Origin of the sequence: Curtobacterium sp. MR_MD2014 (genome assembly GCF_000772085.1) — a bacterium.
GTDB lineage: Bacteria > Actinomycetota > Actinomycetes > Actinomycetales > Microbacteriaceae > Curtobacterium.
In genome coordinates this window covers 1-57,122 of sequence record NZ_CP009755.1, presented here as the reverse complement: position 1 = coordinate 57,122, position 57,122 = coordinate 1, and the positions used below count along the sequence as shown (strand labels likewise).

The following is a 57,122-nucleotide window of genomic DNA, read 5'->3' as shown; positions in this document are numbered from 1 at the left end:
TTCCTCTACGCCGAGGGCGCCGGTCCGCTGTTCGACATCGGCCCGTACTACGTGACGACCCTGCTCCACGCGTTCGGCTCGGCCTCGCGCGTGCAGGCCGTGTCGTCGAAGTCCCGCGAGACCCGCGTGATCGGCTCCGGCCCCCGTGCCGGCACCGAGTTCGCGGTCGAGGTGCCCACGCACCACGCCGCGCTCATCTCGTTCGCCGACGGGCAGTCCGCGCAGACGACCCTGTCGTTCCAGCACGCCCTGCCCCGCAACGGCTTCGTCGAGATCAACGGTTCCGAGGGCACGATCGTGCTGCCGGACCCGAACGTCTTCGACGGCGACAGCACGCTGTGGACGCTCGGCAAGGACGAGCCGACGACCCTCGAGCACAAGGGCTCGACCTGGGGTCGCGGCACGGGCGTCGTCGAGATGGCACGTGCGATCGCCGAGGGCCGCCCGGAGCGCGCCTCCGGTGCCGTCGCGTCCCACGCGCTCGACGTCATGCTCGGCATCCGGGACGCCGCCGACTCCGGCCAGCCCGTCGAGATCACCTCGCGCATCACGAAGCCGGAGCCGCTGCCGGAGGACTTCGACCCGGCTGCTGCGGTGCTGGCGGAGGGCGCGAACGCCTAGCCAGCCACGTGACGGACGGGAGGCGCGGTGCCAGCTGGCACCGCGCCTCCCGTCCGTCCGCGTCGTGGGTGCGTCCGGCCCACCGAGCGGGCCAGATCCGTCACGTCCGGAGCCGCACACCGACGTCCTCCGCCCTCCGGGCGGAGGACGAGCGGCGTGTCCTGCCCGCTCGTGGGTGACACGACAAGCCGATCGGCCGACCGGCCGGTCGGCTTCGTCCCGCAGGGGGATGCCGACGGGAGCGCTGTCGTGTCAGGGTCGAGCAAGGGGGATCCGACCGCTGTCGAAGGAGGCGCCACGGACACGACGCACGACCGAGCGCCACGACGACGGGTCCTGCCGGTCCTCGTGTCCGCTGCCGCGCTGGCCGTCATCGCCACGGGGGTCGGCATCGGCGTGCACCTCGAGCACGCTGCCGAGACCGCACGACGCCTCCCTCCGGCGAGCGCCTCGTCGGAGCAGGTCCTGCGGGTGTACCTCCGCGCAGCCGAGGCCCACGACTGCGCGGTGACCGAAGCCCTCACGGCTGCGCACGCACCGTCGTCACCCGACCAGGCGTGGTGCGGGCAGCGGCAGCCGACGTCCTGGTTCGACGAGCACCCGGACCTGCTCGCCCACCGGAACGTCGGCGCCGTCGAGCGGATCCCGGCCGACGAGCGCGGCGGGGTCGCCGAGGAGTGCATCCCCGTCGACGTCACCGAGACGAACATGAACGGCGCCGACCCCGGGACCCTCGAGGGGTGGCAGTTCTGCTTCCGCCACACCGAGGACGGGTGGCGACTGTACGACGAGGGCTACGGGTGAGCGACTCGTTGCACTGAGCCGCCCGGCAGGTCCCCAGCCACTCTTCTGCACGTGCCGCTGATGGGCTACTGTTCCTCGCAGAGGGAAAAATCCCGCGCCGCTCGCCGGCCGGGAGCGTGCACGCGTCTCACGGGAGTCGCCACTTCTTCATCAAAGGAGTGCACCCGTGTCTGCACACACCCCACCCGCCCGTCTCCGTGACGCGTGGATCGCCCTGTCCGGGCTGTCCGCCGTGTTCCTGTTCGAGATGCTCGACAACTCGGTCCTCACCGTCGCCCTGCCGACGATCGGTCGAGACCTCGCCGCGTCCACTGCCTCGCTCCAGTGGGTCTCGAGCGCGTACTCGGTCGCGTTCGGCGGGCTCATGCTCCTGTTCGGGGCGGTCGCCGACCGGTTCGGCCGCCGCCGAACGATGCTCGTCGGGCTGGTGCTGCTCGCCGCGGCGAGCGCCGCGACCGTCCTGGTGACCAGCGTGGAGCAGCTCGTCGTCGTCCGGGTCCTCACGGGCCTCGCCGCCGCGATGACCACGCCCGGCTCGATGGCCCTGACCTTCCGGCTCTTCTCCGCCGACCACCTGCGCGTCCGGGCGTTGACCGTGGTGTCGACCGCCGGGCTCGTCGGGCTGGCGGTCGGCCCGACGATCGGCGGGTTCGTGCTCGCGGTGGCGCCGTGGCAGGTGCTCCTGGTGGCGAACGTGCCGATCGCCCTCGTCGCGCTCGTCGGCATCCGCTCCGGGATCGTGGCCGATCGGCCGGCGGACCTGCACCGGCACCCTCTCGACCTCGTCGGCGCCGTGCTCGGCACGGCCGCCGTCGTCGGCGTCCTGGTGACCCCGACGCTCGCCGTGTCCACCACCGGCTGGCCGACCTGGGCCGCGGCGACCGCCACCGTCGCCGCCGTCGCGGGCTTCGTCGTGCGGGAGCGGACGGCCCCGCACCCGCTGCTCGACCTCACCCTGGTGGCACGGCCCCTCGTCGCGAGCGGTCTGGCGTACAAGGCCGCCGCCGGGCTCGCCACCGCCGGGCTGTCCTACGCGGTGACCCTGCAGCTGCAGGCTGCGTGGGGGTGGCCGCCGGCCCTCGCCGCGCTCGGCACCCTGCCCCAGGTCGTGGTGCTCCTCGCGAGCGGCCGCTTCGTCGGGCCCTTCGTCCGGCGGGTCGGGCTCGATCGGGCCGCGTGGACGAGCGCCACGGCCGTCGTCGTCGGGCTCGCCGTGTTCACCCTGTCCGGGCGTACCGGGTACCCGGCGGTCGCGGTCGCCCTCGTGCTCGTCGCGGCCGGGATGCGTGTCGTCGGAGCGGTCGCCGGCGCGAGTGTCCTGTCCGGGCTCCCGACGGACCGCACGTCGATCGGGGCGGCACTCGTCGACACCGCGAGCGAACTCGCCACGGCGGTGGGGATCGCTGCGACCGGGACGGTGCTCGCCGCGCTCGTCCCCGGCAGCGTGACCGTCGCCCGGACCACGGCAGCGCACGCTGCCGCCGTCGTCGGTGCGCTGCAGGTCGCCGGGGCCGTGATCACCGTGGTCGCGGCGCTGTTCGTCGCCGTCGGGGTGCTCCGCGCGCGACGCGGCGCGGGCACGCCGGAACCGACGCCGACCCCGACCCCGCCGGTGCCGTCCACGTCCTCTTCCTCTTCCTCTTCCTCGTCCACTTCCGCCGACCACCACCAGGAGCCCTCCCGTGCCTGACACCACCTCGCCCCGCCCGCCCTTCGACCCCGAACTCGGCGTCTTCCTCACCGCACTCGAGGCCCGTGGACCGTTCACCATCGACGCCGCGGCCCTGCCCCGGATGCGTGCGCTCGAGATCACCGAGCAGGAGCTCGACGACCGCCTGCGCGCCCGCGGGCTCGAGCGGCGGCGCATCACCGTCCCCGGACACGGCGGTGACCCGATCGACCTCGCGGTCATCCAGCGCGCCGGCCGGACCGGTCCGACCACGGGCGTCTACACGATCCACGGCGGGGGCATGGTGATGGGCCACCACCTCGGCAACCTCGAATCGTACGACGACTGGCTGCTCGACCACGACGTCGTGCTGGTCAGCGTGGACTACCGTCTCGCCCCGGAGCACCCCGACCCGACCCCGGTCGAGGACTGCTACGCCGGACTCGTCTGGGTCGCGGAGCACGCCGACGAGCTCGGCATCGACCGGGCGCGCCTCGTCGTCGCCGGCCAGAGCGCCGGCGGGGGCCTCGCCGCGGGGACCGTCCTCCTTGCCCGGGACCGCAGCGGCCCCGAGGTCCTCGCGCAGGTCCTGGTCTCCCCGATGCTCGACGACCGCGACGCCTCCGTGTCGACCCGGCAGATCGACGGCGTCGGCGTGGCCGACCGCCAGGCGATGCACTTCAGCTGGGGCGCGTACCTCGGCGAGCGCCGGGGCACCGACGACGTGTCCCCGTACGCGGCACCGGCGCGCGCCGAGGACCTGTCCGGACTCCCCCGCACCTACGTCGACTGCGGCAGCGCCGAGGTCTTCCGTGACGAGACCGTGGCGTTCGCGAGCGCGCTGTGGGCCGCCGGGGTCGACGCCGAGCTGCACGTGTGGCCGGGCGCGTTCCACGGCTTCACGAGCATGGTGCCGGGAGCGGCGGTCTCGCGGTCGGCGGTCGCGGCCCTCGCCGACTGGACGACCCGGCTGCTCGGGGAACCCGACCCGGCGCCGCGCACCTGACGCGCACGGACGGGAGGCACGGTGCGGACCCGCACCGTGCCTCCCGTCCGTCGAGTCAGCCCTTCACCGCTCCCGCCGACATCCCCGAGACCAGGTTGCGCTGGATGATCATGAAGAACACCACGACCGGCAGCGAGAACAGCACGGACGCGGCCATCTGACCGGTGAAGTCGGTGCCGGTCGTCTGGGTGGTGAACGACGCGAGCCACACGGGCAGCGTGTAGTGCGCCTGGTCCTGCATGAACGTGTACGCGACGATGTAGTCGTTCCACGCGGCGATGAACGCGAAGACGCTCGTCGCGATCATGCCCGGCATCACCAGGGGGAAGAGCACCTTCGTCAGGACCTGCCACGTACTGGCACCGTCGATGCGCGCTGCCTCCTCGACCTCCATCGGGATCGCGAGGAAGAAGCCGCGCATGACCCAGATCGAGAACGGCAGCACCGCAGCCACGTAGGCCAGGATCAGCCCCGCGTAGGTACCGGTGAGGCCGACCTGGTTGAAGATGAGGAACTGCGGGATGAGCAGTGCGGTCCCCGGCAGCATCTGGACGAGCAGGATCGTGACGAGGATCGTGCGACGGCCACGGAACCGGAACCGCGAGAGTGCCGCCGACGCCAGGATGCCCAGGGCCAGCGAGAGCACGACGGCCCCTGCCACGACGATGGTCGAGTTGCCCAGGTAGATCAGGAAGTCCGCTCGGGTGAAGGCCGTCACGAAGTTGTCGAGCGTGGGGTGAGCCGGAGCGAAGAGCGGGGTGCTGGTCAGGGCCTCGGAGCGGGGCTTGAAGGCCGTGTTGATCATCCAGTAGACCGGGAAGATCCAGACGACGCAGAACACGATCGCGATGGAGCTGCTGATCCAGCGCACGGGGCGCCGGCGACGGCGGATGCGTCTCGTCGCCGCGACGCCCTCGGGGGTGGGGACGGCTTCGGGGACGTCGGCTCGGACGGGGACGCCCGTCGGCATCGCGGTGGTCACAGCTCTTCTCCCGATCGGACGAGGTTCCGGATGTAGAGGGCACTGAGCGCCATGAGGATCAGCGCCGCGATCACGGCGACCGCCGAGCCGGTCCCGATGTCGTGCCCGACGAATGCGGTGACGTAGGTGAAGACACCGAGGGTGGACGTCGCACCGTCCGGACCGCCCTGCGAGACGAGCCAGATCTGGTTGAAGACGTTGAAGTCCCAGATGATCGAGAGCATCGTGACGAGGAGCAGGGTCGGTCGGAGGTACTCGATCGTGACGACGCGGTACACCGTCCACTCGGAGCCGCCGTCGAGCCGGACGGCCTCCTTCACCTCGATCGGGATCTGCGTCTCGGCGGCGTACAGGGTGAGCGCGATGAAGGGCACCGCCTGCCAGACGACGAGCATCCAGATGGACGTGTACGCCAGGCCGGCGCTGTTGCCCCAGTCGGTGTCGGTCATGTCACCGAAGACCCGGAGCTGCGTGAGCGCCCAGTTCACGACCCCGTAGCCCGGCTGGAAGAGCCAGTTCCACACGAGCGAGGACGCCACGTTCGGCATGCCCCACGCACAGATCAGGACGATCGTGACGGCGTAGCGGAGCACCACGCCCAGCCGGGTCATCAGGTGCGAGACGCCCGCGCCGATCAGGATGCTCCCGAGGACCATCGCCGCCGTGAACAGCACGGTGCGGACGAGCGATGCCCAGAAGGCCGGGTCGGAGAGGATCTGCCCGTACTGCGCCAGCCCGACGGCGTCGTACGCACCGGTGAAGAGCGAGCGCTGGTCGTAGTCGGTGAACGACGTGAAGACCAGGAAGACGATGGGGGCGACCGTCACGAAGACGAGCACGAGCCCTGCTGGGGTCAGGAGCCAGAGGGGGGCGAACGAGCGGGTTGCCCGGCGCTGCGGAGCGCCGCCGGGACGATCCCCGGGCGAGCGGTCGGGGCGGCTGCGGCGCTCCGTGCTCGGGCGGGTGGCTGAGACGGTCACGTCTGGCCTTTCCGGTCGGGGCGGGCGGTGCGGGAGCCGTCGCGTGACGACGGCGCCCGCACCGTCCTGGTGGGTCGTCCTACTGCTTGTTCAGGACGTCGTCGGCGGCCTTGTCGAAGGTCGCCGCGGCTTCCTCCGGCGTCTTCGAACCGGAGACGATGCTCGAGAAGAGGGTGTTGATGCTCTGGTCACCCTCGAGGTCGGCCCACCGGGCGTTGGCCGGGGTCGCCTTCGAGTTCAACGCCGCGGTGAAGAAGGCCTTGTTGATCTCGCTCAGGCTGGAGTCGGCGGCCTTGATGCCCTCGGTGCTGTTCGGGATCCAGCCGTTGTCGCCGTAGACGTACTTGCTCTGGACGTCCGGGCTCGACGCGATCTCGACCCACTTGAGCGCCAGGTCGGTGTTGCCGGACTTCGCTGCGATGCCCCAGTCCGATCCACCGAGCATGACCGGCTGTGTCTTCCCGGACTTCCCCGGGAACGGGAAGGTGCCCATCGTGTCCGCCGTCATCTCCGGGTTCGCCTGCTCGATGAGGCCGAGCGTGCCGCTGGTGCTGAGGATGGCCGATGTCTTGCCGTCCGCGAAGACCTGGTTCATGTCCGGGCTGTCGGTGTTGAGGGTGGCCGAGGCCTTCGTCGAGTACGCGTTCGCGAACGCCCGGAAGTCCTCGAGGCCCTGCTGCGCCTTCGCGTCGCCGAACCCGGCCTTCCACGTCCCGCCGTCCTCGGTCGCGATGTCACCGCCCGCGTCCCAGACGAACTGCATCCCGGCGTACCAGTACTGACCGGGCATGTAGAAGGCGGAGAAGTCCTTCGCGGTGTTCGCTGCCTTGACCTTGTCGAGGTCGGCCGTCAGTTCCTCGTAGGTGGTCGGGACCTCCGTGATGCCGGCGTCCTTCCACATCTGCTTGTTGTAGATGACCGATCGGGCGCCGGCGAAACCGGGGACGCCGTAGAGCGAGCCCTCCACCGTGGCCGGGTCGGACAGGCCGTCGAGCCAGGTCTGCCCCTGTGCCAGGTCCGACTCGTACGGGGTGAGGTCCAGCAACGCGCCGTTCGCGGCGTAGCTCGCGACCTGCGTGTTGCCGAGGTCGAGGACGTCCGGCGGCGTGTTCGTGGCCAGCGCGGTCGAGACCTTGGTCGTGATGCCGTCCCACTGCTGGATCTGCACCTTGACCTTCGCGCCGGTCTCCTTCTCGAACTGGTCGTTGATCGCGGCGATGGTCTTGTCGGAGTAGTCCCCGGTCATCGCCCACACGGTCAGCGTCTTGCCGTCCCCCTTGACGTCCCCGATCTCCTTGGTGCCACCGCTGCCACCAGCACCGGTGTTGCCGGCGCTGGAGCACGCGGTCACCCCGAGGGCGACGGTCAGGGCCACGGCAGCTGCTGCCGCGAACTTCTTCGTACGCATTGCTTCTCCTTGGTGGTCGTTCTGCTGTGTCGGATCAGCTGACCCCGAGCTCCGCGGCGAGCAGGAACGCTGCCCCGCCCCGGAGGATCAGGTCGCTGTTGGTGGACGTGGCCGTCACGGCGAGGTCGTCACCCACGCTCGCGAGCGTGCGGGCCGAGACGGTGTCGTGCACGGCTTGCACGAGGGGGCCCTCGACGAGGTCGGCGGGCCCGGTGACGACGATCTCGGTGATGTTCACGGCACTGACGATCGGAGCGAGCACCCGGCCGAGGGTGTCCCCCGCAGACCGGAGGAGGCCGGCACGGTCGGCGACGGGGGCAGCGTCGAGCCGCCGAGCCAGGTGGTCGGCCCCGATGATCACCTCGAGGCACCCACGGCGCCCGCAGGGGCACGGCTCGCCGTCCTCGTCGATCGTCAGGTGGCCGATCTCACCTGCCGCGTAGCGCTCGCCGAGCACGAGTCGTCCGCCGAGCACCATCCCCGTCCCCACGCCGTGCTCGAGCGCGACGACGAGCACGTCCCGGGTCGGGTCGACCTCGAAGGCGTGGACGCCGAGCGCCGCGACGTTCGCGTCGTTGAGGACGTGCACCGGGAGCCGGAAGTGCTCGGCGAGCTGCCGCTGCAGGGGCAAGCCGCCCCCGAGTGCGACCGAGTCGAGGACCGTGCCCGTCTCGTCGATGACGCCGGGGCACCCGACGGCGATCCCGAGCAGGCGACGCGACGTCGTCGCCGCCAGGCGCTCGACGAGTCGGATGATGCGGTTGAGGGCCTGGTCCCCGACGGCACCGTCGACCTCGATCTTCGCGCTGTCGACGACGTCGCCACGCAGGTTCGTGACCGCCCCGACGAAGTGGTCGGGGACGGAGAGGTCCAGGACGACGATGTGGAAGGCGTCGACGTTCAGGTTGATCAGGGTCGCGGGCTTCCCGACGCGCAGGTCCTCGCGGGGCCCGAGTTCGGTGACGAGGGCATCGGCCTCGAGTTCGGCGACCAGACCGGAGACGGTCGGCCGGGTGAGCCCCGAGTGCCGGGAGAGGTCCGCTCGGCTCATCGCGCCGTCGGTGAAGAGCGTCTGCAGGATCAGGGAGCGGTTGAGCGCCCGGCTGTGCTGCGGCAGGGCCTTGCTCCGTTGACGCCGTACCTGCGCCGCGAAGGGTGCCGGAGCATCCGTGTCGTTCGCCAATGGGGTTCCTCCCTCCGAGTGGTTGCCTTAGTAAAGGACCGTTCCTAATCCGATGTCAAGCACCGATCTGAAGCCGTAACAGCCCCGTGATCTCGGGGAAACACTGCTCGACACGCTCTTGCCAGCGTCGAGTTAGGCGTGTTTACTAACCCGCATGCGCAGCCTTGACGCCGCGTCCTCGCTGACGAGGCCGCGCACCCCCAGGACGGGAGCACCATGAGGATCGGCCTCGACATCGGCGGGACGAAGATCGACGCCGTCGCCGTCTCACCGGCGGGCGACGTGGTCGATCGGGTCCGGGTCCCGACCGGCTTCGGGCCCGACGCGGTGGTGGCCGAGACGCTCGCCGTCGTCCGATCGCTCGAGGTCCGGACGCGCTCGACCGCGGACACGATCGGCATCGGTGTCCCCGGTCTGGTCGACCACGAGACCGGCTGGGTGCGACACGCTGTCAACCTCGGGCTCTCGGAGGTCGCACTCGGTCCGCTGGTGGCCGCTGCGACGGGCGCGGCGGTCCAGGTCGAGAACGACGTGAACGTCGCCGCGCTCGGTGCCGCGCAGGCGATGCAGCTCGACGGGCCGCACGCGTACCTGAACATCGGGACGGGACTCGCCGCCGGACTCGTCGTCGACCGGCGCCTGTGGCGCGGAGCACGGGGCAACGCCGGCGAGGTCGGGCACATCCCGGTCGTGCCGGACGGGCAGCCCTGCGTGTGCGGTCAGCGCGGCTGCCTCGAGACCCTCGCATCGGGGTCCGCCCTGGCAGTCGCGTGGCCGGGCCACGGCAGCTCCGCAGCGACGGCCCTGTTCGACTCGGCCGACGCGGGTGATCCCGCTGCCGTCGCCGTCCGCGACCGCTTCGTCTCGGGCCTCGCATCGGCCGTGCGCATCCTCGTCGTCACGGCCGACGTCGAGTCGGTCGTCGTCGGCGGTGGGCTCGCCACCCTCGGCGAACGCCTGCTCGCCCTCGTGCGCGCCGGCTTCGACGGCGCCGCGCGCACGTCCCCCTTCGCCGCCTCGCTCGACCTGTCGTCCAGGGTCCACATCGCCCCCGTCGACCGTCCGCTCGCCGCACTCGGGGCCGCGTTCCTCGCACCCGCGCCGGCCGTCTCGACCGCCTGACCGCGGTCGAGCCAGCCGTCTCGACCGCCTGACCGCGGTCGACCGGCCGCCCGCACCACCGAAGCCTCGAACCCACCGATCGCGTCCCGACGCAGCGGAAGTGAGCACGCCATGACCGGAACATCCCGTCCCTCCGACCACGACAGCCCCCGAGCGAGCGGCACGCTGACGCGCCGAGGGATCGTGCTCGGCGCCGCGGCGACCGTCGCGTCCGCCGCGGTCACGCTCGGCGCCCCGGGCATCGCCGCCGCGACGCCGCCGGCCGTACCGCGCGGGGGTGCTCGACCCCCGGCCGGTCCGGTGTCGCGCGGCCGTTCCCGCGACCTCGCCTACGAGTACCTCGACCTCCGCATGGACGAGTACGGCTCCGGCACGGAGCTCCGCCTCCCCCGCAGCTACTTCGGTGGGTACTTCGCGTCGCTGCCCACCGAGTTCGTGTCGTCGTTCGCCTACGACGATGCCCTCATGGTGCTGGCCTGGCTCGGCCGGGGCCGGCACCGCGACGTCCAGCGGGCCACGGTGCTCGGGGACACCCTGCTGGCGCTGCAGGCTGCGGACCCGATCGGCGACGGTCGGACCCGGGCCTCGTACCAACCCGACACCTTCCCCGTCGCGACGCCCCCGCGTCCGATCGACATCGGTTCCCCCGCCGCCTACACGGGGAACCAGTCGTGGGTCGGCATGGCGTTCTGCCGCCTGTTCGTGGTCACCCGGGAACGTCGGTTCCTCGACGGGGCGCTCCGGCTCGGCGCCTGGATCGAGACGAACGCCCGCGACGACGTACGGCAGCCCGCCGGGTACACGGGCGGACGGAACGCCGACGACCAGCCGATCACCTACAAGTCGACCGAGCACAACATCGACGTGACGGCGTTCTTCACCCAGCTCGCCCGGCTCACCGGCGACCGCACCTGGTCCCGACGAGCGACCCTGGCGGAGACCTTCGTCCGCGCGATGCAGGACCGGACCGACGGGCACCTCTGGACCGGCACCGACCCGGACGGCACGACGATCAACCGCACGCCGATCCCCGAGGACGTGCAGGTCTGGGCGTACCTCGCCACGCTCGATCGCCGGTACTCCGCATCGGTCACCTGGGTGCTCGACCACCTCATCGCCCACGACGGTCCGTACACCGGCCCGTCCTTCTCGGACACGGACGTCAGCAAGGTCTGGTTCGAGGGGTCCGGTCAGCTGGCGCTCGCCCTGGAGGCGCGGGGCACGCGAACGGACCGCACCCGGTCCGCCTCGGTCCTCGACAGCGTCCAGCTCGCGCAGCGCACGCAGGCGAACGGCGACGGGAAGGGCATCGTCTCGGCGTCGTCCGACGGACTCGACACCGGGTTCGGCGACCTCTACCACTCGAGCCTGCACACCGGTGCGACGGCCTGGTACCTGCTCGCCGTCACCCGCACGAACCCGTTCCGCCTCTGACCATCCCGATCCGTCCCCGACCACCCCGGAAGGACAGCACCGCATGCTCATCCCCCGCCCCCGCTCCCGCGTCGACGGCGCCGGCTCGTTCACCCTCGACGAGCGGACCCGCGTCACCGCCGACCCCGCGGCCGAGCCGGTCGCGCAGTACCTGCAGCAGGTCCTGCGCGCCTCCACCCGTCTCCCCCTGTTCGGCGCCGCCGGCGCGACCGACGTCCCCCTGGTCGCCCTCCGGATCGCCGCCGATCCGAGTGACCTGCCGGAGGGCCCCGGCGGTGACCGCTCGGAGGCCTTCCGGCTGGAGGTCACCACCGAGGGCGTCGTCGTCACCGGCGGTGGCCCCGCCGGCGTCTTCTACGGCGTCCAGGCACTCCTCCAGCTGCTCCCCGCCGACGTGTACCGCCGCGGCCAGGTGCGCACCGAGGGATGGACGCTCCCGGTGACGGTCGTCGAGGACGCCCCGGCCTTCGCCTGGCGCGGCGTGATGCTCGACGTCGCCCGGCACTTCCGCACGAAGGCGGAGGTCCTGCGCCTCGTCGACCAGCTCGCCGTGCACCGGCTCAACCGCCTGCACTTCCACCTGACCGAGGACCAGGGCTGGCGCATCGAGATCACGAAGTACCCGCGGCTCACCGAGGTCGGGTCGTGGCGCACCGAGTCGCAGGTCGGCGCACACGTGCCGGACGCGGACGGCACCCTCCGGGTCGCGGGGAAGGACGGACGCCCGCACGGCGGCTCCTACACCCAGGACGACATCCGCGAGATCGTGGCCTACGCGGCCGACCGGTTCGTCACGGTCGTGCCGGAGATCGAGACCCCCGGACACGTCCGCGCCGCGCTGGCCGCGTACCCGGAGCTCGGCGTGCACCCGGAGCGGCAGCTCGACGTGTGGACCGAGTGGGGCATCGCGCACGACGTGATGAACGCCGAGGACAGCACGGTGCGGTTCTTCACGGACGTGCTCGACGAGGTCGTCGCGCTCTTCCCCTCCGAGTACATCGGCCTCGGCGGCGACGAGTGCCCGAAGGACCAGTGGGAGGACGATCCCCGCACCCAGGAGCGCATCCGGGAGCTCGGCCTCGCGGACGAGGAGCAGCTGCAGGCCTGGATCGTCGGACAGCTCGCGGCGCACCTCGAGTCGCACGGACGCCGGGCGTTCGGGTGGGACGAGATCCTCGAGGGCGGCACGCTGTCCCCGTCGGCGACCGTCGTCTCGTGGCGCGGGTTGCAGGGTGCGATCACCGCCGCACGGCGTGGGCACGACGTCATCTCGACACCGGACGACCAGGTCTACCTCGACTACCGGCAGAGCGACCTGCCGAACGAGCCGATCCCGGTGTCGATCGTGCTCACCGTCGACGACGTGTACGCCTTCGACCCGGTGCCCGCGGAGCTCACCGAGGCGGAGCGGGCACACGTCATCGGCGGGCAGGCGAACATGTGGACCGAGCACGTCGACACCGTCGGCCGACTCGACTACCAGCTGTTCCCGCGCGTGGTCGCCCTGTCCGAGGCGCTCTGGTCGGCGGACGTCGCCCGCCCTCGCGACGTCGAGGAGTTCCGGCAGCGGTTGACGCACCACCTCGCCCGGCTCGACGCGCTCGGCGTCGCGTACCGGCACGAGTCCGGCCCGCGCCCGTGGGAGGAACGGCCCGGTGTGCCGGGTCGCCCCCACAGCCGCGAGGAACGCGCGGCGTACGTCGACGCGATCACGGCGAACATCGCGGACGGTGCGCCGGCGTCCTGAACGGGGCGACCTACGGACGGGAGGCGCGTGGCGGCACCGCCACGCGCCTCCCGTCCGTCGCTGGTGGCGCACCGGCGACGGGTCCGGCCGCGCGGAGCCGCCTCAGTCGTCCGCGGCGGGGATGATCGACTCGAGCAGGCGGAGCACCCGCTCGCCGTCGACCGCCTCCGGGTCGAGCAGCCACTGCACCTGCAGGCCGTCGGACGCGGCGATGCCGAGGCTGGCCAGGTCGACCGGGTCCAGGTCGGCCCGGATCCGTCCGGCGGCCTGGTCCGCGGCGATCAGCTCGGCGAGGTCGGCGCGGAGCCGGGTGAAGCGCTCGCGCATGAAGTCGCGCGTGGCGGGGTGCCCCTCCTGCACGGCGTCGGCCGCGAGCGTCGTGTAGAGCTGCACGAGCCCGGGGACCGCGCGGTTCCGCGACGCGCTCTCGCGCATGTCGCCGATCGCGGACCGCAGGCGGTCCGGGGCGTCCTGCTCACGCACCTCGTGCTCGCGGTAGACGGCGAGCAGCAGTTCGTCGCGGCTCGGGAAGTAGTGCCGGAGCGCCGCGTGGGTGATCCCGAGCGCGTCGGCGACCGAGCGGAGCGACGACGCGTCGACGCCCTGCGCCGCGACCATGCGGATCATCTCGTCGAGGATCTGCGCACGGCGTTCGGCGCCCTTGCGGTACCCGCCGCGTCGGGGCGGGGTCGCGCCGTCGTCGTCGACCTCGTGCGTCATCCCCCCAACTTACCGCTGGAAGGTTTTCGCGCCACCCTGCGGTCGCCACTAGGAGTCGTTCGGCTCCGCAGCGCCGTCGGGGTCGACCGTGTACTCGTCGACGGGTGTCGGGGTCCCGACCGCGAGGGCGTCGGTGATCTGCGACAGGCAGCGCGCGAGCACCTCGTTGTCCTCGCTCGACAGGTGGTCCATCACGCCGACCACGGCCTCGTGGAACCGGGCGTACGACGAGTCGATCTTCTCGGCGGCCTGCACCGTCGGCTCGAGCACCTGCGCCCGTCGGTCGGTGGGGTGCGGGACGCGGACGATGTCGCCCTTCGCCGCGAGCCCGTCGACGATCTTCGTGACCGACGCGTTCGAGACGTTGAGCATGACGGCGAGGTCCTTCGGGCCCATCGCCCGACCGTCCCGGTGCGCCTGCAGCATGTACCGCACCGTCAGGAACTCGTTCTTCGTCAGGCCGCTCTCGGTGCGGGCCTGCTCGAGCTGCTGCTCCTCGACGTGCTGCAGACGCAGGAGCGCGTCGACGGCGACCTTCGCGGCCTTCGACCGCGGCTCCCTGGCGTAGAGGTGGACGTGCTCACGGCGGACGACGGTCAGGGGCATCGGCTGGTGGGGTCTCTCTGTCGGGCGGATCCGGTCGGAGCGGGTGGCTACGCGGTGGGCGCCGTGAAGAAGTCAGCGTACGACGGTTCGCTGCGCGTCGACAGGAGCGACGGGTCCTGGATGCGCCGGGACACCCAGGCGTCGATCACGGCGGGGTCGGTCAGGCCGACCCGCGTGTGGGTCGCGGACATCCGTGTGGTGCGCGGCATCCCGGAGTACGTGCTGTGCATGGCTGATCCCGCCTTCCTGCGTCGTTGCCGTCCTGGTCGGACGAGTGAACTGTTTCACGACGCGAACGATCAGTGCAACGAACCTTTCGCGTTCTGTACGGTTCGCGCGGCACTCGACGGGGCGGGGCCAGGATGGGTCCCATGTCCTACATCGCCGCGGACGACCGCTACGACTCCATGCCCTACCGCCGGACCGGCCGCTCCGGCCTCGACCTGCCACTGCTCTCGCTGGGCTACTGGCACAACTTCGGCGACGACAAGCCCTTCGAGACGCAGCGGGCGATCAGCCGTCGGGCGTTCGACCTCGGCATCACGCACCACGACCTCGCGAACAACTACGGCCCGCCCTACGGCGCCGCCGAGGTGAACTTCGGCCGGCTCATGCGCGAGGACTTCCGTCCCTACCGCGACGAGATGGTGATCTCGACGAAGGCGGGCTGGGACATGTGGCCCGGGCCGTACGGGCAGGGCGGCGGCTCGCGGAAGTACGTGCTCGCCTCGCTCGACCAGTCGCTCGAGCGGATGGGCCTGGACTACGTCGACGTCTTCTACTCGCACCGCCTCGACGCCTCGACCCCGCTCGAGGAGACCATGGGCGCACTCCACACCGCGGTCCAGCAGGGCAAGGCGCTCTACGTCGGGATCTCGTCCTACGACGCGGAGCGCTCCCGACAGGCCGCCGAGATCCTCCGCGACCTGGGCACGCCGCTCCTCATCCACCAGCCCTCGTACTCGATGCTCAACCGCTGGATCGAGGACGAGGGCCTGCTCGACGCCGCGGGCGACCTGGGCTTCGGCGTCATCGGCTTCACCGCGCTCGCGCAGGGCCTGCTCACCGGGCGGTACCTCGACGGCGTGCCGGAGGACTCGCGCGCCGCCGCCGGGAAGTCCCTCGACGCCGGGTCCCTGACGGACGAGGTCGTCGGACACCTGCGGGCGTTGAACGACATCGCGTCCGACCGCGGGCAGAGCCTCGCGCAGCTCGCACTCGCGTGGGCACTGCGCGACGAGCGGGTGACCTCGCTCGTCATCGGGGCGTCGCGCGTCGAGCAGCTCGAGCAGAACGTCGCGGCGCTCGGCAACCTGTCCTTCACGGACGACGAGCTGCGCCGCATCGACGAGCACTCGGTCGGCGTGCTCGACGTCGACCTGTGGTCGGGAGCCCGTTCCGGTCAGGTGAGCTGACCCCCGCGAGGTTCGACCCGGTTCCGTCCGGCCTGGCCCGGCGCGGATCGCGGAACGCAACGTCGGCGGTCGCTCGCAGCGCTGTACCGCTGCGAGTTGCCGCCGACGTTGCGTCGTGCGGGACGGTGGCGTCAGCGCAGGCCGAGCCGCTCGTCCAGCAGCGCCAGGAGCCGCTCGCGGAAGGGCACCGAGGACCAGCCGTGGTCCGCACCGTCGACGACCGTGAGTCGCGCACCCGGCAGGAGGTCGGCGTACCGGCGACCGTACGACACCGGCACGATCGCGTCCTCGCTGCCGTGCACCACGTCGGCCGGTCCGCCGTAGCCCGACACCGGCCCGTACACGTCGAGGTCGTCCTGCACGTCGGCGATGAACGCGCCACCGAGGGGCATCCCGCCGAAGTCGAACCATCCGTGCTCGCGCACCGGGGCGAGCGGCTGCCCCTGGATCACGTCGTGCTCCGTGATGTCGTCCACGACGACGCCGGCGGGCGACCACAGCGTGAGCGTCCGGACGAGCGAGGGCTCCTGCGCCGCGGCGAGCGCCGACTCGACGGCCCCCAGGCTGTGCGCGACGACGTGCACGCCCTGCCCACGGTCGGCGGCGCGGATCATCGTGACGACCTGCTCCACCTCGTCACGGATGGTGATGTCCGCGAACTCCCCGTCACTGGCGCCCTGTCCGAGTCGGTCGTGACTGCGGACGACCGCGCCTCGGGCGACCAGGTGTCGTGCGGTCTGCACGAAGAGCTGGTGCCCGCCGAGCGCACTGTCGCTGAAGCCGTGCACGAGCAGCACGACGGGCGCATCCGCGGCCGCACCGTCCTGCGGCTCCCACTGCCATCCGCGGACCGTCCGACCGTGGTGGTCGAGCGTGGTCGGGGTGGTGCGGGGATCGGCGCCCCGCAGCGGCACGACGGACATCAGTTCGTCCGGTCCGCCCAGCCGGCCGGCAGGTCACCGGGAGCGGTGTCGATCACGGTCTCGTCGTCCGCGCCGACGTGCTCGAACAGCGTGATGTGCGCGAACTCCGGCACGACGTAGATCGGGTAGGTCGGACCCTCGTCGCGGAAGCGCTGCATGTCGTCCAGGTGGTCGTTCTGGAACAGCACGGTCTTCTGCCCGTCGAGCTCGATCCAGCGCGGGAAGAAGATCGTGCCGTGCAGGACGCGCTGCTCCGGGACGACGTTGACGACGACGCTGGTGCCGGTCGGCTCGTTCCAGGACACCTTGTAGACGCCGGGGGCGAGGGCGACGAGGTCGACGGTCTGGTCCTTCACCCAGCGACCGCCGACGTGGCCGGTGTGGATGCGGTAGTCGATGGTCGTCGCGTTCTTGACGTACATCTCGTACTGCCAGCCGTTGGCGTACGTGTAGACGAACCGGTGGCCGACGATGCCGGTGAGGTCCTGGGGCGGTTCGGGGTGCTCGACGGAGGTCTGCGTGCTCATGCGTCGAGTTTGCTCCCGAACTGGTTTTGTTGCAAACAAACCTCGCTGCTAGGTTGCCGTGTGTGCAGGGTACGGACGGACCGGGCGGCACGACGCAGGTCGCGCGCAGACTGAGCGACCGCATCGGCCCGTTCCGACGCGCCCTCCTCCGCACGTCGCGTGAGGTCGCCGACCTGCCGGACCTGCCCGACGCCCAGGTCGAGGTGATGCGGGCCCTGACGGGGACCACGACCACGCCCTCTGCCCTCGCCGGCCGGCTCGGACTGGCTCGCTCGACGGTGAGCAACCTCGTGTCGGCGATGGAGACCGCCGGGCTCCTCGAGCGACGACTGGCAGCGGGTGACGGACGCCGGACCGAACTCCGCCTGACACCCCTCGCCGAGGAACGACTCGCCGCCTACGACGACGCCTCGACCACCGTGCTCGTCGAGGCGCTCGACCGGCTGCCCCCCGAGGACCGAGCCGCGCTGGCCGCAGCGCTCCCCGCACTCGAGCACCTCCACCGCGAGATCGCGCACCGCGGCGACCACTGATCGTCGGCGACCCGGTGCTCCCAGCGCCCTCCGAGCGTTCTCTTGGCACTCCTGAGGGGAGAGTGCTAGAACATGACGCAGTTGAGTCGAAGGGACTCAACAAGGACGAAGGAGTTGATCTCGATGACGATGCAGTTCGACCCGTTCCGCGAGCTCGACCGACTCGCCGGCTCCCTGCTCGGTGCCGGCGCCGGTGCTCCCCGCTCGATGCCGATGGACCTGTACCGGACCGGCGACCACTACGTCCTCGACGTCGACCTGCCGGGCATCGACCCCGGATCGGTGGACGTGGACGTCGACGGCTCGGTGCTCACCATCCGCGCCGAGCGCACGCTCGGTGCCCCCGAGGGTTCGCAGTGGCTGACCCGCGAGCGCCAGCCGGGCACGTTCGTCCGGCAGCTGACGCTCGGCGACCACTTGGACACCGCGCGCATCAGTGCCGCCTACGACAACGGCGTGCTGAGCGTCACGATCCCGGTCAAGGAGTCCGCGAAGCCCCGGAAGATCGACGTCACCACCGGTGGCGGGGCGCAGCAGCTCGCGGTCGGCAGCGGTTCCACCGAGTAGTCCGGGGGCGTGCGGTGACGACGATCATCAACGCCTTCCTCGCCGTCGCGGTCGTGACGGGAGCGCTGGTCGCGACGAGCCTTGACCGTCGGGTGGCCGTGCTCCTCGGCGCGGCCGGCAGCACGGCGGGGAACTTCCTCACCTGGCTGGTCGCGCCCGGCGCGTGGGCACAGGTCCCGCTCGTCCCCTGGCTCGCCGCGGTTGCCGGCACGGTCGCGCTCATCGCACTCTGGAGCGCGACGCGCCTCTGGTCCGGCATCTTCGAGCCACCGCGCGCACCGCGCGACGACGACACCGCCGCGCTGGCGACGGTGGGCGTGGAGTCGTGACGGCGTGACCACGTGACGGACGGGAGGCGCGGTACCGGCTGGCACCGCGCCTCCCGTCCGTCTCCCGGTCGCGTCGGGTGCTGAGGCCGCGCGACCGGCGGACCGTCACTCCTTGTTGAGCTTGTCCTGCACGAGCCCGGCGGTCTTCTCGACCACGTTCGGCAGCTCCGTCGTGCCGTAGAACCGCACGTCCGGGTGCGTGGGCGGCGGCATCGGCACCGACGACGTGGGGCCGTCGTGGTAGGAGTACTCGCCCTTGCCGTCGAACGACGGGCCGCTCGCCCAGGGGCCGTCGCCGGCCTCCTTGCCGTCCGAGAAGTTGAGGTACTGGTAGCTGGACTCGGTGTGCTCCTTCGACTGCGGGAAGTTGCTCGGCACCGGGAAGCCCTCGACGCCCTGCTCGCGGAGCTCGGCCGCGGCGGTCGCCCACATGTTCTGGTGCATGGTGTCGCGGGCGATGAGGAACGAGAGCAGGTCCCGCACGCCGTGGTCGTCTGTCATGTGGTAGAGCCGGGCAGCCTGGACACGGCCCTGCATCTCGGCGTTCTCGTTGGCCGTGAAGTCCGCGAGCAGGTTGCCCGACGCGGTGATGTACGAACCCTGCCAGGGGTTGCCGTTGCTGTCGACCGGACGGGCGCCTGCACCCGCGACGATGGCGTGCTGCACGTCGGTCCCGCCGACGATCGCGGCCACGGTCGGGTCGTCCTGCAGCGCGTCCTCGGTGATGCCGAGCGGGCTCTTCTCGAGCAGCTGCGCGATCATCGTCGCGAGCATCTCGACGTGGCCCATCTCCTCGGCCCCGATGCCGAACACCATGTCGCGGTACTTGCCCGGGATGTGCATGTTCCACGCCTGGAACTGGTACTGCAGGGCGACGGAGATCTCGCCGTACTGACCCCCGAGCACCTCCTGCAGCTTGCGCGCGTACACCGCGTCGGGCTTGTCGGGGGTGGCCTTGAACTGGAGCTCCTGCTTGTGGAAGTACAACTCGTTCTCCTGTCTCGATGGTCGTCACGTCGTCGTGGTGCACGGCGGCGTGGCGGGGTCCGTCGTCGTGGCCGACGCTCCGCTCGGATGACTGGGCGGGCGTTCGGGGTGGACGGATCGCGCGGGTCCGTTGGCCGGATCGCGCGGACGACGTCCCGCTGCCCCCGGTCCGAGCGCGGGTGATCGGCCTAGCGTGTGGCGCATGGACCTCGAACTCACCGGCCGTGTCGCCCTCGTCGTCGGCGGACGGGGGTACATCGGCTCCGTCGTCGCCGAGACCCTGCGTCGCGAGGGCGCCCGGGTCGTCGTCGCGTCGCGGAACGCCGACGGGGACGACGCCGTGGCGATGGACACCGCGTCGCAGGAGTCGGTGGACGCCGGGGTCGCCCGTGTCCTCGACCAGCACGGACGCATCGACGTCCTCGTCGTCACCGCCGCGCCGGCGGCCGGGACCCTCGACCCGGAGCGTGCGTCGGACCCCGAGCAGGTCGCCGCGGCGATCGACGGCAAGGCACTGGGCTTCCTCCGGGTCGCGAACGCCGTGCTGCCCGTGCAGCGCGAGGCGGGCTTCGGCCGCGTCGTGGTGGTGAGCGGGCAGAACGCCTACCTGTCCGGCAACGTCACGACCTCGCTCCGGAACGCGGCGACGAGCATCATCGCGGGGAACCTGGCCGACCAGTCCGTCGGCACGGGGGTCACCGTGAACGTGGTGAACCCCGGTGCGGTGACGGACGAGCCCGCCAGGACGGTGCAGCCCGGGGCCGGTGGCGAGTCCAGCCCGCAGCAGATCGCCGACCTCGTCGCGTTCCTGTCGTCCCCGCGCTCGGTCGTCAGCGGGGAGTCGGTGTCGATCGGGCACCGCGTGCTGGGACAACTGACGATCTGACGGGTTCGTCCTGCAGGACGACCCCGTTCGTCCCTCCGCACGATGCCCGACGACCTGGTCGACCGACAGGCTCGGTGGCATGGAGAGCTCGACCAAGCACGTGATCGCCACCCTCGCCACCTGCGCGGCGATCATCGTCGTCACCGCGGTGGCCCTCGTCGCGATGTCCCCCGTGCCGTGAGCCCGCGTCGTGCGATGATCGAGCCGTGACGGACCGGCGCACGTTCCTCCGGCCGATGCGGACCCGGTCGGTCGTCGTCGACCTCCTCTGGGCGGGCCTCGCCGCGCTGGTGTCCGCCGCCCCGATCGACGTCGAGCTCGAGCACGCCAGCCCCCTCGCCGTCGTGATCGCCACCGTCGCCATCGCCGTCCGCCGCCTCTCGCCGAGCGCGGCGATGACCGCGACCGTCGCCCTGGGCGCGGTGCAGGTGGCCGGCGGCGAGCGACCGTCGTTGGTCGACCTCGCCATCGCCGTCGTCATCGGCACCGTCGCCGTCGTCGGGACGCGGTTCGAGGCCGTGCTGGCCGGTCTGCTCGCCGTGGTCGCCGGGGCTTCGGCGTCGATGTACCTCTCCACGACCGGTTACCGCTACGCACTACTGCTGAACGGGCCGCGTGACCAGGTCGTCCTCGTCCTGGCCGCCCCGGCACTCGTCCTGCTCTCCTTCTGGGCGGCGGGCCTCGCCGGTCGGGCGATCCGGTCACAGAACGCCGAGGCCGTCCGGCGTGCCGACGCCGAGGCGGCCGCCAGCCGGGCGGAGGCCGTGGCCAACCGTGCCGAGGCCGTGGCCACGCGCGCGGTCGACGAGGCCGAGGCGGAACGCATCCGTGCGGACATCGCCCGCGACGTGCACGACGTCGTCGGCCACTCGCTCGCGGTCATCATCGCGCAGGCGGACTCGGTGCCCTTCCTCGACGACGAGGCGCGGATCCGCGAGGTCAGCGCCACCATCGCCAGCACCGCCCGGAGCTCCCTGGTCGAGGTGCGACAGGTCCTCGGGCACATCGACGGGTCGGACACCGCGAGCGACCCGACGTCCTTCGAGGAGATCGTCCGCGGCATCCGCGACGCCGGGGTGGACGTCGAGCACGCCGTGCGCGGTGTCGCCCGACCGCTCGGCGCGGTGCACGGCACGGCTGCCCGCCGGGTCCTGCAGGAGATGCTCACGAACGCCCTCCGGCACGGGGCACCGGGCGGTGCCGTCGAGGTCCGGGAGACCTGGCGGTCCGCCGACCTCGTGCTCGAGGTGGAGAACGCCGTCCCGTCGGACGCGCTGCCGGTCGGGCCCGGGCTCGGGCTCGAGGAACTCGCCGCGGCGGCCACCGGCGGCGTCCCCGTCCGCGCGACCGCGACCGCAGGACAGCCGACCGCGACCGCCGAGCAGCCGACGGTCACGTCGACCCGTGGCTCCGGCCGGGGCCTGACCGGCATGCAGACCCGACTGACCACGATCGGCGGGTCGTTCGACGCCGCCGTGCTGGACGCCGTGTTCGTCGCGCGCGCCCGCATCCCGTTCGACGTCCGAGGGGGGACGACCCGATGACCGACCCGATCCGCATCCTGCTCACCGACGACCAGGCGCTCTTCCGGGCGGGCCTGCGCGTGGTGCTCGACGCGCAGCCCGACATGCAGGTGGTGGGCGAGGCCTCGGACGGCGCCGAGGCCCTCGACCGCGTCCGGGAGCTGCGGCCCGACGTCGTCCTGCTCGACATGCGCATGGCCGGGATGGACGGCGTCGAGACGGTGCGCCAGCTGTTCTCCGGCGCCGTCCCGGGGCCGCTCCCCCGCGTGGTGGTGCTCACGACGTTCGGCCTCGACCCCGCTGCCGCCACCGCGATCCGGCTCGGTGCGAGCGGGTTCCTGCTCAAGGACACGACACCGCCGTTCCTGTTCGCCGCGGTGCGGGCCGTGCACGAGGGCAGCTCGGTGATCGCCCCGAACGACCTGTCGCAGCTGTTCGGCGCCGACGTCGACCGAGCCCCTGCTCCCCAGCCCGAGGCGTTCCAGACCCTGACGGACCGGGAGCGCATCGTCTTCGGGTGGGCGTCCCGAGGGCTCTCGAACGCCGAGATCGCGGCGAAGGAGTTCGTCACCGAGTCGACCGTCAAGTCGCAGATCTCGAGCATCCTCGGCAAGCTCGAGCTCCGCGACCGGGTGCAGCTCGTGGTCTACGCGCACGACCACGGCCTGGCGGGCGCCCGGGAGGGGTGACCGGCGACCCGGTCAGGAGGCCAGGGCCGCCGCCTCGTCGAGCACCGCACCGACCGCCGCGGGTTCGTGCGCGAAGCGCCCGAGGAACACTCCGCCGATCCGTCCGCGTCCCCGGGTGAGCAGCCCCGGTCCGGCGCTGCCGCCGTAGACCACCCGCGACCCCGCGAACGCCGGCCGGGCCGCCAGGGACTGCTCGATCCCCTCGAGGACCCCGACGACGTGCTCGTGCGGCGCCGGCTCGGCGGCGCCGATCGCCCACACGGGCTCGTACGCCACGGTGACCCGTCCGGTCGTCCCGGCCTCCGCGGCCACCGCCAGCGCCCGGTCGAGCTGCCCGGTGACCTCCGCCACGGCCTCCGCACGGGAGGCGCGGACAGCTTCGCCGACGCACACCAGCGGTTCGAGGTGGTGCCGGAAGGCCGCGTGCACCTTGCGCGCGACGACCTCGTCCGTCTCGTGGAACCGGGAGCGCCGCTCGGCGTGCCCGATCTCGACGAGGTCGACGCCGATCTCGCGGAGCTCGGCGCCGGACACCTCGCCGGTGGACGCGCCCTCGTCCGACGCCGACAGGTCCTGCGCGGCGAGCCGGATGCCCGACCCGGCGAGCAGCTCGCGCACCGGGACGAGCGCGGGGAAGGTCGGCGCGACGAAGAGCTCCACCGCGCCGGCGGCGACCGCGGGGTGCCGCCGGGCGATGTCCGCCACCGCGCTCGCCCACGAGAGCGTCTGCGCGTGCGAGAAGTACATCTTCAGCGACACCCCGACGATCGTCATGCGCCCGGGTCCGTCCCGTCCCCAGGGGCGTCGGTGCCGACCGGCGCGGAGCCGTCGTAGCCGCAGATCGCGGCGACCTTCTCCGCGCTCGCGCTCGACGGGTCGAACGTGTACCCGAGCCACTCCTTCGCCATCCGCCGGGCGACCTCGACACCGATCACGCGCTGGCCCATGCAGAGCACCTGGGCGTCGTTCGACAGCACCGACCGCTCGACGCTGAACGAATCGTGCGCCGTGACGGCCCGGATGCCGGGCACCTTGTTCGCGCTGATCGCGACGCCGAGCCCGGTGCCGCAGACCAGGATCGCCCGGTCGGCCTCGCCGTCCGCGACCATCCGGGCGGCATCGACGGCGACGTGCGGGTACGCCGTGTGGCCGTCCGCGTCGACGCCCACGTCGACCACGCTGGCCACGCGGTCGTCGGCCTCGAGGTCCCGCTTGATGACCTCCTTGTAGTCGAAGCCCGCGTCGTCCGAGCCCACCACCAGTCGTAGCGTCATGCGTCCACTCCTTCCTCGTCGATCGTCGCCGTCAGGGTCTCGACGACGAGCGCGAAGGACACCGCGCCCGGGTCGGGGGTCCCGACGGCCTGTTCCGCGTGCGTCCGCGCGCGGCCCTTCCGCGGCAGCAGGTCCGCGCTGGCGTCCGCTGCCCGGCGGGCGGCGTCCACCGCCGTCCGCCACGCGGTGTCCAGGGCATCGCCGGCCTCGAGCCGGCGCCGCAGTTCCTCGTCGAAGGGGACGAGGGCGTCCACCATCGTCTTGTCGCCGGGCACCGCCCCGAAGGCCAGGACCGCCTCGGTGGCGGCCCGCACCGCGTCCGCGACCGTCGCCGACGTCGGACGCGCGTCGTCCCCGACGACGCGACCCAGCGCCTCCAGGGCGGCACCCCAGATCGCACCGGACGTCCCGCCTGCCCGGTCGGACCAGGCGTCGCCCGCGACCCGCAGGAGCGTCCCCGCTCCCGCGCCCCGAGCGAGCGCGTCCGCGGCGGCGGTGTCCGCCGCGTGCGACCCGCGCTGCATCCCGATGCCGTGGTCGCCGTCCCCCGCGACCTGGTCGATGCGGCCCAGTTCGTCCGCGTGGTCGTCGAGCACCGCGCGCACGGCGCTGATGCCCGCTGCGATGCGACCGGCCGCGGCACGCGAGTCGTCGCCCGCCGGACCGATCACGATGCCCTCCTCGTCGGCGGCGACCACGTCGTCGGCGACCCGCTCCTGCGGGACCGCCCCGCCCTTGCGGAAGGCGGGCGTGTCCGCGGGTGCCGACCACAGCTCCTCGAGCTCGTCGTCGAGCCAGAACAGCGTCAGCGAGACCCCGGCCATGTCGAAGCTCGTGACGAGCTCGCCCACCTCCGGCTCCACGATCACGACACCGGCGTCCCGGAGCCGTCGCTGCACCGAGCCGTAGACGACGAAGAGCTCCTCGTACTTCACGCTGCCGAGTCCGTTGAGCACCGGGACCACCCGGGCGCCCTCGACCGTGACGCCCGCGGGCACCTCGTCGAGCAGCCGTTCGACGAGCAGCGCCGCCAGACCGTCGGCGCTCGGCACGTCGGTCTCGTCGATGCCGCGTTCGCCGTGGATGCCCATGCCGATCGCCATCCGTCCCTCGGGCACCTCGAACAGGGGCTCCTCGGCACCGGGCAGCGAGCAGCCCGAGAACGCGACGCCGAAGCTCCGGGTCCGATCGTTCGCGCGGGCCGCCACGGCGGTGACGTCGTCGAGCGGGCGTCCCTGCTCGGCCGCGGCCCCGGCGACCTTGAACACGCAGAGGTCGCCCGCGATCCCGCGCCGGTCGGCCTCGGCACCGGCCGGGGCGGACACGACGTCGTCGGTCACCCGGACCGTGCGGACGGGGATGCCCTCGTCCTCGAGCGTGCGGGCCGCGGCGTCGAAGTTCAGCACGTCGCCGGCGTAGTTGCCGTAGCTGAGCAGCACGCCGCCACCGTGCTCGGCGGCACGGCAGACCGCGGCGACCTGCTGCGCGGACGGGCTGGCGAACAGGTTCCCCATCGCCGCGCCGGCGGCCAGCCCGTGCCCGACGAGACCGCCGAACGCCGGGTAGTGCCCCGAGCCGCCGCCGATCACGACGGCGACCGTGCCGTCCGGACTGGTGGTCGCGCGGGCGACACCGCCGTGCACCCTGCGGACCCACCGCTCGTTCGCCGCGACGAAGCCGTCGGTGGCCTCGTCGGCGAAGGCTGCCGGGTCGTTGTACAACCGGGTCATCGCGTCGTCCCCTTCGTCGAGGTGGTGGCCACGTGCGAGGTGTCGAGCAGCTCGTCGGCCTTCGCGCCCCGGAAGAACCTGGTGCAGGAGATCATCACGGCGGCGACGAACGCCAGGACGCCGAGCGACACGATGCCGAAGGCCCCGCTGTCGGTCGGGACCGCCTCGTTGATCGCGGTGCGCATGATCGGGGCGACGAAGCCACCGAGGTTGCCGAGCGAGTTGATCAGGCCGATGCCCGCGGCCGCCGCCGCACCGGTGAGGAACGCCGTCGGGTAGGCCCAGGTGATCGGGCCGACCGCCAGGAAGCTCGCGACGGCGAGGGTGATGAACAGGATGCCGAGGACCGGCTGGCCGTTCGCACCCGCCCACGCCGACCCGAGGATGGACAGCCCGGTCGTGATGTAGAACATCGTCCCCCAGCGGCGGCGACGACCCACGGTGTCGGCCTTCGACCCGACGAGGTAGCAGGCGACCAGGCCGACGAGCCACGGGATCGCCGCGACGAGGCCGACCTGCCAGCCGACGTCCTGCCCGAGCAGCGACGACACCTGCTGCGGCAGGTAGAACGTCGTGCCGTACACGGCGACCTGCAGGCAGAAGTAGATGATCGTGAAGTACCAGACGCGGCCGCTCGCCATCGCCTTCCAGATGCCCTCCGGGCCGTCCTCGGTGCGGGCGGTGTCCTCACGGTCCATCGCCGCGGTGAGCGACTGCTTCTCCCCCGGTTCCAGCCACTTCGCCTGCTGCGGGCTGTTCGTCAGGAAGAACAGCGCCGCGACGCCGGCCAGCACCGCGAGGATGCCCTCGCCGAAGAACATGACCTGCCAGCCGTGGAACGGGGTGACCTGGTCACCGACGCTGATGAGCCCGCCGGACAGCGGTGCGCCGATCATCTGCGAGAACGGCTGCGCGAGGTAGAAGATCGCGAACATCCGCACGCGGACCTTGTTCGGGAACCACTCGGACAGGTACATGATCACGCCCGGGAACAGTCCCGCCTCGGTCACACCGAGCAGGAAGCGCAGGACGATGAACATCGTGTCGTTCGTCGTGAACGAGAACAGTGCGGCGACGATGCCCCACGTGACGGCGATCCGGGCGAGCCAGAAGCGCGCCCCGAAGCGCTTGAGCAGCAGGTTGGACGGGATCTCGAAGATCGCGTAGCCGATGAAGAAGATGCCGGCGCCGAGGGCGAAGGCCGCGTCGGAGATGTTCCGGTCGACGCTCAGGGCCTCCTCGGCGAAGCCGACGTTGGTGCGGTCGAGGAAGGCGACGAAGTACAGGATGACCAGCATCGGCATGAGGTGCTTGGTCGCCTTGGCGATCGCGGACCTCAGTGCCGGGTCGTGGGTGGACCCCAGGGCGGGGCTGCTTGCGGACACGAATCGCTCCTTCGCGATCATGAGTGGTCGTTCTGGTGGTCGGAGCCGTCGGCTCCGGTGCGTGCCGTCGGGTTCAGTGCATGTAGAGGCCGCCGTCGACGTTCAGGGTCTGACCCGTCACGAACCCGGCGTCGGCGCTGACGAGGTAGGCGACCGCGGCGGCGACGTCCCGCGGCGTGCCGATGCGCGGCATGACACCGTCGGCAGCCATCTCGGCCTTGCGCTCCTCGGAGAGGGTGCCGCCCATGATGTCGGTGTCGATCGGGCCGGGCGCGATGGCGTTCACCGTCACGCCGTGCTGCCCGAGCTCGCGGGCCATCCCGCGGGTGAGGCCGATCACGCCGGCCTTCGCGACCGAGTACGGCGTCTTGCTGAACGTCCCGCCGCCGCGCTGCGCGGAGACCGACGACAGGTTGACGATGCGGCCGTACCCGTTCCGCACCATCGACTCGGCTGCCCGGAGACCGGCGAAGTGCACCCCGTCGAGGTTGATGCTCAGCACCCGGTGCCACTCCCCCTCGGGCAGGTCGAGGTAGGCGTGCGCCGACGAGACACCCGCGAGGTTCACGAGTGCCGCGATCGGCGGGAGCCCGGCCTCGATGGTGTCGAAGGCGGCCCGGACGGCGGCCTCGTCGGCGACGTCCGCGCCCGCGCCGACGGCCTGCACGCCGTGCTGCTCGCGGAGTTCGGCGGCGACGGCCTCGCTCGCGGCCTGGTCGAGGTCGACGATCCCCACGTTCCAGCCCTGCTCGGCCAGGTGGTGGGCGGTCGCACGGCCGATGCCGCGCGGGGACGCCGCGCCGGTGAGGACGACGGTCTGCTGCTCGTTGCGCATCGCGTGCTCCTTCAGTGGATCGGGGCCGGGCCGAGCTCGTCGAGGAGCTCCTGCATGGCGACGTAGGCCCTGTTCCGGTAGGCGACGAGCTCCGGCGTGCGGTCGGCGGGCACGTCGAGGTAGCCCGATCCGGTCTTCGTGCCGAGCTCGCCGGCGTCGACGTGCTGCTGCAGCGTCGGCGGGGTGGCGAAGCGCTCGGGCCAGCGGGTCTGCAGCGACTCGAAGCAGAACGCGTAGACGTCGAGTCCCGCCATGTCCGCGATCGCGAACGGGCCGAAGAAGGGCAGGCGGAACCCGAAGGTCGTCCGGACGATCGTGTCGATGTCGTCGGGGCTGGCGATGCCCTCGTCCGCGATCTTCGATGCTTCCTCGAACAGGGCGTACTGCAGGCGGTTCAGCACGAACCCGGTCGAGTCCTGCACCCGTGCGGACTGCTTGCCGGTCGCCGCGACGACTGCTTCGCCGACGGTGACGGCGTGCTCGCCGGTGGTGGGGTGCGGGATGAGCTCGACACCGGGGATGAACGGCGCCGGGTTCGAGAAGTGCACGCCGAGGAAGCGCTCCGGACCGGTGACGGCCTCGGCGAGGCTCTCGATGAGGATCGTCGACGTGTTCGAGCCGATGACGGCGTCGGGTCGGGCGGCGGCGCTGATCCGACGCAGGGTCTCGTGCTTGATCGCGAGCTTCTCGGGGACCGCCTCCTCGATGAAGTCGGCGTCCGCGACGGCGGCCTCGATCGACTCGGCGGCACTGAGGTGCGCGGTGACCCGCGCGACGGCGTCCTCCGGGAACAGGCCGTCGGCGACGAACTGGCCCGTCTCGCGGATCAGCCGCTCGAGGTTCTGCTGCGCGATCTCGGCCGAGACGTCGGCGATGCGGACGGTGTGACCGGCGAGGGCGAGGACCTGGGCGATCCCGCCGCCCATGTACCCGGACCCGACGACGGCGATGTCGAGGGTGCTCATCGGACTGCTCCTCCGTGCTTCGTGCCGATGCTCGTCGTGGCGAGCACCGACCGGATGTACTGCTGGTTGGTGGCGCAGACGCCGAGGCTGTCCCCGCCGTACTGCTCGGTCATGACGATCCCGCGGAAGCCGTCGGCGACCGCGTCCCGGAGGACCTGGCGGTAGTTGATGAGCCCGGTCTCCATCGTGCTCGGCGCACTCGTCGCCCAGCTGCCGTCGCCCGCCTCGTCGCGCGTGTAGTTCTTCACGTGCAGGTAGTTCGTGTGGGGCATCGTCTTCGCGAAGAGCTCCCGCCAGTCCTCGACCGGACGGTGCAGGCGGACGAGGTTCGCCACGTCGGCGTTGAGACCGACGGTGTCGAGCCCGATCTCCTCGACGAGCCGGACCGCGCTGTCCGCGGTGCCGAGGTAGGTGTCCTCGTACAGTTCGAGGGCCATCGGCAGGCCGACGCTCGCCGCGTGCTCCCCGAGTTCGCGGAGGCGTCGGACGGCCGCGTCCCACACGTCGGGGTCCTCGGGGTCCTTCGGCCCGGGAGCCGTCCAGAACCAGAGCGCGCGCTGCTGGGCCTCCGAGAACGGCTGGTGCAGTCCGGTCGAGAACACCTGCATGCCCCACTCGGCCGCCGCGTCGATCGTGCGGTGGGCGTAGGCGAGGTTCTCCTCCTCGTGCCCGGGCTGGATCACGCTCCGACGCTGCAGGTGCACCGACGGGATCCCCACGCCGTGGGCCGCCGCGACCGCGAAGAGCTCGTCGCGCCGGGACCGTTCGAGGTCCGCGGGGCGGATGTGGCTGTCGGCCAGCTCGGCGAGCGAGAAGCCCGCTGCGGCGATCTGGGCGAACACGTCGTCCCACACCTCGACGGGGGCGTCGTGGAAGGCGGTGCCGTCCCGGGTGACCCGGTCGAAGCCGTGCAGGCAGACGGCGATCGGCCACGTCCGGTCGGTCCAGCTGTCCGGGTCCCAGTCCTGCTCGACCCAGTCCTGCAGTGTGCTCACGGAGTGCTCCCTTGCATCACGCGGTTCGTCCTTGAACCTCTTTCCTATAGGAAAGATACTCGCGCTGAGTCAGAGCGCAACCCCGTTCCGTCAGGCGGAGTGTGACGCGTCGGCCCGGGAGCGCACCCGCACCGCGTCGATGTGGTGCCGCATCGCCGCCACGGCCGTGGGCGCGTCCACGGCGAGGGCATCGAGGACCGCACGGTGCTCGGCGACCGCCCGCTCGGTGTCGTCGTCCCCGCCCTCGACGATCTGCCGCATGCGGTGCACCCGCGTCGTGATGATCGCGGACATCTCCTCGAGGAAGGGGTTCCTCGTCGCGTCGAACACGAGCTGGTGGAACCGCCAGTCGGAGCGGAAGAACCGGGCCATCAGCTCCTCGGACGCACGGCGGGCGCCGACCCGGGCGACCTCGGCGGCCACGGCCTCCTGCTCGGCGAGCGCCGCAGCGAGCCGCTCCCGCAGCACGTCCACGTCCCCGCGTGCCGCGAGCTCGACCGCCCCGCTCTCGACGATGAGCCGCGCGTCGAACAGCGCCTCGAGCTGGTCGCCGGCGAGCGGCGGCGCGACGCGGTACCCCTTGTTGGCCTCGCGCGTGACCAGGCCGGTCCGCTCGAGCTGCACGAGGGCCTCGCGCACCGGGGTCGGGGAGACGCCGAGCGTCCGGGCGAGACCGTCGATCGACAGGCGCATCCCGGGCTCGACGTCGTGCCCCATGAGCACCTCGAGCACCCGGTCGTACACGCGGTCGCGCAACCCGATCTGGGTGATCCGCGCGGAGCCGAAGCCCGGCATCGTGCTCGTCATGCGGTCGATCCTAGAGAGTGCAGGGTCCCGCGACCTGCGCGTCCCGCGGCGGCGGTGGCCGGTGTGCGCCGGCGCCTGGCACCGGTGGCGATCGTCAGTACCGGGCGTCGATGCCCAGGGCGTCCCCGAGCCCGAGGCTGCGCTGGGCGACGTCGCACGGCGCGGCCGCGGGCTTCATGACGAGGGCCGACGAGGCTGCGGTGTGCCCGAGGCCGTACGCGTGCCCCCACTCGTGCGTCGCGACGCCGCGCAGGTCGTACCGGTTCCCGGAGCACGTCGCCGTCGACGACCACGCGTACCGGGTCGAGTAGCGCTGGTCCGCCTCGACCGCGATGCCGTCCTGCGACCACACGCACGTGGTCGCGAGCGTGCCCGCGGGCAGGGAGCCCCAGCCGGTGACGCTCCGACGGTCGGGGTCGCCGCAGCCCCCGGTGCTCGAGACCGCGGGGGTCCTCGCCGTCGTGCTGACCCAGGTGTTCGCGGCACTCGACGTGATCGAGCGCCCGCAGGTCCCGAGCCGTCCGCTCCACGCCGTCGCACCCGCGCGGATCGCCACGCGGTCCGCCGCCTTCGCTCCCGTCGGGTTCGACCACCACCGGACGTCCCTCGTCCAGCGGTACGCCAGGAGCGTGTAGGACCGGTCCGTGCAGCTCGAGGCCGCCGATCCGGTGCCGGTCGTGGCCGCACCCGCACCGGCGTCGTGCCCGGCGGCGACGCGGCCCTCGCGCAGTGCGAGCACCCGCCGGACGGCAGCAGGGGCGCCGGACCAGCGGCCGTCGATCGCCACGGCGATGCCTGCCGCGCCGGTGTTCGTCACCGAGGCGTCCCCGGGGTCACCACCGGTCGTCGTCGCCACGGGCAGCGCCGTCACCGTCGTGCCGGCGTCGGGCACCGCGAAGACGCGACCGTCGGGGAGCACGACCGAGCCGGACGCGACGACGCAGCCACCGGACAGCTCGGCGACCGTGATCCGGTCACCGCGGCACGACGGCGCGGCGTGCGCGGGGGCGACCCCGACGCTGGTGGTGACGACCGCGACGAGCGCGGTCCCGAGTGCGACCACGGCAGCGGTCACGGACGACGTCCGCATGGGTCCTCCAGGAGCAGGCGCACCGGCACGACCCGGTACGACGCCGATCAGTGTGCGGAGAGCGGCAGCGGAGGGGCAACCCCCAGAACGGGCAGGCCGGCGGTCACCACGGGGTCGGTGGGCCGACCCGGTCGGCGCGCCGAGGCGGACCCGATCCGTGCACGGCTGCGGCCGACGGACGGAGGTGGGACGAGCCTCCAGGCCGGTCGTGGGGAGCATCGGCGCCGGAACGCGGAACGGCCCCCGGATTCCTCCGGGGGCCGTTCCTCACCTGGTGCGCGAGGGGGGACTTGAACCCCCACGCCGTTTCCAGCACACGGACCTGAACCGTGCGCGTCTACCAATTCCGCCACTCGCGCCAGCCCGGCAACACTAGCACGCGACGGAGGGTGCCCGTGACCACGCACAGACGGGCACGAGCGCCACCCACTACCATGCAGTGGTCCCTGACCGACGAACACGGAGACACATGGGCCTCTTGGACAGCTTCGAGCGAGGGTTGGAGCGCGCCGTCAACGGCACCTTCGCGAAGACCTTCCGCTCCGGCGTGCAGCCCGTCGAGATCTCCAGCGCGCTGCGGCGGGAGCTCGACACGAAGGCCGCCGTGGTCTCCCGCGAGCGGATCCTCGTCCCGAACGAGTTCACGGTGCGCCTCGCGCCGCCGGACCACACGCGGATGAACGACATCGGGCGCCCGCTCATCGACGAGCTGTCGCAGATGGTGCAGCAGCACGCGGTGGCTCAGAACTACTCCTTCTCCGGACCGGTCTCGATCACGCTGCAGCAGGACGGCACGCTGTCCACCGGCATCCTGCAGGTCGACTCGTCGACGGTGCAGCGTGACGTGGCGTGGGTCGCCGTGCTCGACATCGGGTCGCAGCGCCACCGGCTGCACCGCGGCCGCACCGTGATCGGGCGCGGCACCGACGCGGACATCACCGTCGCCGACACCGGGACGAGTCGGAAGCACGTCGAGATCATCTGGGACGGCAAGCACGCGCAGGCCAACGACCTCGGGTCCACGAACGGGTCGAAGCTGAACGGCGAACGCTTCCAGCAGGCCATCGTCGAGCCGGACTCCACCATCGAGATCGGTCGTACCCGTATGGTGTTCCGGGTGATCCCGGAGAACGACGGAGGTGCGCGATGACCACGGGCCTGACCCTGCTCGTCCTGCGCTTCGCCTTCCTCGCGGTGCTGTGGCTGTTCGTGTTCGTCATCGTCTTCGCCCTGCGGAGCGACCTGTTCGGCCAACGCGTCCGCACCATCCCGACCGACCCGAAGGCCGGAGCGTCCGCACCGACGACGCCGACCGTGCCCGCCGCCGCAGCTCCTGCAGCCGCAGCGCCCGGCGCGTTCACGGAGCTGATCGGCCAACCCGCGGGCCCGACACAGCAGCAGTCCGGCTCCGCACCGTCGACCGGCGTCGCGACGCGCCTCGTCATCACCGAGGGCTCCCGCGAGGGCATGGAGATGCCCCTCGGCGGCGGTCCGATCACCATCGGACGCTCCAGCGAGTCGAACGTCGTCATCCGCGACGACTACACGTCGACCAACCACGCCCGCCTCGACCTCCGCGGCGAGGGCTGGGTCCTGTCCGACCTCGAGTCCACGAACGGCACGTTCGTCAACGGTCAGAAGGTGACCGGGCCCGTGACCATCGCGGAACGGACGCCGATCACGATCGGGACGACGACGTTCGAGCTGCGGCGGTAACCGGGACATGACGGCTCGCACGCTGAGCGCCGCTGTGTCCCACGTGGGGCGCATCCGCGCCAACAACCAGGACTCCGGCTACGCCGGCACGCACCTCTTCGCCGTCGCGGACGGCATGGGCGGCCACGCCGGCGGCGACGTCGCGTCCGCGATCGCCATCCGCCGCATCCGCGAGGTCGACCGCGAGTTCCCGTCCGCGCACGATGCCGAGTTCGCCCTGCAGTCCGCGCTCATCGCCGCGAACCAGCTCATCACCGAGACGGTGTTCGAGCACCAGGAACTCACCGGCATGGGCACCACGGTGTCCGCACTCATCCGGGTCGGCGAGCAGATCGCCATCGCGCACATCGGCGACTCCCGCATCTACCGCCTGCGCGACGGCGAGCTGCAGCAGATCACCTCCGACCACACCTTCGTGCAGCGCCTCGTCGACAGCGGTCGCATCACGCCGGAGGAAGCCGCCGTCCACCCCCGGCGCTCGGTGCTCATGCGCGTGCTCGGCGACGTCGACGCCGCCCCCGAGGTCGACACCGCCGTCATGGACATCCAGACCGGCGACCGCTGGCTGCTCTGCTCGGACGGTCTGTCGTCGTACCTGGCCGAGGAGCGGATCCGGCACGCGCTCGCGTCGACCATGGACGCGAACCAGGTGACGCAGCGCCTGGTCAAGGAGACGCTCGACCACGGTGCCCCGGACAACGTGACCGTCGTCGTGATGGACGTCACCGACACGGAACCCGAGGACGACGACGCCGCCGCCACCACGGTCGGTTCCGCCGCGGCACCCCTGACCTTCGAGGCGTCGACCGGTCGCAAGCCGATCCGCCTCCCCACGATCCTGCTCCACCCGCTCAAGGTGAGCGCCGTGCCGGAGGACTCCCACTTCGAGCCCGAGTCCGACCAGTACTTCGCCGAGCTCATCGCCGAGGACCGCCGTCGGCGCATCCGACGCCGCGTGGCCTGGTCGATCGCGCTCGTCGTCGCCGTCGCGGCCCTCGTGGGGGCGGTGTTCCTGGGCTGGCGGATCACCCAGGCGCACTACTACGTCGGCACCGACCGCGGCACGGTCGCCATCTACCAGGGCGTGCAGCAGTCGATCGGGCCGATCGCGCTGTCGGACGTCTACGAGGACACCGACATCTCGGTCACGTCGCTCCCGGACTACACGCGCGAGAACGTGCGGTCGACGATCAACGCGACCTCGCTCTCCGACGCGCGCGACATCGTGGACCGGCTGCGGAAGGCCGCCGAGACCGGCCAGGACCAGGCCGGCACGGGCGGCGATGCGGACTCGTCGCCGTCGCCCACCCCGACCCGGTCGGGGTCACCGTCGGGCAGCGCCTCGCCGTCCGGCAGCGCCTCGCCGTCCGAGAGCCCGGGGGACGGCCGATGAGCACCGCGACCGCGCAGTCCTTCACGCAGGCGATCACCATCAAGCTGCGGGAGCCGGCCCGGGCCCGGAACCTCGAGCTCGTGCTGCTCGTCATCGCGTGCGGCATCTGCGCCGGCGCGATGGTGCTCGTCCAGCTCGGCACGAAGGGCCGCATCTTCGACACCGGTGTGCTCTGGGTCGGCGGCGGGATCCTCGGCCTCGCGCTCGTCATGCACGTGGTGCTCCGCGTCGTCGCGAAGCACGCGGACCCGTTCGTGCTGCCCATCGCCCTGGTGCTCAACGGCATCGGCATCGCCGAGATCTACCGCATCGACGTGCACAACGGCCTGACCGGCTGGGACGCGATCGGCGTCAAGCAGATCGTCTGGACGATGCTCGCGATGGTCCTGGCGACGATCACCGTCGTCGCGGTCCGCAACCACCGCTTCCTGCAGCGCTACCGCTACATCTTCATGTTCGCGACGATCGCGCTGCTGCTCCTCCCGATGCTCCCCGGCATCGGGGAGAACGTCGGGGGCGCCCGCGTGTGGATCCGCGTCGGCCCGTTCTCGTTCCAGCCCGGTGAGCTCGCGAAGATCACGATGGCGCTGTTCTTCGCCGGGTACCTCGTCACCGCCCGGGACTCGCTGTCGATCGTCGGCAAGAAGTTCGCCGGCATGACGTTCCCGCGCGCCCGTGACCTCGGCCCGATCCTGGTGATGTGGGCGTCGGCCATGGCCGTCCTGGTGTTCCAGCGCGACCTCGGCACGGCGCTGCTCTACTTCGGCCTGTTCCTCGTGATGATCTACGTCGCGACCGCCCGGCTCGGCTGGGTCGTCATCGGGCTCGGGCTGTTCGTCGGCGGTGCCCTCGTCGCGCAGTCGGTCCTGGTCTACGTGCGGGGTCGCTTCGAGCAGTGGCTCGACCCGTTCGACCAGGCGATCTTCGACCGACAGACCCAGGGCAGCTACCAGCTCGTCCAGGGCCTGTTCGGCTTCGCGAACGGCGGCATCACGGGCACCGGCCTCGGTCAGGGCCGTCCGTACATCACGCCCGTCGCCAACGCGGACTACATCGTCGCGTCGCTCGGCGAGGAACTCGGGCTGATCGGCGTCTTCGCGATCCTCGCCCTGTTCATCGTGCTGGCGTCGCGGGGCCTCCGCGTGGCCTTCATGGCGCAGGACGACTTCGGCAAGCTGCTCGGTGTCGGCTTCGGCTTCATCATCGCCCTGCAGGTGTTCGTCGTCGTCGGCGGCATCACCCGGATCATCCCGGTGACCGGTCTGACCACACCCTTCATGGCCGCGGGTGGCTCGTCGCTCATCGCGAACTGGATCATCGCGGCGATGCTGCTGCGACTGACCGACTCGATCCCCGCAGAACAGCGCGTCCAGCAGGGCGCGGTCCCCGCCGCCCGTGGCCGTTCCGGACGCGGTGCGACGACCAGGAAGGAGCGCACCCGGTGAACCGACAGCTCCGCGGCGTCTCGACCGTCATCGTGCTCATGTTCGTCGCGCTCTTCGTGTCGACGACCTCGATCCAGTTCTTCGCCGCCGACACCCTGCGTGCCGACTCGCGGAACTCCCGCACGATCCTGGACAGCTACTCGACCAAGCGCGGCGCGATCCTGGTCGACGGCAGCCCGATCGCCGAGTCGACCCCCTCCGACGACCAGTACCAGTACCAGCGCAAGTACACGAACGGTGCGCTGTACTCCGCCGTGACCGGCTACTTCACGATCGGCCAGGGCAACACGGGTATCGAGAGCGCCGAGAACGCCGTGCTCTCCGGCAACTCCGACGCGTCGTTCTTCCAGAACCTCAACGCGATCCTCACCGGGCAGGACGTCCAGGGCGACAACGTCAACCTCACCATCGACCCGGACGTGCAGCAGGCCGCGTACGACGCACTCGGCGAGAACAGCGGTGCGGTCGTTGCGATCCAGCCCAGCACGGGCAAGATCCTGGCGATGGTGTCGAAGCCGGCGTACGACCCGAACGCCCTGACCTCGCACGACACCGCGCAGGTCAAGCAGCAGTACGACGCCCTGCTGCAGCAGACCCCGACCCCGCTGCAGAACCGGGCGATCGGCGGTGACCTGTACACGCCGGGATCGGTCTTCAAGCTCGTCGTGGCCTCCGCCGCGCTCAAGGACGGCAAGTACTCGCTCGACTCCGAGTTCCCGAACCCGTCGCGCCTGCAGCTGCCGGGCACCAGCTCGTACATCAACAACGCCGAGGGCGGCTCCTGCGGCGGTGGCGACACGGTGAAGCTCCGGACGGCGATCCAGTTCTCGTGCAACATCCCGTTCGCCGAGCTCGGCCAGAAGCTCGGGTACGACACGATCAAGTCCGTCGCGGACGAGTACGGCTTCGGTGACGCGATCGAGGTCCCGATGCGCGCCACCGCGAGCCAGTACCCCGACGTCGACTCGACCGCCCAGCTCATGCTGAGCGCGTTCGGGCAGGCCAGCGTGCGCGTCTCGCCGCTGCAGATGGCGATGGTGTCGGCCGGCATCGCGAACGGCGGCAAGGTCATGCAGCCCTCGCTCGTCGACTCGATCACCACGAGCGACCTGAAGACCGTCGAGTCGTTCTCGCCGAAGCAGTACAGCGACCCGCTGTCCGGCTCCGAGGCCGCCGACCTGACCGAGGCGATGCAGAGCGTCGTGAGCGGCGGGACCGGCACCAATGCCAAGATCGACGGAGTCGACGTCGCCGGCAAGACGGGTACGGCGGAAGGCGGTACGGGTGATCCGTACACGCTGTGGTTCACGGGGTTCGCCCCGGCGAAGAACCCGGAGGTGGCCGTCGCGGTCGTCGTCGGGAACGGCGGCGGACTCGGGCAGTCCGGCGTCGGCAACACGGTCGCGGCCCCGGTCGCGAAGAAGGTCATGGAGGCGGTGCTGAACAAATGAGACCCACCAGCGGACTCACCTTCGGTGGGCGGTACCAGCTCTCCTCGCGGGTCGCGATCGGCGGCATGGGTGAGGTGTGGCAGGCGACCGACCTCGTCATCGGCCGGACCGTCGCACTCAAGATCCTCAAGGACGAGTACCTCGGCGACCCGGGCTTCCTCGAGCGCTTCCGCGCAGAGGCGCGCCACGCTGCCCTCGTCAACCACGAGGGGATCGCCAACGTCTTCGACTACGGCGAGGAGGACGGCAGCGCCTACCTGGTGATGGAACTCGTCCCGGGCGAGGCCCTGTCCACCATGATCGAGCGGGAGCACACGCTGCCGGTCGACAAGGTGCTCGACATCGTCGCCCAGACGGCGAACGCCCTGCAGGCCGCCCACGCCGTCGGCCTGGTGCACCGTGACATCAAGCCCGGGAACCTGCTCATCACGCCCGACGGCCGTGTGAAGATCACCGACTTCGGCATCGCGCGCATCGCCGACCAGGTCCCGCTCACCGCGACGGGCCAGGTGATGGGCACCGTCCAGTACCTGTCCCCGGAGCAGGCGAGCGGCCACCCGGCATCGCCGTCGACCGACATCTACTCGCTCGGCATCGTCGCGTACGAGTGCCTGGCCGGACGTCGTCCGTTCACCGGCGAGTCCCAGGTCGCGATCGCGATGGCGCACATCAACGAGCAGCCGCCCGCGCTGCCCGGTGACGTGCCCGAGCCGGTCTCGGCACTCGTGCTGTCCTGCATCGCCAAGAAGCCGGCGGACCGTCCGGCGACCGCGGCGAACCTGGCCCGCGCGTCCCAGGCGCTGCGGCGCGGGGACGTCGCCGCAGCGACCGTCGCCGTGCCTGCAGTCGGCGGCGCGGGCACCGTCGCGTTCAACCCGCCGCAGCGTCCGGGCAACGACGCGGCGACCGCGCTCATCGGCACGCAGGCCGGAGCCGTCGCCGGCCCTCCCGGCACGCCGCGGTCACCGGCAGCGCCGGAGGACGAGGAGCCGACCAAGAAGCGCGCCTGGATCTGGTGGCTCGTCGGGGTCCTCGCAGTGCTCGTCATCGGTGGGGTCATCGCGGCCTTCGCGCTCGGCGGCTCCGACGATCCGGACCCCGCACCGACGTCGGCCTCGGCCGCGCCGACCAGGTCGACGCCGACACCGACACCGACCACGGCACGGGTGTTCCTGAACAAGAGCGACTACGTCGGCCGCAGCGCCGACGAGGTCCGGAACGAGCTCCAGGGCCGCGGCTTCGAGGTCACCGTGCAGGACGGCAGCCCCGCGCCGACGGCAGAGCAGGCCGGCACCGTCGCAGACCTCACCCCGACGGGCAGCGTCGTCGAGGGCACCCTCGTGACGCTCACCCAGTACACGACGCCGCCGACGGCCAACAAGCCGAACACCCCGACCGCGGGGACGGTGTCCGAGTCCGGCCAGGTCACCTTCAGTTGGTCGGGCGCGACGTGCCCCGACGGCTACGACGTGTCGAAGTACACGTGGACGGTCACGGGCGGCAAGGACGCCTCGGGAGCCACCTCCGGGGACACCAGCTCGACGGCCGTCACCATCCAGGCGGACGCCGTGAACGACGAGGTGTCCTTCACCTACACGGTCACGTGCGGCTCGCTCGCTGCCTCCGAGTCCTCGGACGCCGCGACGGCGACGTGGGAACAGGCCGAGGACCCGACGCCCTCGGGCACCCCGACCCCGACCCCGACGGGCCCGCAGGACGCCAACTGATCGTCACCCGAACGGGGGCTGTCGACACCGTTGTGTAACGGTTCGTCGGCAGCCCCCGTCGTCAGCGTTCGGGCAGGAACCCCTGCCGTACACTTGCCCGGACGAACATTCGGAGGAGTACGTGCCAGAAGGTGTGACCGCGGGGATCACGCTCCTCGCCGACCGCTACGAGATCGGTGACGTCATCGGTCGTGGGGGCATGGCGACGGTGCACGTGGGCACCGACACGCGACTCGGTCGCAAGGTGGCGGTGAAGCTCCTCAAGCCGAGCCTCGCCACGGACCCGACCTTCCGGATCCGCTTCCGGCAGGAGGCCCAGGCGGCGGCCCGCATGGCGCACCCGACGATCGTGCGCGTCTACGACGCGGGCGAGGAGACGGTCACCGAGCCCTCCGGCGCCCAGGTCCAGGTGCCCTACATCGTCATGGAGCACGTCGACGGTCGCGCACTCTCCGACGTGCTCGACGACGGCCCGCTCGACCCGGCCGAGGCGGTCCGCATCACCGAGGGGATCCTCACCGCCCTCGAGTACTCGCACCGCGCCGGCGTGGTGCACCGCGACATCAAGCCCGCGAACGTCATGGTGACGCACAGCGGCCAGGTCAAGGTGATGGACTTCGGCATCGCCCGTGCCATCACCGACACGTCCGCGACGGTCGCGCAGACGACCTCGATCCTCGGGACGGCCTCGTACTTCTCGCCGGAGCAGGCCCGCGGTGAGACCGTCGACGCCCGGACCGACCTGTACTCGACCGGCGTGCTGCTCTTCGAGCTGCTCACCGGCCGCCCGCCCTTCGTCGGCGACTCCCCGGTCGCCGTGGCCTACCAGCACGTGAGCGAGCAGCCGGTCGCGCCCTCCACGCTCGTGCCCGAGGTGTCCCCGGCGCTCGACGCGGTGACGCTGCACGCCCTGGTGAAGGACCGCACCCGTCGGTTCCAGACCGCCGCGGACTTCCGGACCGACCTGCAGCAGGCCGCCGCCGGCAAGGTCCCGGTGTCCACGCGCACGCTCCAGCAGAACGCGGCACACGACGCGTCCACGATGCTCTTCGGCGTGAACCCCCGCACGACCTCGAACCCTGCCGTGGCGTTCCGCGAGCTCGACGACGACGCCGCTGACCACCGACCCCAGCGCACGCAGAACCGCCCTCCGGTCGCCTGGATCTGGCTCGGCATCATCCTCACCGCCGCCGTCATCGCGGGCGTGGTGTTCTTCGTCGCGAACCTGCAGCCCGGCAAGGCACCGGTGTCGTCGTCGGTGTCCGTACCGAACGTCGTCGGCGCCACGTGGGACTCGGCGCGGACCGAACTCGAGAAGCGGGACCTCAGTGCCGTCGAGGTCGGCGAGAACTCCGACGACGTCGCCAAGGACACGGTCATCCGCACCGAGCCCGGGGAGGGCACGAACGTCGCCCGCAAGCAGAGCATCCGCGTCGTCGTCTCCCTGGGACCGGAGCAGGTCGCCGTCCCGGACGTCGCCAACCAGACGCAGGACGCGGCGGAACAGGCCCTGAAGGACGCCGGGTTCGCGGTCGGAGCGATCAACAGCGACTACTCGAGCGACGTGCCCGAGGGCACCGTGATGAGCAGCGACCCGGGCAGCAGCACGCAGCTGACGAAGGGTTCCGTCGTCAACCTGACGGTCTCCAACGGCAAGGTGCAGATGCCGGACGTCACGCAGCAGCCGATCAGCGCCGCCAACGAGGCACTCGCGAACCTCGGGCTGAAGGTCGTGGCGTCCCCGACGTACACGTGCACGGGCAGCACCGTGGTGCAGCAGAGCGTGCCGCAGGGCGACGTCGCGCAGGGCAGCACCATCACGCTGACGTACTGCGCAGCCTCGGCACAGCGGCCGTCGCAGGCGCCGTCCGTCCCCGACCGGGGTGGCGACGACAGCAGCGGTAGTGACGGTGGCGGCGGCAGCGGGACCGTCCAGGGCGGCGGCGCCGGACAGTAGTCCGCTCCGTCACGTCGGCTGCGGCGGGCGTCCGTCCGTCGGCCTGGAGGCACGCGGCAGCATCCCCGCGGACGTCGCCTGCGCCGGTGGTCACCGGACGCGTCGGCGGTCGTACCGCTCCGGCGTCAGGACCGGTGTTCGGCGATCAGCGGGTTGAGCGCTGCGGCCCGCTCGGCAGCACCGGTCAGACCGGTGGTCTCGAGCCAGTTGCCGACCATCCGGTACCCGCCCTCGGTGAGGACGGACTCCGGGTGGAACTGCACGCCGTACACCGGGTGGTCACGATGCTGCACGCCCATGATCACCCCACCTGCGGTCCGCGCCGTGACGGTGAGCTCGTCGGGCACCGTCCCGTCGACGATCGCGAGCGAGTGGTACCGCGTGGCGGTGAACGGGTGCGGGACACCGGCGAAGAGCACGCTGTCGTCGTGGTCGACCTGCGAGGTCTTCCCGTGCATGAGTTCCTCGGCGTGGGTCACCGTGGCGCCCATGGCTTCAGCGATCGCCTGGTGCCCGAGGCACACGCCGAGCAGCGGGGTCTCGGCGTCGACGGCCGCACGCACGGTGGGGATCGAGACACCGGCGTCCGCGGGGGTGCCCGGCCCGGGCGAGAGCAGCACACCGTCGTAGTCGGCGATGCGCTCGGCGATCTCGTCCTCGGGGAACGCGTCGTTCCGGACGACGTCGGTGTCCGCACCGAGCTGCTGCAGGTAGCCGTTGAGCGTGTAGACGAAGCTGTCGTAGTTGTCGACGACGAGGATCTTGGTCATGGTCGGATCACCGTACTCGTGGGGGATGTGCGCGGGCTGCTGAGGGTCTTCCCACAGACGTGGTCACGGTAGGATACCGGCCATGGCCAAGGACAAGGACCGCACCAAGCCCGCCCGGAGGACCCGAGCCGACTCGGTCGACACGGCGGGCGACCAGCCCAACCCCGTGTGGTTCAAGCCGGTCATGTTCGGCTTCATGCTCATCGGGCTGGCCTGGGTCATCGTCTTCTACATCTCGAACACGACCCTGCCCGTACCGTCGCTCGGGTCGTGGAACATCCTGATCGGCTTCGGGATCATGTTCATCGGGTTCCTCATGACCACGCGGTGGCGCTGACCGCCGCCCAGCATCTCCCGACGCCCGTCGTACCGCCCGGTACGGCGGGCGTCGTCGTTCGCCCCGGCCCGTCCCCTCCCGGCCCGTCCTGTCCCGGCCCGTCCCGTCTCGGCCCGGGTTCCTGCTCGCTGTCCACAAGCCCGACAGCACCCGGACGCATCCGTCCACACCCGCAACCGCGTTCTCCACAGTTGTCCACACTTTCCACACGGCCATCCACACCATGGCCCCCGAGTTGTCCACAGGCCCGTCCACAGTGGGGATAATCACACCCGTGTAACTCACCGAGTTGTCCCCAACTGTGGAGAACTCGCCGGAGGGCTGTGGAAAGCGGCCTCCGGAGACGCAGAACGCCCCGCCCCACACTGTGGTGGGACGGGACGTCCTGAGCGGCGGCGGACTCGTCAGCCGATCGCGTAGCCACCGATGCTGATGTACGCGGCGCCGATCCCGGCCACGAGCAGGACCGCTTCGGCGACGAGGAGCCCGACCTGCAGGCCACGCTGCCGGACGTTCCGGGTCTTCGAGAAGACGAAGCCCGTGACGAACCCGAGCACGATGCCACCGACGTGGGCCTGCCACGAGATGTTGGTCCCGGGCAGGAAGCCGACGACGAGGTTGAGCCCCATGATGACGAGCAGCTGGACGGCGTTGTAGCCGAGGCTGCGCTGGATCACGAAGAACGCCGCGAACAGCCCGAAGATCGCACCCGAGGCACCGACCACCGGCGTACCGGGGGTCAGCAGGGACACCGCGAGGTCACCGCCGAGGCCCGCCAGGAAGTACAGCGCGACGAAGCGCCACGTGCCGAGGAGGTTCTCGAGGATCCGCCCGAAGATGAACACCGCGAGCATGTTGAACCCGATGTGGAAGATCGACGAGTGGACGAACAGCCCCGTGACGAGGCGCCACGGCTGTGTCCCGACCAACGGCGTCCAGTAGCTGAGCCACTGGTTGACGACGTTGCCGGACAGCAGGTTCAGCAGCCAGATCACGACCGACACGGCGATGATCACCGTGGTCGCCTTCTGGTCCATCATCGCGAACCGACGACGGGCGACGGTCAGGCCGCCCGGGGCCCCGGAGGCACGACGGTTCGCCTGGAACTGCGCGCGCTGTTCACGCACGCACTCCGGGCAGTGCACGCCGACGGCCGCCGGCGTCTGGCACTCGGTGCAGATCGTCCGCCCGCACCGCTGGCACAGGATGAAGCTCTGCCGGTCCGGGTGCCGGTAGCAGTAGTTGTCCCGCCCCGGGGCCTGGTCGGTCACCGGGTTCAGACGTCCTCGACGTCGATGCTCTCGATGACGACGTCCTCGACGGGCTTGTCGCGACCGTCGGTCGGCACGCCCTCGATCGCGTCGACGACCGCGCGCGACTCGTCGTCGGCGACCTCACCGAAGATGGTGTGCTTGCCCTGCAGCCAGGGGGTCGCCACGGTCGTGATGAAGAACTGCGAGCCGTTCGTGCCGCGCCCGCCCTGGATGCCGGCGTTCGCCATCGCGAAGATGTACGGCTCCTGGAAGGTGAGCTCCGGGTGGATCTCGTCGTCGAAGCGGTAGCCCGGACCACCGATGCCCTGACCGAGCGGGTCGCCGCCCTGGATCATGAAGTCCTTGATGATGCGGTGGAAGACGACACCGTCGTAGAGCTTGTCGGTCGAGACCTTGCCCGTGCCGGGGTGCGTCCACTCCTGCTTGCCGGTCGCGAGGTCGACGAAGTTCTTGACGGTCTTCGGGGCGTGGTTGCCGAACAGGTTGACGCGGATGTCGCCCTTGTTCGTGTGGATCGTTGCGACAGCGGTGTGCAGAGACATGTGTCGATTCTCGCATGCACTCCTGACGGTGACACGGATCACACAGCCGACGATCCGTGACCTGTCAGGGTGCTCGGTGGCAGGATGGGGTCACGCCGATCCGATGGAGGTACCAGATGACGACGATCGAGATCCCGCGCAAGCGTCGGAAGCAGATCAAGAAGCTCAAGGGCAAGACGGCCTCGCTCCTCGGCGAGCAGCGCAAGGTCCTCGAGCACGCGAACGCGATCCTCGCCGAGGCCCGCTCGCACGCTGCTGACGCAGCCCGCAAGGACATCGCCCCCCGCGTGCAGAACGCGATCGACAACGGGATCCGTCCCGCCGTCGCGACGGGCGTGCACGCAGCGACCTCGGCCGCGCACAGCGCGTCGCACCGCTTCCAGACCGAGGTCGTCCCCGGCCTCGTGGCGACCGCTGGTTCGGTGATGAGCGTGAAGGACCTCGCGAAGGACCCGCGCGTCAAGAAGATCGTGAAGGACGCCCAGAAGAAGGGCAAGAAGGCGAAGAAGGCCGCGGCGAAGTACACGCCGGGGCAGCAGAAGAAGGGCCTCGGGTTCGGTGGGGTCGCCCTCATCGTCGTCGGTGTGGTCGCCGTTGCCGGTGCCGCGTACGCCGCCTACCAGACGCTCCGCGCCGACGACGACCTCTGGGTCGCCGACGACGCCGACACGGCGGAGAAGCCCGCCGCCTGACCTCCCGGTTCGTACGAAGGGCCCCGGCGCCGCGCCGGGGCCCTTCGTCGTCCCCGGCCGTCCCGCACGCCGCAGAACCTGCCCCGGCCCCGGCCCCATGCCACCTGCCCCGAGCCCCGAGCCCCGAACCCCGAACCCCGAGCCCCGAACGGGCGACATACGGCCCGCTCACCGCTGAGACTCGACGAGAAGAACCCTGTCGACGCCCCGCACGCGGCACGTCCTGCCCGCTCGGCAGCCCCAGCCTCAGGCACAGCACCGGCCCCAGCCTCAGGCACAGGCCCGGCCTCAGCCCCAGCCACAGCCACAGCCACAGCCACAGACTGGAGGCACGCCCTCATCCCGTCAGCCGCTGATGCGCCGTCGCGCAACATGCCGCCGTCGCTTGCCCAGGTGCCACGACATGCCGCGTCGAAGCACCACAGACGGCATGTCGTGCGCCAGCGCCGGGCCGAACGCCCGCAGCGGCAGCACCCCTCGCCCGAAGACGACCGAGACGACCATCCCGCAGCGGCAACGCCCGGAAGAAGGCGACCATCGCGGAGCGGCGCGCCGGAGGCGCCGACGAACACGACGACCGAAACCGGCGGAGCGAGGAACGAGCGGAGCAGTATCCGCCCTGAGGGAGTGGAGCCTGGGAGAATCGAACTCCCGACATCCTGCTTGCAAAGCAGGCGCTCTACCAACTGAGCTAAGGCCCCGTGAGGACCAGCGTACTGGTCCCGGTGGGAAGTGGTGGGGCTACAAGGACTTGAACCTTGGACCTCTTCGTTATCAGCGAAGCGCTCTAACCGCCTGAGCTATAGCCCCTCAGACCAGAAGAAAGCCTACCGTACCGATCTCGGAGAACGAAATCGAGGGGCGACTGCCGTCCGGCCCGGGTGTGTCAGTTGTTCGTGAAGCCCACGAGCAGGCCGCCCGTGATCCGCACACTGAGGTTGTAGAGGACACTCACGATCGCGCCGAGCACGGTGCCGACGACCACGTTGAGGATGCCCACCACGACCGAGAACCCGAGGACCTGCCCGAGCGAGAACTGGTCCATGATCGAGTAGCTGTTCTGCCCGGTGACGTCCTTGAGCAGGGCGTCGATCTGGGTGAACACACCGGTCTGGTTGAGGATGACCCAGACCAGCGCGGTCGCGACGATGATCACGATCGAACCGGCGAGCGCGATGAGGAAGCTCAGCTTCACCATCGACCAGAAGTCGAGGTACACCAGACGCAGGCGGACCTGCCGGGTACCGCTGGGACGTTTCGCCTTCTTCTGGAGCTTCTCGGCGACACTACTCATTGTTCGACTGGTCCTCTCCGGCCTCGTCCTCGACAGGCTCGGTGTCGGCGGGGTCGGCGGGTTCGGGGGCCGCTTCGTCAGGGCTCACCGTCTCCACCGGGCCCGCAGGCTCGATCTCGGGGTCGGCGTCGTCCTGGTCATCCAGGTTCCGCTCGCTGTTCCGGGCCACCGCGATGATCCGGTCGTTCTCCGCGAACCTCGCGAAGACCACACCCATCGTGTCGCGACCCTTGGCGGGCACCTCGGACACGGCAGACCTTACCACCTTGCCCGATTGCAGCACGACGAGCACCTCGTCGTCCTCGCCGACGATGAGCGCCCCCACGAGGTCGCCCCGATCGGCGGCCAGCTTGGCCACCTTGATGCCGAGACCACCGCGGCCCTGCACCCGGTACTGGTCGACCGAGGTGCGCTTGGCGTAGCCGCCCTCGGTCATCACCCACACGTAGCCGTCGTCCGACACCACACGTGCGGCGAGCAGTGCGTCGTCGCCGCGGAAGGACATGCCCTTCACGCCGGAGGTCGACCGGCCCATCGGACGGAGGGTGTCGTTGGTCGCCGTGAAGCGGAGCGACATGCCGTGCTTCGACACGAGCAGCAGGTCGTCGGTCTCGTCGACGAGCAGCGCCTGGCGGAGCTTGTCGCCCTCGCGGAGGTTGATCGCGATGATGCCGCCGGTGCGGTTGGTGTCGTACTCGGTCAGCGCGGTCTTCTTGACCAGACCCTGCTCGGTCGCGAGCACGAGGTACTGCGCCGCCTCGTAGTCGCGGATGTCGAGCACCTGCTGGATCTGCTCGTCGGGCTGCATGGCGAGCAGGTTGGCGACGTGCTGCCCCTTGGCGTCACGGCTCGCCTCCTGCAGCTCGTACGCCTTGGCGCGGTACACGCGACCCTGGTCGGTGAGGAAGAGCAGCCAGTGGTGGGTCGTCGTGACGAAGAAGTGCTCGACGATGTCGTCCGCGCGGAGCTGCGCACCCTTGACGCCGCGACCGCCGCGGTGCTGCGACCGGTAGTTGTCGCTCCGCGTGCGCTTGACGTACCCGCCGCGGGTGATGGTGACGACCATCTCCTCTTCCGGGATGAGGTCCTCGATGGACATGTCACCGTCGTAGCCGAGCATGATCTCGCTGCGACGGTCGTCCCCGAAGCGGTCGACGATCTCGGCGAGCTCGTCGCCGATGATCGTGCGCTGCCGGGTCTCCGACGCCAGGATGTCCTGGAAGTCGGCGATCTTGCGCTCGAGTTCCTCGGCCTCGTCGTGGATCTTCTGGCGCTCGAGGGCGGCCAGGCGGCGGAGCTGCAGCTCGAGGATCGCGCGTGCCTGGATCTCGTCGACGGACAGCAGGTCCATCAGGCCGGTCCGCGCCTCCTCGACGTCGGGCGACCGACGGATGAGCGCGATGACCTCGTCGAGGGCGTCGAGCGCCGCGAGGTAGCCGCGCAGGATGTGCGCGCGCTTCTCGGCCTCGCGGAGCCGGTACTGGGTACGGCGGACGATGACGTCGATCTGGTGGTCGACCCACGCCGAGATGAAGCCGTCGAGCGACAGCGTGCGCGGCACCCCGTCGACGATGGCGAGCATGTTCGCGCCGAAGTTCTCCTGCAGCTGCGTGTGCTTGTACAGGTTGTTGAGCACGACCTTCGCCACCGCGTCGCGCTTCAGCACGATGACCAGGCGCTGACCGGTGCGGCCGGAGGTCTCGTCGCGGATGTCCGCGATGCCGGCGAGCTTGCCGTCCTTCACGCCCTCGGCGATGCGGATCGCCAGGTTGTCCGGGTTCACCTGGTACGGCAGCTCGGTGACGACCAGGCACGTGCGGCCCTGGATCTCCTCGACGTTGACGACCGCGCGCATCGTGATCGAGCCACGACCGGTGCGGTAGGCGTCCTGGATGCCCTTCGTGCCGAGGATCTGCGCGCCGGTCGGGAAGTCCGGGCCCTTGATCCGCTGCATGAGCGCGCCGAGGAGCTCCTCGCGCGTCGCGTCCGGGTGCGCGAGCGCCCACTGGGCGCCCTCGGCGACCTCGCGCAGGTTGTGCGGGGGGATGTTCGTGGCCATGCCGACCGCGATGCCGACCGACCCGTTGACGAGCAGGTTCGGGAAGCGCGCCGGCAGGATCGACGGCTCCTGCGTGCGGCCGTCGTAGTTGTCCTGGAAGTCGACGGTGTCCTCGTCGATGTCCCGGACCATCTCCATGGCGAGCGGTGCCATCTTGGTCTCGGTGTACCGCGGGGCCGCGGCGCCGTCGTTGCCCGGGGACCCGAAGTTGCCCTGGCCGAGCGCGAGCGGGTACCGGAGCGACCACGGCTGCACGAGGCGGACGAGCGCGTCGTAGATCGCGCTGTCGCCGTGCGGGTGGAACTGGCCCATGACGTCACCGACGACGCGGGAGCACTTCGAGAACGCCCGGTCCGGCCGGTAGCCGCCGTCGAACATCGCGTAGATGACGCGGCGGTGGACCGGCTTCAGGCCGTCACGGACCTCCGGCAGCGCACGTCCGACGATGACGGACATCGCGTAGTCGAGGTACGACCGCTGCATCTCGAGCTGCAGGTCGACCTGCGAGATGCGGTCGCCGGAGACCACGATGTCGCCTACCTCGCCGTGCACGATCTCGGGCTGCTCGTCGGCGCCGTTCTCGTTGTCGTCAGCCATGTGGCTTGGTCACCTTTCTGGTGGCCCTCCGGTCGTCGGCCGGGAGGCACTGGTTCCGTCGGTCGCGCCGGGCGCGACCACAGGGGGTCGGGACTGGTCGACGCGGCTGGCACCGCGCCTCCAGGCCGGTACTAGATGTCGAGGAAGCGGACGTCCTTGGCGTTCTGCTGGATGAACTGGCGTCGCGACTCGACGTCCTCACCCATCAGCGTCGCGAAGACGCTGTCGACCGCGGCGGCGTCCTCGAGCGTGACCTGCAGGAGCGTGCGGGTGTCCGGGTTCATCGTGGTGTCCCAGAGCTCCTTGTAGTCCATCTCGCCCAGACCCTTGTAGCGCTGGATCCCGTTGTCCTTCGGGATGCGCTTGCCGGCGGCGATGCCCGCCTGCATCAGGGCGTCGCGCTCCCGGTCGCTGAACACGTACTCGTGCGCCGCGTTCGACCACTTCAGGCGGTACAGCGGCGGCTGTGCGAGGTACACGTACCCGCGCTCGATGAGCGGACGCATGTAGCGGAAGAGCAGCGTGAGCAGCAGCGTCGTGATGTGCTGGCCGTCGACGTCGGCATCGGCCATCAGCACGATCTTGTGGTACCGGGCCTTGTCCGGGTCGAAGTCCTCGCCGATGCCGGCGCCGAACGCCGTGATCATCGACTGGATCTCCTGGTTGGCCAGGGCGCGGTCGAGGCGGGCCTTCTCGACGTTGAGGATCTTGCCGCGCAGCGGCAGGATCGCCTGGGTCATGGGGTTGCGGCCCTGCACGGCGGAACCACCGGCGGAGTCGCCCTCGACCATGAAGATCTCCGACAGCGTCGGGTCCTTCGACTGGCAGTCCTTGAGCTTGCCGGGCATGCCGCCCGACTCGAGCAGCCCCTTGCGCCGGGTGGTCTCGCGGGCCTTGCGGGCGGCGAGCCGGGCCTGCGACGCCTGGATCGCCTTCCGCACGACGTCGCGCGCCTGGGCCGGGTTGCTCTCGAACCAGTGGGTGAGCTCGGTGCCGACGACGCGCTGCACGAACGACTTCGCCTCGGTGTTGCCGAGCTTGGTCTTCGTCTGGCCCTCGAACTGCGGCTCGCCGAGCTTCACGGAGATGACGGCGGTCAGCCCTTCGCGGATGTCGTCACCCGTGAGGTTGTCGTCCTTCTCCTTGATGATCTTGGTCTCGCGGGCGTACCGGTTGACCAGGCTCGTCAGGGCCGCACGGAAGCCCTCTTCGTGGGTGCCGCCCTCGTGCGTGTTGATCGTGTTCGCGAAGGTGTGGACGCTCTCCTGGTAGGAGGTGTTCCACTGCATGGCGATCTCGAGCGCGATCTTGCGCTCGGTGTCCTCGGCCTCGATCGCGATGACGTCGGGGTGGACGAGGTCGGCCTTCTTCTGCGCGTTGAGGTACTCGACGTAGTCGGGCAGCCCGCGCTCGTAGCGGAAGGAGTCACGGCGCGACTCCTCGCCCTCGTCCGGGGTGCGCTCGTCGGTGAGGTTGATGCGGAGGCCCTTGTTGAGGAAGGCCATCTGCTGGAAGCGCGTGCGCAGCGTCTCGTAGTCGAACTCGACGGTCTCGAAGATGTCGGCGTTCGGCCAGAACGTGATCGTGGTGCCGGTCACGTCGGTCTCCTCGTCCTTCGAGACGGGGGCGACCGGGACGCCGTCGGTGTAGCTCTGGCGCCAGACGTGGCCCTGGCGGCGGACCTCGACGTCGAGCTCGGAGCTCAGGGCGTTCACGACGGAGGAGCCCACGCCGTGCAGACCACCGGACACCGCGTACCCGCCGCCACCGAACTTGCCGCCGGCGTGCAGGACGGTGAGGACGACCTGGAGCGTCGAGACACCCTCGGCCGCGTGGGTGTCGACCGGGATGCCACGGCCGTTGTCGACCACGCGGACGCCGCCGTCCTCGCGGATGGTGACGTCGATCGTGTCGCAGTAGCCGGCCAGTGCTTCGTCGACGGAGTTGTCGACGATCTCCTGCACCAGGTGGTGGAGACCGCGCGGACCCGTCGAACCGATGTACATGCCCGGGCGCTTGCGGACCGCCTCGAGCCCCTCCAGCACCTGAATCTGGTCTGCGCCGTACGATGGTTCCGTCGGTGGAGCCTGCTCGGTCTCGTCCTGCGGGATCGTCCGGTCGTCGTCAGATTCTGATGCCATGTCGGGATTGCTCCTGCCTGCGCGCGGAACGCCCGCACACTGCACTCGCCAGTCTACCGCAGGAGCCCCTCTCCACGGGGCTCATCCGCCCGCTGGACGGGTGTTCTTCATCCCCGAGGACGATTTCGTCGCGTCAACCGTAGGTGTCGCGAGGACCACGCCCCTGGACGGTCCTGGGACCGCGTTTCCAGGTGGGGACGTCCGGGCCGGAAACCCGGATCGACTGCACGCCCGCTCCCGGGTGCCGCTCGGCGATCGTCGTCGTCACGGTCGCGCGCATCAGACGGAGCTGCGTCGCCCATGCCGTCGAGTCGCAGCGGATGACGAGCGTGCCGTCGTCGATCGTCATCGGGCGCGAGTGCTTCGCGAGTTCGTCGCCCACCACGGCGGGCCAGTCGACGAAGAGCTCCGAGCGCGCCAACGGCTCCGACCACCCGAGTTCCTGGGCCAGCGCGCCGACCACGTCGCCGAGCCCCCGGGGTTCGCGACCCTTGCCGTACGGGACCGTGTCGGCGTCGAGCTCGCGGGACCGGCGACGTCGGGCGTCGACGGTGCGGAGGGACGGGTCGCCGAACACGGCGCGCAGGTGCCGGTACACCCGCGAGGGCTCGGAGGGCTTCCACGGCTTGGGCATCAGGCGCGAGCCTCGTCCGTCACGATCGTGCCCGCCTCGATCCGGACGGTGTGGGCGGCGAGCTGGTCGGGCACGTCCCCGAACACCGCGGCGGTGATGAGCACCTGCTCGTAGTCGGCGACCGCCCCCGCCAACCGTTCACGCCGTGACTCGTCGAGCTCGGCGAACACGTCGTCGAGGATGATGATCGGGTCGCCGAGCGTCGACTCCGCCCGGAGCACCGCGGCGCCGGCGAGCTTGATCGCGAGGGCGAACGACCACGACTCGCCGTGGCTGGCGTACCCGCGCGCAGGTAACCCGTTCAGCTGGAAGAGCACGTCGTCGCGGTGCGGTCCGACGAGGGTCAGTCCGCGGTCGAGTTCGTCCCGACGCCGACGCTCGAGCGCACCACGGAAGGCCTCGGCCGCAGCGGCGACGGACACCGGTTCGTCCGGCGTCCCGAGCACCGGGTCGGTCGCGGCAGCGTCCTCGGGGTCACCGCCGCGCACGCTGAGCACACCCGAGATGGTCGCCTCGTGCCGTTCGCCGGCGACGGTGGCGTAGGCCTCGGTCACGAACGGCGCGAGGCGACGGGTGAGGTGGTCGCGGGCCGCGATGATCTCGGAACCGAACGCGACGAGCCGGTCGTCCCAGACGTCCAGCGTCGCGAGGGACCCCGACCGCGCACCGGTCGCCCGTGCCGACTTCAGCAGGGTGTTCCGCTGCTTGAGCGTCCGGTCGTAGTCGGCGAGCACGCCCTGCATCCGGGGTGCGATCTGACCGAGCAGCTCGTCCAGCATGCGCCGACGGCCCGAGGGCTCACCGCGGACGAGGGCCAGGTCCTCGGGGGCGAAGAGCACGCTGGTGCAGTACCGCGGCAGTTCGCGGGGCTTGATCGCGGCCCGGTTGACCTGGGCTCGGTTCGACCCCGTGCGGTTGATCTGCACCTCGGCCAGGATGCTGCGGTCCTCGTGCGCCAGTCGAGCGCGCACGATCGCAGCGTCGCAGCCCTGACGGACGAGGGCGGCATCGGTCGGCACCCGGTGCGACCCGAGGGTCGAGAGGTAGCCGATCGCCTCGACCAGGTTGGTCTTGCCCTGTCCGTTCCGCCCGACGAACAGGTTCGGCCCGCGTGCGAGGTCGACGTCCGCCTCCCGGTAGTTCCGGAAGTCGGTGAGTTGCAGGTGGTCGACGTGCACGCGGGCCGGGACGAGCTCAGGTGGTGACCTGAACTACGCCTTCTTCACGGCGTGACCGCCGAACTGGTTGCGCAGGGCCGCGACGGCCTTCATCGTCGGGGACGCACTGCCCTGACGCGAGACGAAGCGCGCGAAGATCGACGCGGAGATGGTCGGCATCGGCACGGCGTGCTCGATGGCCTCCTCCACCGTCCAACGGCCCTCGCCGGAGTCGTCGACGTAGCCCTCGATGGCGTCGAGCTTCGGGTCCTCGTTCAGCGCGAGGACCATCAGGTCGAGCAGCCAGGAGCGCACGACGGTGCCGCGCTGCCACCCGGCGAAGACCGCGGGGACGTCCTTGATGATGTCCTTGGCCTCGAGGAGCTCGTAGCCCTCGCCGTACGCCTGCATGATCGCGTACTCGATGCCGTTGTGGACCATCTTGGCGTAGTGACCGGCGCCGACGGGGCCGGCGTGCGAGAAGCCCTCCTCGCGGGGGCCCTCGGGGCGGAGCGCGTCGAAGACCGGCATGGCGAACTCGACGTCCTCGGGGGCGCCACCGACCATCAGGCCGTAGCCGTTGTCCTTGCCCCAGACACCGCCGGAGACACCGGCGTCCATGTACCGGATGCCCTTGGCGTCGAGCTGCTCGGCGTGGATCGTGTCGTCCAGCCACTTCGAGTTGCCACCGTCGATGACGAGGTCGCCCTCGCCCAGGACGCCGGCGAGGTCCGTGATCACGTCGTCGGTGATCTTGCCGTGCGGGACCATGACCCACACGAGCTTCTTGCCCTCGGGCAGTGCGGCTGCCAGGGCGCCGAGGTCCGCGACGTCGGAGACGGCGGGGTTCGCGTCGTACCCGGTGACCTCGATGCCTGCGTTGCGGAGACGGGCACGCATGTTGTTGCCCATGCGACCGAGGCCGACAAGACCGATGTGCATGATTTCCTCTTCTGTTCGTCGTCGCGCTGGTGGCCAGAGGCGCGTCAGCGCAGTGGTACGGCTGTTGCGCTATCGCAGCAGGAGATTGGGCTGCAGCAGGTACCGGTATCCGTCCGTCGCCGCGGCCTCTTGCGAGGTCTGCCCGGTGATGAGCACCGGACCCGGCTTGTTGGGGTTCTCCGTCTTGGTGAAGGAGATGCGGACGAACTCGGAGTGCACCGCGTTCAACCCGTCCAGGAGGAAGGCGGGCTTCAGCGAGACCACCGTTTCCTCCCCGGTCAGCAACGCACTGATCGACTCTGACGCCTGCGCTTGTTCGGATCCGATCGCCTCGAGCGTGAGCCCGTCGACCGAGAAGGAGAACCGGAGCGCCGCTTCGCGCTCCAGGACGAGGGAGACCCGTCGGACGGCCTCGACGAGTTCAGCGGTGTTGATCACCGCGTGGTCGTTCACCGTCTCGGGGAAGAGCCGGCGGACCGGCGGGTAGTTGCCCTTGATGAGCAGCGAGGTCACGGTCTTGTCGTCGGCGTGGAACGCGATGAGCTCGCGGTCCGACGACCCGCTGATCGAGACCGACACCGTGGACGCCGACCCGAACGTGCGGCCGACCTCCTGCAGGGTGCGAGCGGGGACGAGCGCGTGCAGCGGGTCGGATCCGACACGACCGGAGTCCCACGCGATCGTGCGGACCGCGACGCGGTAGCGGTCGGTCGCGATGAGCGACAGGTCGTTGTCGCCGACCTCGAGCTGCACACCCGTGATGACCGGGGTGACGTCGTCGCGGCTCGCCGCGACGGCCACCTGGGACACGGCCTCGGAGAAGGCGTCGCCGGGGACGACCCCGGTCTGCTCACCGATCTCCGGCAGCGTCGGGTACTCCTCGACCGGCATGGACAGCAGCGTGAAGTGCGCCGATCCGCAGGTGACGGAGATCTTCGTGTCCTCGGTGGTGAAGGTCACCGGGGCGTTCGGCAGTCGGCTCGAGATGTCGTTGAGCAGACGGCCGGAGACGAGCACGGTGCCCGGTTCGTCGATCTGCGCCGTGATCGAGGTCTGCGCCGAGACCTCGTAGTCGAACGACGACAGCGTGAGCCGATCGCCCTCGGCGTGGATGAGGACTCCGGACAGGATCGGGAGGGTCGTGCGCTGTGGGAGGAGCTTCACCGCGAAGGAGACGGCTTCGGAGAAGACGTCCCGGTTGACCTCGAACTTCACAGCTGGGACCCCTGTCGATCGGTGCGGACTGTCCGGCCGCCCCATTGTGGCACAGCGGAGCAGGGCACGGATTTCTTGTCATCCCGCCGTCCACAAGGTTGGCCCGCGGAACTTCATCGTTAACCAGGATCAATGGTGTTAACGCCTGTGCACAGTGTGGATAACTCTGTGCATCCCGCTTCTCCACAGGGAACTACACACGTGTGAGTTGTGAGTACCGTGTTGGCAGCGTCTGGATGAACAGATCTCATCTATCCGCTTCCATCCCCAGTCTCCACAGGTGGGTACAGAACTGTGAACAACCGGACCGCGTGTCCTCCACAGTTATCCACAGGCTTTCCACACTGGGGGAAACTCGGCGCATGGAACCGTCTCAGATGGTGGATGCGCGCCGAGGCGGGCCGATCCGGGGCCGTGGGGCGGGCCTCCCGGTCGGACACCGGTGCGACGGATGTCGGGTCGAGGGGAGACGACGGACGGGAGGCACGGTGCCGTGTCGCACCGTGCCTCCCGTCCGTCAGCTGGTCGCGTCCGCGTCCTGCTCGCGTCCGCGTCCTGCTCGCGTCCGCGTCAGCGGTAGCGGCGGTCCTGCTTGATGCGGCTCGTCAGCTCGGTGACCTGGTTGTAGATCGACCGTCGTTCCTTCATCAGCTCGGTGATCTTCTTGTTCGCGTACATGACCGTGGTGTGGTCGCGGTTGCCGAACAGCTGCCCGATCTTCGGCAGCGACAGGCTCGTCATCTCACGGCACAGGTACATGGCGATCTGCCGCGCGGTCGCGATCGCCTGCGACCGGGACGAGCCGTACAGGTCGTCGACCGAGAGCTTGAAGTACTCCGCGGTGTGGTTGATGATGTCCGTCGGCGCGATCACGTTGTCGTCGTCGAGGGTGATCAGGTCCTTGAGGACCGTCTGCACCAGGGCCATGTCGACGGCCGTCCGGTTCAGGCTCGCGAACGCCGTGACGCGGATGAGCGTCCCCTCGAGCTCACGGATGTTGCTCGAGACCTTCGACGCCATGAACTCGAGGATGTCGTCGGGGACCTGCAGGTGGTCGGACTGCGCCTTCTTGCGCAGGATCGCGATGCGCGTCTCGAGGTCCGGCGCCTGCACGTCCGTGATGAGGCCCCACTCGAACCGCGAGCGCATCCGGTCCTCGAAGCCGGTCAGGTGCTTCGGCGCGACGTCCGACGTGATCACGACCTGCTTGTTGTGGTCGTGCAGCGTGTTGAACGTGTGGAAGAAGGCCTCCTGCGTGGAGTCCTTCCCCTGCAGGAACTGGATGTCGTCGATCAGCAGGATGTCGATGTCGCGGTAGCGCTGCTGGAACTGGTTCGACCGGTTGTTCGCGATCGAGTTGATGAAGTCGTTGGTGAACTCCTCGCTCGACACGTACCGGACACGGATGCCCGGGTAGAGGCTCTCGGCGTAGTGGCCGATCGCGTGGAGGAGGTGCGTCTTGCCGAGACCGGAGTCGCCGTAGATGAAGAGCGGGTTGTACGCCTTGGCCGGAGCTTCGGCGACCGCGACCGCGGCGGCGTGGGCGAAGCGGTTCGACGAGCCGATGACGAAGTTGTCGAAGTTGTACTTCGGGTTGAGTCGTGACTCGGGGCGACCACCGGTGCCCGGGGAGTCGATCTGGCTCGGGACGAACGGTGCCTCGATGTACTGGCGGGGTGCCGCGCTCTGCTCCACCGGCGCCTGCACCGGCTCCGCGTACTCGGGGACGTGGCTCGGGACGACCGCCTCGACCCGCGGTTCCGACGCCATGTCCGGGTTCACCGTGATGGCGAAGTTCGCGACCGAGTCGTCACCGACCCGCGACACGGCCTCGGTGATCGGGACGCGGATCCGCTGCTCGAGCATGCCCCGTGTCAGGTCGTTGGGGACCTCGAGGTAGAGGGTGCCGGCGAGCACGCCCTTCGGTTCGACCAGGTTGAGGAAGCCGTGCAGCTGCGGGGTGATGCGGTCGTCCTCGGAGAGGAGGCCCAGGACGGAGGACCAGAGGTCCTCGACGGGGTCGGCCGGCATCGTCAT

53 protein-coding genes and 3 tRNA genes (1 of these 56 running past the window's edge) are annotated in these 57,122 nt (G+C 70.7%); 23 read left to right on the top strand and 33 right to left on the bottom strand.

What is annotated here, in order from left to right; translation table 11 throughout:
* The 4 genes from NI26_RS00280 to NI26_RS00265 all read left to right on the top strand — a co-directional run.
* Positions 1-621, top strand: the 3' portion of a protein-coding gene (locus tag NI26_RS00280; RefSeq protein WP_066651242.1) for a Gfo/Idh/MocA family protein. It extends 495 nt beyond the left edge of the window; 621 of the gene's 1,116 nt are visible here — the last part of the coding sequence; its start codon lies off the left edge, out of view; its stop codon occupies positions 619-621.
* 249 nt (positions 622-870) lie between these two features.
* Positions 871-1,425: a hypothetical protein gene (locus NI26_RS00275; RefSeq protein WP_144411183.1), complete on the top strand. Its 555-nt coding sequence runs from the start codon at positions 871-873 to the stop codon at positions 1,423-1,425.
* A 166-nt stretch (positions 1,426-1,591) separates the two neighbouring features.
* On the top strand, positions 1,592-3,115 hold the full coding sequence (locus NI26_RS00270; RefSeq protein WP_268746764.1) for an MFS transporter: 1,524 nt from the start codon (positions 1,592-1,594) through the stop codon (positions 3,113-3,115).
* Positions 3,108-4,100, top strand: coding sequence for an alpha/beta hydrolase (locus NI26_RS00265; protein ID WP_066651234.1), 993 nt, complete (start codon positions 3,108-3,110; stop codon positions 4,098-4,100). Before NI26_RS00270 ends, NI26_RS00265 begins: the two co-directional genes overlap by 8 nt.
* Before the next feature lie 55 nt (positions 4,101-4,155).
* Here NI26_RS00265 and NI26_RS00260 read toward each other — a convergent pair whose 3' ends face one another.
* From NI26_RS00260 to NI26_RS00245, 4 genes are all read right to left on the bottom strand, one after another.
* Positions 4,156-5,082: a carbohydrate ABC transporter permease gene (locus NI26_RS00260; RefSeq protein ID WP_200884123.1), complete on the bottom strand. Its 927-nt coding sequence runs from the start codon at positions 5,080-5,082 to the stop codon at positions 4,156-4,158.
* Positions 5,079-6,062: a carbohydrate ABC transporter permease gene (locus NI26_RS00255; RefSeq protein WP_066651231.1), complete on the bottom strand. Its 984-nt coding sequence runs from the start codon at positions 6,060-6,062 to the stop codon at positions 5,079-5,081. The genes NI26_RS00260 and NI26_RS00255 overlap by 4 nt, the downstream gene beginning before the upstream one ends.
* A gap of 79 nt (positions 6,063-6,141) precedes the next feature.
* Entirely contained in the window at positions 6,142-7,470 is a 1,329-nt protein-coding gene (locus NI26_RS00250) for a sugar ABC transporter substrate-binding protein (protein WP_066651228.1), read from the bottom strand.
* Positions 7,471-7,504: 34 nt separating this feature from the next.
* Positions 7,505-8,653 (bottom strand): ROK family transcriptional regulator, encoded by a 1,149-nt coding sequence (locus tag NI26_RS00245; RefSeq protein WP_066651225.1) that lies wholly within the window; start codon positions 8,651-8,653, stop codon positions 7,505-7,507.
* A 216-nt stretch (positions 8,654-8,869) separates the two neighbouring features.
* On the opposite strand from NI26_RS00245, the gene NI26_RS00240 reads away from it, so the two are divergent.
* The 3 genes from NI26_RS00240 (at position 8,870) to NI26_RS00230 (ending at position 12,956) form a co-directional block, all read left to right on the top strand.
* Positions 8,870-9,775, top strand: a complete 906-nt coding sequence (locus NI26_RS00240; RefSeq protein ID WP_066651223.1) for an ROK family protein — start codon at positions 8,870-8,872, stop codon at positions 9,773-9,775.
* Positions 9,776-9,886: 111 nt separating this feature from the next.
* Positions 9,887-11,209, top strand: coding sequence for a hypothetical protein (locus tag NI26_RS00235; RefSeq protein ID WP_144411182.1), 1,323 nt, complete (start codon positions 9,887-9,889; stop codon positions 11,207-11,209).
* Positions 11,210-11,252: 43 nt separating this feature from the next.
* Positions 11,253-12,956: a beta-N-acetylhexosaminidase gene (locus tag NI26_RS00230; protein ID WP_066651222.1), complete on the top strand. Its 1,704-nt coding sequence runs from the start codon at positions 11,253-11,255 to the stop codon at positions 12,954-12,956.
* A 102-nt stretch (positions 12,957-13,058) separates the two neighbouring features.
* Here NI26_RS00230 and NI26_RS00225 read toward each other — a convergent pair whose 3' ends face one another.
* From NI26_RS00225 to NI26_RS00215, 3 genes are read right to left on the bottom strand one after another with little or no spacing between them, the layout of a single operon-like run.
* Positions 13,059-13,676 carry a TetR/AcrR family transcriptional regulator gene (locus tag NI26_RS00225; protein WP_066651220.1) on the bottom strand — a complete coding sequence of 206 codons (618 nt, stop codon included), beginning with the start codon at positions 13,674-13,676 and terminating at the stop codon, positions 13,059-13,061.
* Between the two features lie 48 nt (positions 13,677-13,724).
* Positions 13,725-14,282 carry a MarR family winged helix-turn-helix transcriptional regulator gene (locus tag NI26_RS00220; RefSeq protein WP_066651217.1) on the bottom strand — a complete coding sequence of 186 codons (558 nt, stop codon included), beginning with the start codon at positions 14,280-14,282 and terminating at the stop codon, positions 13,725-13,727.
* Positions 14,283-14,329: 47 nt separating this feature from the next.
* Positions 14,330-14,512, bottom strand: coding sequence for a hypothetical protein (locus NI26_RS00215; RefSeq protein ID WP_066651213.1), 183 nt, complete (start codon positions 14,510-14,512; stop codon positions 14,330-14,332).
* 141 nt (positions 14,513-14,653) lie between these two features.
* Between NI26_RS00215 and mgrA the strand changes: the two genes are divergently transcribed.
* Complete coding sequence (mgrA, locus tag NI26_RS00210) at positions 14,654-15,697, top strand: L-glyceraldehyde 3-phosphate reductase (RefSeq protein WP_066651210.1); 1,044 nt, start codon at positions 14,654-14,656, stop codon at positions 15,695-15,697.
* A 131-nt stretch (positions 15,698-15,828) separates the two neighbouring features.
* Here mgrA and NI26_RS00205 read toward each other — a convergent pair whose 3' ends face one another.
* Complete coding sequence (locus NI26_RS00205) at positions 15,829-16,620, bottom strand: alpha/beta hydrolase (RefSeq protein ID WP_066651209.1); 792 nt, start codon at positions 16,618-16,620, stop codon at positions 15,829-15,831.
* The gene (locus tag NI26_RS00200) at positions 16,620-17,147 is read right to left on the bottom strand and encodes a phenolic acid decarboxylase (protein WP_066651208.1); all 528 of its coding nucleotides are present in this window, start codon (positions 17,145-17,147) and stop codon (positions 16,620-16,622) included. Before NI26_RS00200 ends, NI26_RS00205 begins: the two co-directional genes overlap by 1 nt.
* A gap of 62 nt (positions 17,148-17,209) precedes the next feature.
* Between NI26_RS00200 and NI26_RS00195 the strand changes: the two genes are divergently transcribed.
* The 3 genes from NI26_RS00195 to NI26_RS00185 all read left to right on the top strand — a co-directional run bounded on the left by NI26_RS00195 (position 17,210) and on the right by NI26_RS00185 (position 18,576).
* Entirely contained in the window at positions 17,210-17,680 is a 471-nt protein-coding gene (locus NI26_RS00195; RefSeq protein ID WP_081984511.1) for a MarR family winged helix-turn-helix transcriptional regulator, read from the top strand.
* Between the two features lie 123 nt (positions 17,681-17,803).
* Positions 17,804-18,247 (top strand): Hsp20/alpha crystallin family protein, encoded by a 444-nt coding sequence (locus NI26_RS00190; RefSeq protein WP_066651206.1) that lies wholly within the window; start codon positions 17,804-17,806, stop codon positions 18,245-18,247.
* A 14-nt stretch (positions 18,248-18,261) separates the two neighbouring features.
* A complete protein-coding gene (locus NI26_RS00185; protein ID WP_066651202.1) occupies positions 18,262-18,576 on the top strand; it encodes a hypothetical protein in 315 nt (104 codons plus the stop codon).
* 105 nt (positions 18,577-18,681) lie between these two features.
* On the opposite strand, the gene NI26_RS00180 is transcribed toward NI26_RS00185, so the two are convergent.
* Positions 18,682-19,563 (bottom strand): manganese catalase family protein, encoded by an 882-nt coding sequence (locus NI26_RS00180; RefSeq protein WP_066651200.1) that lies wholly within the window; start codon positions 19,561-19,563, stop codon positions 18,682-18,684.
* Positions 19,564-19,765: 202 nt separating this feature from the next.
* On the opposite strand from NI26_RS00180, the gene NI26_RS00175 reads away from it, so the two are divergent.
* The 3 genes from NI26_RS00175 to NI26_RS00165 all read left to right on the top strand — a co-directional run bounded on the left by NI26_RS00175 (position 19,766) and on the right by NI26_RS00165 (position 22,661).
* Positions 19,766-20,449 (top strand): SDR family oxidoreductase, encoded by a 684-nt coding sequence (locus NI26_RS00175; protein ID WP_066651198.1) that lies wholly within the window; start codon positions 19,766-19,768, stop codon positions 20,447-20,449.
* Between the two features lie 206 nt (positions 20,450-20,655).
* Entirely contained in the window at positions 20,656-21,993 is a 1,338-nt protein-coding gene (locus tag NI26_RS00170) for a sensor histidine kinase (protein ID WP_066651193.1), read from the top strand.
* Positions 21,990-22,661: a response regulator gene (locus tag NI26_RS00165; RefSeq protein WP_066651190.1), complete on the top strand. Its 672-nt coding sequence runs from the start codon at positions 21,990-21,992 to the stop codon at positions 22,659-22,661. Before NI26_RS00170 ends, NI26_RS00165 begins: the two co-directional genes overlap by 4 nt.
* Before the next feature lie 12 nt (positions 22,662-22,673).
* On the opposite strand, the gene NI26_RS00160 is transcribed toward NI26_RS00165, so the two are convergent.
* The 10 genes from NI26_RS00160 to NI26_RS00115 form a co-directional block, all read right to left on the bottom strand.
* On the bottom strand, positions 22,674-23,435 hold the full coding sequence (locus tag NI26_RS00160; RefSeq protein WP_066651187.1) for a triose-phosphate isomerase family protein: 762 nt from the start codon (positions 23,433-23,435) through the stop codon (positions 22,674-22,676).
* Positions 23,432-23,935: a ribose-5-phosphate isomerase gene (locus NI26_RS00155; protein ID WP_066651184.1), complete on the bottom strand. Its 504-nt coding sequence runs from the start codon at positions 23,933-23,935 to the stop codon at positions 23,432-23,434. Before NI26_RS00155 ends, NI26_RS00160 begins: the two co-directional genes overlap by 4 nt.
* A complete protein-coding gene (locus NI26_RS00150; RefSeq protein WP_066651181.1) occupies positions 23,932-25,665 on the bottom strand; it encodes a dihydroxyacetone kinase family protein in 1,734 nt (577 codons plus the stop codon). Before NI26_RS00150 ends, NI26_RS00155 begins: the two co-directional genes overlap by 4 nt.
* On the bottom strand, positions 25,662-27,050 hold the full coding sequence (locus tag NI26_RS00145; protein WP_235426403.1) for an MFS transporter: 1,389 nt from the start codon (positions 27,048-27,050) through the stop codon (positions 25,662-25,664). Before NI26_RS00145 ends, NI26_RS00150 begins: the two co-directional genes overlap by 4 nt.
* Positions 27,051-27,123: 73 nt before the next feature.
* Positions 27,124-27,885, bottom strand: coding sequence for an SDR family NAD(P)-dependent oxidoreductase (locus NI26_RS00140; RefSeq protein ID WP_066651176.1), 762 nt, complete (start codon positions 27,883-27,885; stop codon positions 27,124-27,126).
* 11 nt (positions 27,886-27,896) lie between these two features.
* A complete protein-coding gene (locus tag NI26_RS00135) occupies positions 27,897-28,850 on the bottom strand; it encodes a 3-hydroxyacyl-CoA dehydrogenase family protein (RefSeq protein ID WP_066651174.1) in 954 nt (317 codons plus the stop codon).
* Positions 28,847-29,845: a sugar phosphate isomerase/epimerase family protein gene (locus NI26_RS00130; RefSeq protein WP_066651172.1), complete on the bottom strand. Its 999-nt coding sequence runs from the start codon at positions 29,843-29,845 to the stop codon at positions 28,847-28,849. Before NI26_RS00130 ends, NI26_RS00135 begins: the two co-directional genes overlap by 4 nt.
* 90 nt (positions 29,846-29,935) lie before the next feature.
* Positions 29,936-30,652, bottom strand: a complete 717-nt coding sequence (locus NI26_RS00125) for a GntR family transcriptional regulator (RefSeq protein WP_066651169.1) — start codon at positions 30,650-30,652, stop codon at positions 29,936-29,938.
* A gap of 94 nt (positions 30,653-30,746) precedes the next feature.
* Positions 30,747-31,742, bottom strand: a complete 996-nt coding sequence (locus tag NI26_RS00120) for a matrixin family metalloprotease (RefSeq protein WP_066651167.1) — start codon at positions 31,740-31,742, stop codon at positions 30,747-30,749.
* A 272-nt stretch (positions 31,743-32,014) separates the two neighbouring features.
* Positions 32,015-32,101: transfer RNA gene (locus NI26_RS00115), tRNA-Leu, on the bottom strand.
* Positions 32,102-32,211: 110 nt separating this feature from the next.
* Here NI26_RS00115 and NI26_RS00110 point away from each other — a divergent pair.
* The 7 genes from NI26_RS00110 (at position 32,212) to pknB (ending at position 41,431) form a co-directional block, all read left to right on the top strand.
* Positions 32,212-32,892, top strand: a complete 681-nt coding sequence (locus NI26_RS00110; protein ID WP_066651163.1) for an FhaA domain-containing protein — start codon at positions 32,212-32,214, stop codon at positions 32,890-32,892.
* Complete coding sequence (locus NI26_RS00105) at positions 32,889-33,458, top strand: FHA domain-containing protein FhaB/FipA (protein ID WP_066651161.1); 570 nt, start codon at positions 32,889-32,891, stop codon at positions 33,456-33,458. Before NI26_RS00110 ends, NI26_RS00105 begins: the two co-directional genes overlap by 4 nt.
* A gap of 7 nt (positions 33,459-33,465) precedes the next feature.
* Entirely contained in the window at positions 33,466-34,851 is a 1,386-nt protein-coding gene (locus NI26_RS00100) for a Stp1/IreP family PP2C-type Ser/Thr phosphatase (RefSeq protein ID WP_066651160.1), read from the top strand.
* Positions 34,848-36,296, top strand: coding sequence for an FtsW/RodA/SpoVE family cell cycle protein (locus NI26_RS00095; RefSeq protein WP_066651157.1), 1,449 nt, complete (start codon positions 34,848-34,850; stop codon positions 36,294-36,296). The genes NI26_RS00100 and NI26_RS00095 overlap by 4 nt, the downstream gene beginning before the upstream one ends.
* On the top strand, positions 36,293-37,747 hold the full coding sequence (locus NI26_RS00090; RefSeq protein WP_066651145.1) for a peptidoglycan D,D-transpeptidase FtsI family protein: 1,455 nt from the start codon (positions 36,293-36,295) through the stop codon (positions 37,745-37,747). Before NI26_RS00095 ends, NI26_RS00090 begins: the two co-directional genes overlap by 4 nt.
* Positions 37,744-39,474: a protein kinase domain-containing protein gene (locus tag NI26_RS00085; RefSeq protein ID WP_066651142.1), complete on the top strand. Its 1,731-nt coding sequence runs from the start codon at positions 37,744-37,746 to the stop codon at positions 39,472-39,474. Before NI26_RS00090 ends, NI26_RS00085 begins: the two co-directional genes overlap by 4 nt.
* 121 nt (positions 39,475-39,595) lie before the next feature.
* Entirely contained in the window at positions 39,596-41,431 is a 1,836-nt protein-coding gene (gene pknB, locus NI26_RS00080) for a Stk1 family PASTA domain-containing Ser/Thr kinase (RefSeq protein WP_268746763.1), read from the top strand.
* Between the two features lie 125 nt (positions 41,432-41,556).
* Here pknB and NI26_RS00075 read toward each other — a convergent pair whose 3' ends face one another.
* Positions 41,557-42,201: an aminodeoxychorismate/anthranilate synthase component II gene (locus tag NI26_RS00075; protein WP_066651138.1), complete on the bottom strand. Its 645-nt coding sequence runs from the start codon at positions 42,199-42,201 to the stop codon at positions 41,557-41,559.
* A gap of 82 nt (positions 42,202-42,283) precedes the next feature.
* Between NI26_RS00075 and NI26_RS00070 the strand changes: the two genes are divergently transcribed.
* Positions 42,284-42,538, top strand: a complete 255-nt coding sequence (locus NI26_RS00070; protein WP_022907010.1) for a cell division protein CrgA — start codon at positions 42,284-42,286, stop codon at positions 42,536-42,538.
* A gap of 404 nt (positions 42,539-42,942) precedes the next feature.
* Here the strand turns inward: NI26_RS00070 and NI26_RS00065 are convergent, their stop codons facing one another.
* Both NI26_RS00065 and NI26_RS00060 read right to left on the bottom strand, forming a co-directional pair.
* Positions 42,943-43,809, bottom strand: a complete 867-nt coding sequence (locus NI26_RS00065; protein WP_066651137.1) for a rhomboid family intramembrane serine protease — start codon at positions 43,807-43,809, stop codon at positions 42,943-42,945.
* 5 nt (positions 43,810-43,814) lie between these two features.
* Positions 43,815-44,354, bottom strand: a complete 540-nt coding sequence (locus NI26_RS00060) for a peptidylprolyl isomerase (protein ID WP_066651135.1) — start codon at positions 44,352-44,354, stop codon at positions 43,815-43,817.
* 116 nt (positions 44,355-44,470) lie between these two features.
* Here NI26_RS00060 and NI26_RS00055 point away from each other — a divergent pair, with 116 nt between their 5' ends.
* A complete protein-coding gene (locus NI26_RS00055) occupies positions 44,471-45,046 on the top strand; it encodes a hypothetical protein (protein ID WP_066651134.1) in 576 nt (191 codons plus the stop codon).
* Positions 45,047-45,674: 628 nt separating this feature from the next.
* Here NI26_RS00055 and NI26_RS00050 read toward each other — a convergent pair.
* The 10 genes from NI26_RS00050 to dnaA all read right to left on the bottom strand — a co-directional run bounded on the left by NI26_RS00050 (position 45,675) and on the right by dnaA (position 57,122).
* Positions 45,675-45,747: transfer RNA gene (locus tag NI26_RS00050), tRNA-Ala, on the bottom strand.
* 32 nt (positions 45,748-45,779) lie between these two features.
* A tRNA-Ile gene (locus tag NI26_RS00045) sits at positions 45,780-45,856 on the bottom strand.
* 76 nt (positions 45,857-45,932) lie between these two features.
* On the bottom strand, positions 45,933-46,340 hold the full coding sequence (locus NI26_RS00040; protein WP_066651132.1) for a DUF3566 domain-containing protein: 408 nt from the start codon (positions 46,338-46,340) through the stop codon (positions 45,933-45,935).
* Positions 46,333-48,996 carry a DNA gyrase subunit A gene (gyrA, locus tag NI26_RS00035; RefSeq protein WP_066651131.1) on the bottom strand — a complete coding sequence of 888 codons (2,664 nt, stop codon included), beginning with the start codon at positions 48,994-48,996 and terminating at the stop codon, positions 46,333-46,335. The genes NI26_RS00040 and gyrA overlap by 8 nt, the downstream gene beginning before the upstream one ends.
* A gap of 131 nt (positions 48,997-49,127) precedes the next feature.
* Positions 49,128-51,137 (bottom strand): DNA topoisomerase (ATP-hydrolyzing) subunit B, encoded by a 2,010-nt coding sequence (gyrB, locus tag NI26_RS00030; RefSeq protein WP_066651129.1) that lies wholly within the window; start codon positions 51,135-51,137, stop codon positions 49,128-49,130.
* Positions 51,138-51,270: 133 nt separating this feature from the next.
* Positions 51,271-51,771, bottom strand: a complete 501-nt coding sequence (locus tag NI26_RS00025) for a DUF721 domain-containing protein (RefSeq protein WP_066651128.1) — start codon at positions 51,769-51,771, stop codon at positions 51,271-51,273.
* Positions 51,771-52,949, bottom strand: a complete 1,179-nt coding sequence (gene recF, locus NI26_RS00020; RefSeq protein WP_066651126.1) for a DNA replication/repair protein RecF — start codon at positions 52,947-52,949, stop codon at positions 51,771-51,773. The genes NI26_RS00025 and recF overlap by 1 nt, the downstream gene beginning before the upstream one ends.
* Positions 52,950-52,982: 33 nt before the next feature.
* Entirely contained in the window at positions 52,983-53,870 is an 888-nt protein-coding gene (gene gnd / locus NI26_RS00015) for a phosphogluconate dehydrogenase (NAD(+)-dependent, decarboxylating) (protein ID WP_066651124.1), read from the bottom strand.
* A gap of 69 nt (positions 53,871-53,939) precedes the next feature.
* Positions 53,940-55,085 (bottom strand): DNA polymerase III subunit beta, encoded by a 1,146-nt coding sequence (gene dnaN, locus NI26_RS00010; protein WP_066651122.1) that lies wholly within the window; start codon positions 55,083-55,085, stop codon positions 53,940-53,942.
* 570 nt (positions 55,086-55,655) lie between these two features.
* Positions 55,656-57,122, bottom strand: coding sequence for a chromosomal replication initiator protein DnaA (dnaA, locus tag NI26_RS00005; RefSeq protein WP_066651121.1), 1,467 nt, complete (start codon positions 57,120-57,122; stop codon positions 55,656-55,658).

Bases quoted from the DNA above. Each gene is read 5' to 3' on its own strand.
- NI26_RS00250 (WP_066651228.1), bottom strand. From the start codon at position 7,470: ATGCGTACGAAGAAGTTCGCGGCAGCAGCTGCCGTGGCCCTGACCGTC.
- NI26_RS00240 (WP_066651223.1), top strand. From the start codon at position 8,870: ATGAGGATCGGCCTCGACATCGGCGGGACGAAGATCGACGCCGTCGCC.
- NI26_RS00235 (WP_144411182.1), top strand. From the start codon at position 9,887: ATGACCGGAACATCCCGTCCCTCCGACCACGACAGCCCCCGAGCGAGC.
- NI26_RS00230 (WP_066651222.1), top strand. From the start codon at position 11,253: ATGCTCATCCCCCGCCCCCGCTCCCGCGTCGACGGCGCCGGCTCGTTC.
- NI26_RS00225 (WP_066651220.1), bottom strand. From the start codon at position 13,676: ATGACGCACGAGGTCGACGACGACGGCGCGACCCCGCCCCGACGCGGC.
- NI26_RS00220 (WP_066651217.1), bottom strand. From the start codon at position 14,282: ATGCCCCTGACCGTCGTCCGCCGTGAGCACGTCCACCTCTACGCCAGG.
- NI26_RS00215 (WP_066651213.1), bottom strand. From the start codon at position 14,512: ATGCACAGCACGTACTCCGGGATGCCGCGCACCACACGGATGTCCGCG.
- mgrA (WP_066651210.1), top strand. From the start codon at position 14,654: ATGTCCTACATCGCCGCGGACGACCGCTACGACTCCATGCCCTACCGC.
- NI26_RS00205 (WP_066651209.1), bottom strand. From the start codon at position 16,620: ATGTCCGTCGTGCCGCTGCGGGGCGCCGATCCCCGCACCACCCCGACC.
- NI26_RS00200 (WP_066651208.1), bottom strand. From the start codon at position 17,147: ATGAGCACGCAGACCTCCGTCGAGCACCCCGAACCGCCCCAGGACCTC.
- NI26_RS00190 (WP_066651206.1), top strand. From the start codon at position 17,804: ATGACGATGCAGTTCGACCCGTTCCGCGAGCTCGACCGACTCGCCGGC.
- NI26_RS00175 (WP_066651198.1), top strand. From the start codon at position 19,766: ATGGACCTCGAACTCACCGGCCGTGTCGCCCTCGTCGTCGGCGGACGG.
- NI26_RS00165 (WP_066651190.1), top strand. From the start codon at position 21,990: ATGACCGACCCGATCCGCATCCTGCTCACCGACGACCAGGCGCTCTTC.
- NI26_RS00160 (WP_066651187.1), bottom strand. From the start codon at position 23,435: ATGACGATCGTCGGGGTGTCGCTGAAGATGTACTTCTCGCACGCGCAG.
- NI26_RS00155 (WP_066651184.1), bottom strand. From the start codon at position 23,935: ATGACGCTACGACTGGTGGTGGGCTCGGACGACGCGGGCTTCGACTAC.
- NI26_RS00150 (WP_066651181.1), bottom strand. From the start codon at position 25,665: ATGACCCGGTTGTACAACGACCCGGCAGCCTTCGCCGACGAGGCCACC.
- NI26_RS00140 (WP_066651176.1), bottom strand. From the start codon at position 27,885: ATGCGCAACGAGCAGCAGACCGTCGTCCTCACCGGCGCGGCGTCCCCG.
- NI26_RS00135 (WP_066651174.1), bottom strand. From the start codon at position 28,850: ATGAGCACCCTCGACATCGCCGTCGTCGGGTCCGGGTACATGGGCGGC.
- NI26_RS00125 (WP_066651169.1), bottom strand. From the start codon at position 30,652: ATGACGAGCACGATGCCGGGCTTCGGCTCCGCGCGGATCACCCAGATC.
- NI26_RS00120 (WP_066651167.1), bottom strand. From the start codon at position 31,742: ATGCGGACGTCGTCCGTGACCGCTGCCGTGGTCGCACTCGGGACCGCG.
- NI26_RS00110 (WP_066651163.1), top strand. From the start codon at position 32,212: ATGGGCCTCTTGGACAGCTTCGAGCGAGGGTTGGAGCGCGCCGTCAAC.
- NI26_RS00105 (WP_066651161.1), top strand. From the start codon at position 32,889: ATGACCACGGGCCTGACCCTGCTCGTCCTGCGCTTCGCCTTCCTCGCG.
- NI26_RS00100 (WP_066651160.1), top strand. From the start codon at position 33,466: ATGACGGCTCGCACGCTGAGCGCCGCTGTGTCCCACGTGGGGCGCATC.
- NI26_RS00095 (WP_066651157.1), top strand. From the start codon at position 34,848: ATGAGCACCGCGACCGCGCAGTCCTTCACGCAGGCGATCACCATCAAG.
- NI26_RS00085 (WP_066651142.1), top strand. From the start codon at position 37,744: ATGAGACCCACCAGCGGACTCACCTTCGGTGGGCGGTACCAGCTCTCC.
- NI26_RS00075 (WP_066651138.1), bottom strand. From the start codon at position 42,201: ATGACCAAGATCCTCGTCGTCGACAACTACGACAGCTTCGTCTACACG.
- NI26_RS00070 (WP_022907010.1), top strand. From the start codon at position 42,284: ATGGCCAAGGACAAGGACCGCACCAAGCCCGCCCGGAGGACCCGAGCC.
- NI26_RS00060 (WP_066651135.1), bottom strand. From the start codon at position 44,354: ATGTCTCTGCACACCGCTGTCGCAACGATCCACACGAACAAGGGCGAC.
- NI26_RS00055 (WP_066651134.1), top strand. From the start codon at position 44,471: ATGACGACGATCGAGATCCCGCGCAAGCGTCGGAAGCAGATCAAGAAG.
- NI26_RS00040 (WP_066651132.1), bottom strand. From the start codon at position 46,340: ATGAGTAGTGTCGCCGAGAAGCTCCAGAAGAAGGCGAAACGTCCCAGC.
- gyrA (WP_066651131.1), bottom strand. From the start codon at position 48,996: ATGGCTGACGACAACGAGAACGGCGCCGACGAGCAGCCCGAGATCGTG.
- gyrB (WP_066651129.1), bottom strand. From the start codon at position 51,137: ATGGCATCAGAATCTGACGACGACCGGACGATCCCGCAGGACGAGACC.
- NI26_RS00025 (WP_066651128.1), bottom strand. From the start codon at position 51,771: ATGCCCAAGCCGTGGAAGCCCTCCGAGCCCTCGCGGGTGTACCGGCAC.
- gnd (WP_066651124.1), bottom strand. From the start codon at position 53,870: ATGCACATCGGTCTTGTCGGCCTCGGTCGCATGGGCAACAACATGCGT.
- dnaA (WP_066651121.1), bottom strand. From the start codon at position 57,122: ATGACGATGCCGGCCGACCCCGTCGAGGACCTCTGGTCCTCCGTCCTG.